The 57,671-nt window shown below is 38.2% G+C and carries 55 protein-coding genes, 1 tRNA gene and 1 riboswitch (1 of these 57 running past the window's edge); of the genes, 30 read left to right on the plus strand and 26 right to left on the minus strand.

Features of this window, described 5'->3' with window-relative positions; all coding sequences use genetic code 11:
• Positions 1 to 76: transfer RNA gene (locus tag ACPDHL_RS09070), tRNA-Gly, on the minus strand.
• Positions 77 to 635: 559 nt separating this feature from the next.
• Between ACPDHL_RS09070 and ACPDHL_RS09075 the strand changes: the two genes are divergently transcribed.
• From ACPDHL_RS09075 to ACPDHL_RS09095, 5 genes are all read left to right on the plus strand, one after another.
• Positions 636 to 1,112, plus strand: coding sequence for a GbsR/MarR family transcriptional regulator (locus ACPDHL_RS09075; RefSeq protein ID WP_430532450.1), 477 nt, complete (start codon positions 636 to 638; stop codon positions 1,110 to 1,112).
• Between the two features lie 5 nt (positions 1,113 to 1,117).
• The gene (locus ACPDHL_RS09080) at positions 1,118 to 2,272 is read left to right on the plus strand and encodes an efflux RND transporter periplasmic adaptor subunit (RefSeq protein ID WP_430532451.1); all 1,155 of its coding nucleotides are present in this window, start codon (positions 1,118 to 1,120) and stop codon (positions 2,270 to 2,272) included.
• A gap of 3 nt (positions 2,273 to 2,275) precedes the next feature.
• Entirely contained in the window at positions 2,276 to 5,419 is a 3,144-nt protein-coding gene (locus ACPDHL_RS09085; RefSeq protein ID WP_430532452.1) for an efflux RND transporter permease subunit, read from the plus strand.
• A gap of 1 nt (position 5,420) precedes the next feature.
• Positions 5,421 to 6,827: an efflux transporter outer membrane subunit gene (locus ACPDHL_RS09090; RefSeq protein WP_430532453.1), complete on the plus strand. Its 1,407-nt coding sequence runs from the start codon at positions 5,421 to 5,423 to the stop codon at positions 6,825 to 6,827.
• A 347-nt stretch (positions 6,828 to 7,174) separates the two neighbouring features.
• Positions 7,175 to 7,786, plus strand: coding sequence for a polysaccharide deacetylase family protein (locus tag ACPDHL_RS09095; protein WP_430532454.1), 612 nt, complete (start codon positions 7,175 to 7,177; stop codon positions 7,784 to 7,786).
• Here the strand turns inward: ACPDHL_RS09095 and ACPDHL_RS09100 are convergent.
• Positions 7,781 to 8,074, minus strand: coding sequence for a thioredoxin family protein (locus ACPDHL_RS09100; protein WP_430532455.1), 294 nt, complete (start codon positions 8,072 to 8,074; stop codon positions 7,781 to 7,783). The genes ACPDHL_RS09095 and ACPDHL_RS09100 overlap by 6 nt on opposite strands.
• Positions 8,075 to 8,150: 76 nt before the next feature.
• A complete protein-coding gene (locus tag ACPDHL_RS09105; RefSeq protein ID WP_430532456.1) occupies positions 8,151 to 9,386 on the minus strand; it encodes a metallophosphoesterase in 1,236 nt (411 codons plus the stop codon).
• Positions 9,387 to 9,568: 182 nt separating this feature from the next.
• Here ACPDHL_RS09105 and polA point away from each other — a divergent pair, with 182 nt between their 5' ends.
• The 8 genes from polA (at position 9,569) to ACPDHL_RS09145 (ending at position 18,192) form a co-directional block, all read left to right on the plus strand.
• Positions 9,569 to 12,388: a DNA polymerase I gene (polA, locus tag ACPDHL_RS09110; RefSeq protein WP_430532457.1), complete on the plus strand. Its 2,820-nt coding sequence runs from the start codon at positions 9,569 to 9,571 to the stop codon at positions 12,386 to 12,388.
• A 382-nt stretch (positions 12,389 to 12,770) separates the two neighbouring features.
• On the plus strand, positions 12,771 to 13,334 hold the full coding sequence (locus tag ACPDHL_RS09115) for a 1-acyl-sn-glycerol-3-phosphate acyltransferase (RefSeq protein WP_430532458.1): 564 nt from the start codon (positions 12,771 to 12,773) through the stop codon (positions 13,332 to 13,334).
• 15 nt (positions 13,335 to 13,349) lie between these two features.
• Positions 13,350 to 13,904, plus strand: a complete 555-nt coding sequence (locus tag ACPDHL_RS09120; RefSeq protein WP_430532459.1) for a hypothetical protein — start codon at positions 13,350 to 13,352, stop codon at positions 13,902 to 13,904.
• A 219-nt stretch (positions 13,905 to 14,123) separates the two neighbouring features.
• Entirely contained in the window at positions 14,124 to 14,579 is a 456-nt protein-coding gene (rplM, locus tag ACPDHL_RS09125) for a 50S ribosomal protein L13 (protein ID WP_430532460.1), read from the plus strand.
• Positions 14,579 to 14,965 carry a 30S ribosomal protein S9 gene (gene rpsI, locus ACPDHL_RS09130; protein WP_182627844.1) on the plus strand — a complete coding sequence of 129 codons (387 nt, stop codon included), beginning with the start codon at positions 14,579 to 14,581 and terminating at the stop codon, positions 14,963 to 14,965. Before rplM ends, rpsI begins: the two co-directional genes overlap by 1 nt.
• 140 nt (positions 14,966 to 15,105) lie before the next feature.
• Positions 15,106 to 15,849, plus strand: coding sequence for a 30S ribosomal protein S2 (gene rpsB, locus ACPDHL_RS09135; RefSeq protein ID WP_430526465.1), 744 nt, complete (start codon positions 15,106 to 15,108; stop codon positions 15,847 to 15,849).
• A 106-nt stretch (positions 15,850 to 15,955) separates the two neighbouring features.
• Positions 15,956 to 16,921: a translation elongation factor Ts gene (gene tsf / locus ACPDHL_RS09140; RefSeq protein ID WP_430532461.1), complete on the plus strand. Its 966-nt coding sequence runs from the start codon at positions 15,956 to 15,958 to the stop codon at positions 16,919 to 16,921.
• Between the two features lie 89 nt (positions 16,922 to 17,010).
• On the plus strand, positions 17,011 to 18,192 hold the full coding sequence (locus tag ACPDHL_RS09145) for a dicarboxylate/amino acid:cation symporter (protein ID WP_430532462.1): 1,182 nt from the start codon (positions 17,011 to 17,013) through the stop codon (positions 18,190 to 18,192).
• Positions 18,193 to 18,262: 70 nt separating this feature from the next.
• On the opposite strand, the gene ACPDHL_RS09150 is transcribed toward ACPDHL_RS09145, so the two are convergent.
• Positions 18,263 to 18,940 carry a hypothetical protein gene (locus ACPDHL_RS09150; protein WP_430532463.1) on the minus strand — a complete coding sequence of 226 codons (678 nt, stop codon included), beginning with the start codon at positions 18,938 to 18,940 and terminating at the stop codon, positions 18,263 to 18,265.
• A 61-nt stretch (positions 18,941 to 19,001) separates the two neighbouring features.
• Positions 19,002 to 19,319, minus strand: a complete 318-nt coding sequence (locus ACPDHL_RS09155; protein ID WP_430532464.1) for a hypothetical protein — start codon at positions 19,317 to 19,319, stop codon at positions 19,002 to 19,004.
• Positions 19,320 to 19,402: 83 nt separating this feature from the next.
• A riboswitch (TPP riboswitch) is annotated at positions 19,403 to 19,498 on the plus strand.
• A gap of 63 nt (positions 19,499 to 19,561) precedes the next feature.
• Here ACPDHL_RS09155 and thiS point away from each other — a divergent pair.
• The 8 genes from thiS to ACPDHL_RS09195 are packed head-to-tail and all read left to right on the plus strand — an operon-like array spanning position 19,562 to position 26,215.
• Positions 19,562 to 19,768, plus strand: a complete 207-nt coding sequence (gene thiS / locus ACPDHL_RS09160; RefSeq protein ID WP_430532465.1) for a sulfur carrier protein ThiS — start codon at positions 19,562 to 19,564, stop codon at positions 19,766 to 19,768.
• Positions 19,769 to 19,812: 44 nt separating this feature from the next.
• The gene (gene thiC / locus ACPDHL_RS09165; protein WP_430532466.1) at positions 19,813 to 21,630 is read left to right on the plus strand and encodes a phosphomethylpyrimidine synthase ThiC; all 1,818 of its coding nucleotides are present in this window, start codon (positions 19,813 to 19,815) and stop codon (positions 21,628 to 21,630) included.
• A 1-nt stretch (position 21,631) separates the two neighbouring features.
• Positions 21,632 to 22,276: a thiamine phosphate synthase gene (locus ACPDHL_RS09170; protein ID WP_430532467.1), complete on the plus strand. Its 645-nt coding sequence runs from the start codon at positions 21,632 to 21,634 to the stop codon at positions 22,274 to 22,276.
• The gene (locus ACPDHL_RS09175; protein WP_430532468.1) at positions 22,243 to 22,995 is read left to right on the plus strand and encodes a hydroxymethylpyrimidine/phosphomethylpyrimidine kinase; all 753 of its coding nucleotides are present in this window, start codon (positions 22,243 to 22,245) and stop codon (positions 22,993 to 22,995) included. The genes ACPDHL_RS09170 and ACPDHL_RS09175 overlap by 34 nt, the downstream gene beginning before the upstream one ends.
• Positions 22,988 to 23,605: a thiamine phosphate synthase gene (gene thiE, locus ACPDHL_RS09180; RefSeq protein WP_430532469.1), complete on the plus strand. Its 618-nt coding sequence runs from the start codon at positions 22,988 to 22,990 to the stop codon at positions 23,603 to 23,605. The genes ACPDHL_RS09175 and thiE overlap by 8 nt, the downstream gene beginning before the upstream one ends.
• Positions 23,602 to 24,372, plus strand: a complete 771-nt coding sequence (locus ACPDHL_RS09185; RefSeq protein ID WP_430532470.1) for a thiazole synthase — start codon at positions 23,602 to 23,604, stop codon at positions 24,370 to 24,372. The genes thiE and ACPDHL_RS09185 overlap by 4 nt, the downstream gene beginning before the upstream one ends.
• Before the next feature lie 2 nt (positions 24,373 to 24,374).
• Positions 24,375 to 25,511 (plus strand): 2-iminoacetate synthase ThiH, encoded by a 1,137-nt coding sequence (gene thiH / locus ACPDHL_RS09190; protein WP_430532471.1) that lies wholly within the window; start codon positions 24,375 to 24,377, stop codon positions 25,509 to 25,511.
• On the plus strand, positions 25,505 to 26,215 hold the full coding sequence (locus ACPDHL_RS09195) for a HesA/MoeB/ThiF family protein (protein WP_430532472.1): 711 nt from the start codon (positions 25,505 to 25,507) through the stop codon (positions 26,213 to 26,215). The genes thiH and ACPDHL_RS09195 overlap by 7 nt, the downstream gene beginning before the upstream one ends.
• Positions 26,216 to 26,226: 11 nt before the next feature.
• Here the strand turns inward: ACPDHL_RS09195 and aat are convergent, their stop codons facing one another.
• Genes aat through ACPDHL_RS09210 form a run of 3 tightly spaced genes read right to left on the minus strand, consistent with a single transcriptional unit; the run spans position 26,227 to position 28,305 of the window.
• On the minus strand, positions 26,227 to 26,874 hold the full coding sequence (aat, locus tag ACPDHL_RS09200; RefSeq protein WP_430532473.1) for a leucyl/phenylalanyl-tRNA--protein transferase: 648 nt from the start codon (positions 26,872 to 26,874) through the stop codon (positions 26,227 to 26,229).
• 43 nt (positions 26,875 to 26,917) lie between these two features.
• A complete protein-coding gene (locus ACPDHL_RS09205; protein ID WP_430532474.1) occupies positions 26,918 to 27,409 on the minus strand; it encodes a DUF3127 domain-containing protein in 492 nt (163 codons plus the stop codon).
• A 23-nt stretch (positions 27,410 to 27,432) separates the two neighbouring features.
• Entirely contained in the window at positions 27,433 to 28,305 is an 873-nt protein-coding gene (locus tag ACPDHL_RS09210; protein ID WP_430532475.1) for a flavin reductase family protein, read from the minus strand.
• 319 nt (positions 28,306 to 28,624) lie between these two features.
• Between ACPDHL_RS09210 and ACPDHL_RS09215 the strand changes: the two genes are divergently transcribed.
• On the plus strand, positions 28,625 to 29,773 hold the full coding sequence (locus ACPDHL_RS09215) for a sensor histidine kinase (protein ID WP_430532476.1): 1,149 nt from the start codon (positions 28,625 to 28,627) through the stop codon (positions 29,771 to 29,773).
• Between the two features lie 100 nt (positions 29,774 to 29,873).
• Here the strand turns inward: ACPDHL_RS09215 and ACPDHL_RS09220 are convergent, their stop codons facing one another.
• Together ACPDHL_RS09220 and greA are read right to left on the minus strand one after the other, a co-directional pair.
• Complete coding sequence (locus ACPDHL_RS09220; protein ID WP_182627875.1) at positions 29,874 to 30,263, minus strand: HIT family protein; 390 nt, start codon at positions 30,261 to 30,263, stop codon at positions 29,874 to 29,876.
• An 18-nt stretch (positions 30,264 to 30,281) separates the two neighbouring features.
• The gene (greA, locus tag ACPDHL_RS09225; protein ID WP_182627877.1) at positions 30,282 to 30,758 is read right to left on the minus strand and encodes a transcription elongation factor GreA; all 477 of its coding nucleotides are present in this window, start codon (positions 30,756 to 30,758) and stop codon (positions 30,282 to 30,284) included.
• A gap of 155 nt (positions 30,759 to 30,913) precedes the next feature.
• On the opposite strand from greA, the gene ACPDHL_RS09230 reads away from it, so the two are divergent.
• Positions 30,914 to 31,384 (plus strand): hypothetical protein, encoded by a 471-nt coding sequence (locus tag ACPDHL_RS09230; RefSeq protein ID WP_430532477.1) that lies wholly within the window; start codon positions 30,914 to 30,916, stop codon positions 31,382 to 31,384.
• Positions 31,385 to 31,443: 59 nt separating this feature from the next.
• On the opposite strand, the gene ACPDHL_RS09235 is transcribed toward ACPDHL_RS09230, so the two are convergent.
• From ACPDHL_RS09235 to ACPDHL_RS09300, 14 genes are all read right to left on the minus strand, one after another.
• Positions 31,444 to 33,624: a TonB-dependent receptor gene (locus ACPDHL_RS09235; RefSeq protein ID WP_430532478.1), complete on the minus strand. Its 2,181-nt coding sequence runs from the start codon at positions 33,622 to 33,624 to the stop codon at positions 31,444 to 31,446.
• A gap of 193 nt (positions 33,625 to 33,817) precedes the next feature.
• Entirely contained in the window at positions 33,818 to 34,495 is a 678-nt protein-coding gene (locus ACPDHL_RS09240) for a glycosyltransferase family 32 protein (protein ID WP_430532479.1), read from the minus strand.
• Between the two features lie 70 nt (positions 34,496 to 34,565).
• Positions 34,566 to 34,964, minus strand: coding sequence for an aminoacyl-tRNA hydrolase (locus ACPDHL_RS09245; protein WP_430532480.1), 399 nt, complete (start codon positions 34,962 to 34,964; stop codon positions 34,566 to 34,568).
• Complete coding sequence (gene pnuC / locus ACPDHL_RS09250; RefSeq protein ID WP_430532481.1) at positions 34,961 to 35,578, minus strand: nicotinamide riboside transporter PnuC; 618 nt, start codon at positions 35,576 to 35,578, stop codon at positions 34,961 to 34,963. The genes ACPDHL_RS09245 and pnuC overlap by 4 nt, the downstream gene beginning before the upstream one ends.
• A gap of 61 nt (positions 35,579 to 35,639) precedes the next feature.
• On the minus strand, positions 35,640 to 36,347 hold the full coding sequence (locus tag ACPDHL_RS09255) for a Bax inhibitor-1/YccA family protein (RefSeq protein WP_430532482.1): 708 nt from the start codon (positions 36,345 to 36,347) through the stop codon (positions 35,640 to 35,642).
• A 38-nt stretch (positions 36,348 to 36,385) separates the two neighbouring features.
• Positions 36,386 to 37,009: a 4'-phosphopantetheinyl transferase family protein gene (locus ACPDHL_RS09260; RefSeq protein WP_430532483.1), complete on the minus strand. Its 624-nt coding sequence runs from the start codon at positions 37,007 to 37,009 to the stop codon at positions 36,386 to 36,388.
• Between the two features lie 96 nt (positions 37,010 to 37,105).
• Complete coding sequence (locus ACPDHL_RS09265) at positions 37,106 to 37,639, minus strand: hypothetical protein (RefSeq protein ID WP_430532484.1); 534 nt, start codon at positions 37,637 to 37,639, stop codon at positions 37,106 to 37,108.
• 87 nt (positions 37,640 to 37,726) lie between these two features.
• Positions 37,727 to 39,043 (minus strand): DUF4302 domain-containing protein, encoded by a 1,317-nt coding sequence (locus ACPDHL_RS09270; RefSeq protein WP_430532485.1) that lies wholly within the window; start codon positions 39,041 to 39,043, stop codon positions 37,727 to 37,729.
• Between the two features lie 11 nt (positions 39,044 to 39,054).
• Positions 39,055 to 39,927: a substrate import-associated zinc metallohydrolase lipoprotein gene (locus ACPDHL_RS09275; protein ID WP_430532486.1), complete on the minus strand. Its 873-nt coding sequence runs from the start codon at positions 39,925 to 39,927 to the stop codon at positions 39,055 to 39,057.
• 11 nt (positions 39,928 to 39,938) lie between these two features.
• Entirely contained in the window at positions 39,939 to 41,477 is a 1,539-nt protein-coding gene (locus ACPDHL_RS09280) for a RagB/SusD family nutrient uptake outer membrane protein (protein WP_430532487.1), read from the minus strand.
• Positions 41,478 to 41,492: 15 nt separating this feature from the next.
• Positions 41,493 to 44,846: a SusC/RagA family TonB-linked outer membrane protein gene (locus ACPDHL_RS09285; RefSeq protein ID WP_430532488.1), complete on the minus strand. Its 3,354-nt coding sequence runs from the start codon at positions 44,844 to 44,846 to the stop codon at positions 41,493 to 41,495.
• A gap of 443 nt (positions 44,847 to 45,289) precedes the next feature.
• Complete coding sequence (mscL, locus tag ACPDHL_RS09290) at positions 45,290 to 45,736, minus strand: large conductance mechanosensitive channel protein MscL (protein WP_430532489.1); 447 nt, start codon at positions 45,734 to 45,736, stop codon at positions 45,290 to 45,292.
• Positions 45,737 to 45,800: 64 nt separating this feature from the next.
• Entirely contained in the window at positions 45,801 to 48,245 is a 2,445-nt protein-coding gene (locus tag ACPDHL_RS09295) for a bifunctional UDP-N-acetylmuramoyl-tripeptide:D-alanyl-D-alanine ligase/alanine racemase (RefSeq protein ID WP_430532490.1), read from the minus strand.
• Positions 48,246 to 48,303: 58 nt separating this feature from the next.
• On the minus strand, positions 48,304 to 48,666 hold the full coding sequence (locus ACPDHL_RS09300) for a DsrE family protein (protein WP_430532491.1): 363 nt from the start codon (positions 48,664 to 48,666) through the stop codon (positions 48,304 to 48,306).
• Between the two features lie 203 nt (positions 48,667 to 48,869).
• Here ACPDHL_RS09300 and ACPDHL_RS09305 point away from each other — a divergent pair, with 203 nt between their 5' ends.
• The 7 genes from ACPDHL_RS09305 to ACPDHL_RS09335 all read left to right on the plus strand — a co-directional run bounded on the left by ACPDHL_RS09305 (position 48,870) and on the right by ACPDHL_RS09335 (position 56,139).
• Positions 48,870 to 49,430 (plus strand): YeeE/YedE family protein, encoded by a 561-nt coding sequence (locus ACPDHL_RS09305; protein ID WP_430532492.1) that lies wholly within the window; start codon positions 48,870 to 48,872, stop codon positions 49,428 to 49,430.
• A gap of 12 nt (positions 49,431 to 49,442) precedes the next feature.
• Entirely contained in the window at positions 49,443 to 49,856 is a 414-nt protein-coding gene (locus ACPDHL_RS09310) for a DUF6691 family protein (protein ID WP_430532493.1), read from the plus strand.
• 86 nt (positions 49,857 to 49,942) lie between these two features.
• Entirely contained in the window at positions 49,943 to 50,578 is a 636-nt protein-coding gene (locus tag ACPDHL_RS09315; RefSeq protein ID WP_430532494.1) for a Crp/Fnr family transcriptional regulator, read from the plus strand.
• Positions 50,579 to 50,581: 3 nt separating this feature from the next.
• Positions 50,582 to 51,367: a sulfite exporter TauE/SafE family protein gene (locus tag ACPDHL_RS09320; protein WP_430532495.1), complete on the plus strand. Its 786-nt coding sequence runs from the start codon at positions 50,582 to 50,584 to the stop codon at positions 51,365 to 51,367.
• A gap of 75 nt (positions 51,368 to 51,442) precedes the next feature.
• Positions 51,443 to 52,870 (plus strand): MBL fold metallo-hydrolase, encoded by a 1,428-nt coding sequence (locus ACPDHL_RS09325; protein WP_430532496.1) that lies wholly within the window; start codon positions 51,443 to 51,445, stop codon positions 52,868 to 52,870.
• A 5-nt stretch (positions 52,871 to 52,875) separates the two neighbouring features.
• The gene (gene trxA / locus ACPDHL_RS09330; protein WP_430532497.1) at positions 52,876 to 53,193 is read left to right on the plus strand and encodes a thioredoxin; all 318 of its coding nucleotides are present in this window, start codon (positions 52,876 to 52,878) and stop codon (positions 53,191 to 53,193) included.
• Positions 53,194 to 53,403: 210 nt separating this feature from the next.
• Positions 53,404 to 56,139 carry a M16 family metallopeptidase gene (locus ACPDHL_RS09335; protein ID WP_430532498.1) on the plus strand — a complete coding sequence of 912 codons (2,736 nt, stop codon included), beginning with the start codon at positions 53,404 to 53,406 and terminating at the stop codon, positions 56,137 to 56,139.
• Positions 56,140 to 56,192: 53 nt separating this feature from the next.
• On the opposite strand, the gene ACPDHL_RS09340 is transcribed toward ACPDHL_RS09335, so the two are convergent.
• Positions 56,193 to 57,014: a hypothetical protein gene (locus ACPDHL_RS09340; protein WP_430532499.1), complete on the minus strand. Its 822-nt coding sequence runs from the start codon at positions 57,012 to 57,014 to the stop codon at positions 56,193 to 56,195.
• 85 nt (positions 57,015 to 57,099) lie between these two features.
• On the minus strand, positions 57,100 to 57,671 hold the 3' portion of the coding sequence (lepA, locus tag ACPDHL_RS09345) for a translation elongation factor 4 (protein ID WP_430532500.1). Its footprint extends 1,225 nt past the window's final position; 572 of the gene's 1,797 nt are visible here — the last part of the coding sequence; the start codon falls outside the window, past its right edge; it ends in the stop codon at positions 57,100 to 57,102.

The following is a 57,671-nucleotide window of genomic DNA, read 5'->3' on the forward strand; positions in this document are numbered from 1 at the left end:
TGGAGCGGAAGACGAGGCTCGAACTCGCGACAACCAGCTTGGAAGGCTGGAGCTCTACCAACTGAGCTACTTCCGCATTTGTGGATGCAAATATAAGGCATTTTTCAAATTTTATGCAAGAAATAAAAAGATATTTTTTCACCAATCTTTTTATTTATTTTTCTTCTTGCAGAATATCAATAAGATATCCTAACCCAATTGCTTAAAAAAAATCTTTTTTTGTATCTATTTCATCCAAATCCCCATCCTTTCACCTAGTCAAAAAAGGTTTTTTTGCTTATACAAATGCACTTCACGTCTTAAACACCACTAATTTTATGACGAACGGTGTTTAAATCACATTTTCAACATATAACCTACTTCTTTTTTACTTCCATTAGCTTGCTAAATACGCAAAACTATCTGACCTAATACTCGAATATAGGCAAAGAAACAAAATATTTTTTGCGATTTTATAGCCAAAACAACCGAAATAAAAGACATACAATCCACCTCTAACCCCTTTTAACATTGAATTTCTACATTATATAGACGTCGTCTAAATAATTTAAGAGAACTTTAAGTATGATTGGTTCGGTAATTACAAAACTAACCCTATCTTTGTGCTACTTAATTATTTTAGATTCATTCTCAAAATGCAATACGACCAACGATTAGTCGATTTATTCCAAGATTTCTGTGCACATCATGAAGTGGTATATCATTTCTCGCCCTTAACGGCGCAGATATACACCTACATTATGTTCAACAATAATCGAGATGGAGTAACTTTCGATGAACTTGTAGAACGGTTAAATGCGAGTAAGAGTTCCGTATCAACTAGCTTGAACTTACTTATTAGCAACAACCAAATTGAGCACTTCAATAAAATTGATGAGCGGAAGCGCTTTTTTCGCCTAAACGCTAATTTTATCACCACGCGACTAGAGCTAATTAAAAACATGCTTGACCGCGAGTCGGCATTAACACTAAAGCTCAAAGGATATGTCGAAGAAGGATTAGTCAACACGAACAACTGCCAAGCGAAAATGAAACTCTATATTGATCATTTAGAAAGCAGTAAAATTCAGTTAACAAAAACCATAGAAAAATTAAAAAGTACAAACCAGTAATTTATATGAAACGTTATTTGCATACTATCGTTCTTGGTTCTCTTTCATCACTTGCCGTAATTTCATGCGGAAAGAAAGAGCAAGCACAAGGAGGGCAAGGTCCAATGCCATACCAAGTTATTCAAGTTCCAACACAAGACGTTGTTGGTCATACTTCTTACCCAACTTCCCTACAAGGTAAAGTTACTAGTAGCGTTCGCGCGAAAATAACGGGATACATTCAGGAGGTTTACGTGGATGAGGGGTCACTTGTAAAAAAAGGACAACCTTTATTTCGTTTAGAAACCAACGTTTTAACACAAAATGCAGATGCTAGTAAAGCAGCGATTAAAACAGCTGAAGCACAAGTAAATGTAGCGCAAGTAAATGTTGATAAATTAGTTCCGCTTGTTCAAAAAGGAATTATCAGTACGATTCAATTGGAAACAGCGAAAGCGAATTTAGCTAGTGCACAAAGTCAATTAGCTTCGGCTAAAGCAAACTACAACAGTGTAGCTGCCAATATTGATTTCTCTATTGTTAGAAGTCCAATTGACGGTATTGTAGGGGCTATTGCTTTCCGTGAAGGAGCGTTAATTTCGCCTAGTGACCCAACTCCATTGACAACCGTTTCTGACGACAGCGAGATCTTTGCTTATTTCTCAATGAACGAAAAAGAGTACTTTAACTTCGTTGAAAAAATTGAAGGAAACACATTAAAGGAAAAATTAACCCATTTACCAGAAGTTGAATTACAGTTAGCCAATGGATCTACTTACCAATACAAAGGTAAAATCGAAACCATTAGTGGACAAATCAACACCGCTACAGGTACCGTACAAGTACGTGCTGCATTCCCGAATAAAGAGCGTATTTTGAGTACAGGTAACAGTGGAACGCTATTAATTCCTCAAACGTACAACGATGTGATGGTTGTACCAGAATCATCTACTTTCGAACAACAAGGTCAAGTCTATGTGTACAAAGTAGAAAACGATACGGTAAAAGCTACTCAAATTGAAGTAATTGAGCGTGTAAACAAACTAGCCGTTGTAAAATCAGGTCTTTCAAAAGGCCAAACAATTGTAGGTACAGGATTGGGTACGTTGCGTAATGGATCAGCGATTACACCAACGCCAACGACAATTGAGAAGATCAACGACTACAAATCAACATTCTAAACTATGTTAAAGACATTTATTGAAAGACCTGTTCTATCGACAGTTATTTCTATTCTAATAGTAATCTTGGGGGTGCTGGGTTTAACCGCACTTCCGGTAACGCAATATCCTGATATTGCGCCTGCAACAGTGCAGATCAACGCCAGTTATCCTGGTGCGAATGCGGAGACTGTTATGCAAAGTGTGATCATCCCGATTGAAGAGCAAGTAAACGGGGTGGAAAACATGGATTACATTACTTCTACTGCCAGTAATGATGGTAGTGCGAGTATCCAAGTAATCTTTAAACAAGGGGTTGACCCGGATATTGCAGCAGTAAACGTACAGAACCGTGTGGCACGTGCTACTCCGCTTTTACCAGCAGAGGTAACGCGTTCTGGGGTTACAACACAAAAGCAACAAACCAGTGCGTTGATGTTCTTGTCGTTCTACTCTGACAATCCAAACTACGATGCGATTTACATCCAAAACTACATGAATATTAACGTTATTCCTGAGTTAAAACGTGTAAGTGGTGTGGGGGATGCTCAGGCATTCGGTTCGCGTAACTACTCGATGCGTATTTGGATTGAACCTTCAAAAATGAAAGCCTATGGCTTAGTACCTTCGGATGTTGTTCGCGTATTAAACGAGCAAAGTTTGGAGGCCGCAGCTGGTCAATTAGGTGAAAACAACGCAGAAGCCTTCCAATATGTAATTAAGTACAGTGGTAAGTATAAAACACAAGAACAGTATGAGAATATTGTAATCAAGTCGTTGGCTAACGGACAAGTACTTTTATTAAAAGATGTAGCGAAAATCGAACTAGGTGCGATGTCTTATGTAGGAAACTCGGAACTAGATGGACACCCAGCAGTTGCCATGGCGATCTACCAAACGCCAGGCTCAAACGCACAAGAGATCAATAAACACTTACACAGTGAATTAGAATCTTTGTCTAAAAACTTCCCTGAAGGATTACACTACAAAGTATTGATGGATACTAACGAATTCTTGGATGCATCAATTAGCAAAGTAGTAACCACGTTAATTGAGGCATTTATCTTGGTATTCTTCGTGGTATATATCTTCTTACAAGATTTTAGATCGACGTTAATCCCATTGATTGCGGTTCCTGTTTCGATTATTGGTACGTTCTTCTTCTTGAATGCTTTTGGCTTCTCGTTGAACTTACTAACCCTATTTGCCCTCGTACTCGCCATTGGTATTGTGGTGGATGATGCCATTGTCGTCGTGGAAGCCGTCCACGCCAAGATGGAGGCCACAGGTGAAGATGCACTAGAAGCGAGTAAGAGTACGATGGACGAAATTTCAGGTGCGATTATCTCCATTACCCTAGTAATGGCGGCAGTATTTATTCCTGTAACGTTTATTAGTGGTCCTACCGGAGTATTCTATAAACAGTTCGGTATTACGCTTATTATTGCGATTTTAATTTCGGCTGTAAACGCCCTTACCTTGAGTCCCGCTTTATGTGCGGTATTCTTGAAACACCACGATGTAGTAGATAACGGTAAGCGAAAAAATCTACTTCAACGTTTCTTTAGAGCATTCAACATTGCATTTAATAGCATTACAGAAAAATACGGTAATTCATTTAAGTTCTTACTAAAACACAAATGGATGACCTTCTTAATCTTGCTTGCGTGTTTAGGTATTACTTACTATTCAGCGAAAACAATGCCAACAGGATTCGTACCAAACGAAGACCGTGGGTTTATCATGGGGAACATTGAGCTACCAGCAGGTGCTTCTCAAGACCGTGTGGTAGCAATTCAGAGAGAATTCTCTAAAATTGTACAACAAATTCCAGGAGTTGACGGGGTAACCGTCGTATCGGGATTCTCTTTCATTAACGGTCAGGGGTCTAACTACGGGATGGCGATGATTAAGTTGAAAGATTTCAAAGAAAGAAAAGCACCAGAATTAGCGACTGACGTAGTAATTGGAAAATTATTTGGTTTAGCTGCAACACAATTCCAAGATGCAAGAATGATCTTCTTCCAACCCCCTAGTATTCCAGGTTTTGGTATGTCATCTGGTTTTGAGTTAAAACTATTAGATAAAACTGGAGGTTCATTGACTGATTTTGATCAAAAATCAAAAGAGTACTTAGGTGCTTTGATGCAACGTCCTGAAATCATGTATGCTCAATCTTCATTTAATACGAACTATGCACAATATGAGTTAGATTTAAATGTGGCTAGAGCTAAAGAATCAGGCGTATTAGTAAGTGATATCTTCTCTGCTTTACAAGGGTATATTGGAGGAATTTACGCTGCTGACTTTACTCGTTTTGGTAAACAATTCCGTGTAATGGTTCAATCCTTACCAGAATATCGTTCAGATGTAAATAGCTTAAATGAAATTTACGTACGCACAGGTTCAGGTGAAATGGCTCCAATTACCCAGTTTGTTAACTTGACTAAAGTATACGGACCACAATCGATTAACCGTTACAACTTATTTACCTCTTCGAATATTACAGGTGCTCCAAAACCAGGATTTAGTTCGGGAGATGCGATTAAAGCAGTACAAGAGGTGGCACAACAAAACTTGTCATCTGGTTATGGAATTGACTTTACGGGATTATCGCGTGAGGAGATTAGTGCAGGAAACCAAACGGTGCTTATTTTCTTCTTGTGTGTAGTATTCGTTTACTTCTTACTATCTGCGCAATACGAAAGTTATATGTTGCCATTTGCGGTAATTTTATCTTTACCAACGGGTATTATGGGGGCTTTCCTTGCACAAAAAATTGCGGGATTAGAGAACAACATTTACTTCCAGATTGCCCTGGTCATGCTTGTTGGACTACTCGCGAAGAACGCCATTTTGATTGTGGAGTTCGCTGTTCAACGTAGAAGACATGGTGAATCGATTGTAGCATCAGCAATCAACGGTGCGAAAGCGCGTTTACGACCAATTCTAATGACCTCATTTGCGTTTATCTTAGGATTAATGCCATTGGTATTCGCAGGTGGAGTTGGATATATCGGAAACCGTTCAATCGGTACAGGTGCTGCATTTGGATTATTGATTGGTACAATTATCGGGGTATTTGTAATCCCTGTATTGTATGCGATATTCCAATATCTTCAAGAGAAAATTAAACCAATTAAATTTGAAGAAATTAAGTCTGAATAACATGAAAAAACAATATATATACAGAGCGATTCCTGTTGCTATATTAGGGCTTACCTTGCAATCTTGTATAGTTGCGAAGAAATATGATAGACCTGATGTAATTCAAGAAGAACAATATAGAGGTAGTACTACTGCAGACTCTCTTTCCATGGCAACGATGTCATGGAAGGAGTTATTCTCTGATCAAACCTTGATTCAATATATTGAAACGGGCTTAGAGAATAACTTGGATATGCTTATTGCCATTGAAAATATCAATGCTGCACAAGCCTACATGCAACAAGGAAAATGGGGCTATGCTCCTACGTTAAGTGTTGGAGCAAACTACACCCATAGCGTTCAATCTAAAAATGGTCCTCAAGGGATTATGTATGGAGACAAACGCGTGAAAACAGACTTGTACGATGTTACAGGACAGTTTTCTTGGGAGCTAGATGTTTGGGGTAAATTGAGAAGTAACAAAAGAGCTTTCGTAGCGAGTTACTTGCAAACTGTATCCGCACAACAAGCCATAAAAACACAGCTAATTTCTACTATTGCCACAACGTATTTCCAACTCGTTGCACTAGATAAACAAAAGGAAATTACAGAACTTACGATTGCAAACAGAAAAAACAGTTTAGAGACGATTAACGCGTTAAAAGAATCTGGACAAGTAGATGAAATCGCTGTAAAGCAAACGCAAGCGCAATTGTATAATGCACAAGCCTTGTTAGTTGATTTAAACAACAACATCAAAATAACGGAAAATACCTTTAGTATTTTACTGGGACAAAATCCAGGTGAAATCAAAAGAGAGTCATTGAGCAACCAAAGAGTGCATGCTGATTTAACTGTAGGTGTTCCTATGCAACTCTTAGCTAACCGTCCAGATGTTAGAGCCGCTGAATACGGCTTAGTAAATGCCTTTGAAATGACGAATGTAGCGCGAGCGAACTTCTACCCTTCTTTGCGTTTAACAGCCAATGGTGGTCTTCAAAGTCTTGATTTTGACGAGTTGTTCAATACGAGTTCTGTATTTGCCAACTTCATCGGTGGTTTGACACAACCGTTGTTAAATGGTAGACAAATCAGAACCCAACACCAAGTAGCACAGACGAAAAAAGAACAAGCCTATTTAGGGTATAAAAAAGCAATCTTAACCGCTTCTAAAGAAGTATCTGATGCACTGTATACCTATCAAAGTGCTTCGGAAAAATTAGAGCTAAAGAAAAAAGAATACGAAGCGTATCAATTAGCGACGGAATATTCAGAAGAGCTTTTAGTTCAAGGGATGGCCACTTATCTAGATGTATTAACAGCTAGAGAAAGTGCGCTTGCTGCTGAGTTAAGCTACATCAACACCGAATTGACACAATTGACGACTTTAGTACAATTGTATCGTTCCTTAGGTGGTGGATTAGAATAAAACACACCAACACATCCATAGTTAAAAATAGCAGTAGGCAATTGCCTGCTGCTATTTTTTTTTGGTGTAATACGCAATGCTTGATGGGTAATAAGTGATTGTTTTCTTCGACACTCCTTGGAGAATGCTTGGAGAATACTTGGAAAACACGTCCTTTTGTCGAAGAAGTCTTGGAGCGAACTCGAAGCAATGACGAACGAAGGCTCATGCATTCACCTTGAAATCCCTTATTTAGCAAGAACTTTTACTTTTTTGTTGCAATCTCCGTTTACAAAACAAAATTTTCTTTGAGACTTAGAAGGTAGACGCTACACCCAACCCTCATCAAATTTTCTTATCTTTGAATCATGCGCATTCTCCCCTTTCTCTTTCCACGGTATACTTGGCACAAGTCCAAGGCTGAAAAGGTAATTTACCTCACCTTTGACGATGGACCTATTCCAGGAGTCACGGAATGGGTATTAGACATCTTAGCTCAACATCAAATTAAAGCCACTTTTTTTTGTATTGGGGATAATATCCGAAAACATCCTACTGTATTTCAGCGAATTTTAAAAGAGAATCATCAAGTAGGCAATCATACCTTTCATCACCTCAAAGGATGGCACACCCCCTTAGAGGAGTATATTGCGAATATGCAACAATGTCAACAGGAAATTGAGAAGCACCTCAAACAACCCGTGCGACTATTTCGTCCACCGTATGGGAAAATTAAAAAAAGTCAAGGGAAATTTCTACTAGATGCAGGGTATGAAGTAATTATGTGGACGCTCATCACCAAAGATTATGATGCCAAACTCAGTCCACAAGCGTGTTTAAACCGCACCCTCAAGCGAGTTAAACCGGGTAGTATTATTGTATTTCACGATAGTTTAAAAGCAGAAAAAAACATGAAGTACACCCTTCCCCTTTTAATTAAACACCTAAAGGAAAAGGGATACTCCTTTGCTCTTTTATAAAGTAGTCGTTACACTAAGTAAAGCTTCCGCCTCCATTAGTCCACTTTGTCTCCAAATCATGGCCCCTTTTTTGTACAACAACATTGTAGGTACCTTTTTGATACGCAAGGCTTCTATTAATTCACTATTCTTAGCTACATCAATCTTAACAATACGCAACTTATCTCCCATAGTAGCTGCAACTTCATAGATTACAGCATCCATGGTTGTACAGGCATCGTTCCATTGAGCATAGAAAAAAACTAATACAGGTACATCTGCTGTTACTAAATCTCCGAATTTTGACATAAACCTCTCAATTAATGATTTTACTTCTTCTTTAACAACTTATTATTACAAAAATATTACATTTTAGTAGAATAAACTATTTTTTCTTTCTCAATTCAAGAACTGTTATTTCAGGCCAAATCCCAGTACGACCTTGATAGGCATGATAACCAAACCCGCGATTTACATAGATCATCTTGCCCATTTTTTCATAGAGTCCAGCCCATTGTTTATACACATATTGAATTGGACTCCATTTTATAAATCCCGGTATTTCAATACCGAATTGACTCCCATGCGTATGCCCTGCTAAAGTGAGTTGAAATTGTTTCGGATGCGCTAAAACTTTCGCCTCCCAATGCGATGGATCATGTGACATCAATACTTTAAAGTCATCAGAGCTCACGCCTTGGGTTGCACGATCTAAATCGCCATATTTCATAAAATGTGCGCGTTCCCCCCAGTTTTCTACGCCGACGATAACTAAGCTATCGCCTCCTTTTTTTAGTCGTACATGCTCATTGCGCAACAAGGTAAAACCAATCGCAGGACTCAAATCGCAGATCGCCTTAAAATTGCGAATGCGTTCTTCCTCTGTTTCCCATTGAATGTACTCTCCATAATCGTGATTGCCTAAAATGGAATAATTCCCATACGGATGTTGGTCAAGCTTTTTGAAAACATCCATCCACGGAATCATTTCACCGGCTAAACTATTGACCAAATCTCCAGTAAATAACAACAAATCCGATTGCTGTTGATTCACTAAGTCAATGGCATATTCTAATTTTTCACGATTGTCAAAACTGCCAGAGTGGATATCGGAGAGTTGGGTAATGGTGAATCCATCAAAGGCATCGGGCAAGTCCTCAAAAGTCAAGATGTGTTTGTGGACCTGAAATTTATATCGACCTAGGGTAATGCCGTGTAAAACTGAAATAAAGGGAATTGCAGCAACGCCAAAAGCAAGTTGCGTGATAAACTTTCTTCGCTCTGGTAAAAAAGCGCGTTTCTCTGTTGTTTTAGTCCTTTTGCAATATTGAATAATGCCGCGGAAAAGGCGAACAATATCTTCAAGAAGTAATAAGAGGGTAAGAATCACCTTGGGTAAGTAAAACAAGATGATCAAAGCTGCGGCCAACATCGATTGGTGATTTTGTCCAGAAGAACGATCAAAACGCGAAAACCCATAAGCGATATAGGCTATAATTAAGGCTGAGCAGACCAGATAAAGCAAGCGAAAAAACCGACGGTCAGTTACCTGTTTTACAGCTTGAAAGGCATAAAATTCGACAAGGAGTAAAACAGGTAATAAGAATCCTAAATTCAACATAGTAAAAGCGATAAGTAACAAAGTTAGTTTTTTGTATCACGTATCAAACTATCTTTAACAAAGATTAATACGCAGAGAAGAAAAATCAATATTGTCTTCCTTTTTCACAGAGGTTCCACAGCGAGCAAAACAAAATCACTATCTTTGAAATTAATTCAGTATTAAATAAAAACCATCATTCAATGGCTCAACAACAACGTCTTTTTTTACTAGATGCCTATGCCTTAATCTTTAGAGGATATTACGCACTTATTAAAAACCCAAGAGTAAACTCAAAAGGATTAGATACTTCTGCTATATTGGGATTCATGAATTCACTTTTAGATGTTATTAAAAGAGAAAATCCCGATCATTTAGCAGTTGCCTTTGACAATGGTGGTAGTAAAGATCGCTTGGCGATATTTCCCGAATACAAAGCCAATCGAGATGTAACACCTGAGGCGATTAAAGTAGCGGTTCCCTATATCAAGGAAATTCTAAAAGCCATGCATATTCCCATTATTGAAGTTCCTGGTTTTGAGGCAGATGATTTAATTGGGACCCTATCAAAACAAGCTGAAAAAGAAAATTTCAAAGTTTTTATGGTTACGCCTGATAAGGATTATGCTCAATTGGTTTCGGAAAACATTGTGATGTATCGTCCAGCGCGAATGGGTAATGGCATTGAAATTTGGGATGTTGAAAAGGTAAAAGAAAAATTTGAAGTTGATCACCCAGAGCAAGTCATTGACTTCTTGGGGATGATGGGAGATGCGGTTGACAATATCCCAGGGCTTCCAGGGGTTGGTGAAAAAACAGCAAAAAAATTCATCAAAGAATATGGTTCAATGGAAAATCTTTTGGCGCATACCCATGAGCTAAAGGGAAAAATGAAAGAAAACATTGAGGCCAATAAAGAGAAAGGACTCCTTTCTAAGCAATTAGCAACAATTATACTCGATTGTCCGGTTGAGTTTAACGCAGATAACTACATTTTAGAACAACCCGATGTTGAAAAGACGGATGCTCTTTTTATTGAGTTAGAATTCAGAAGAATGAAGGAGCAATTCGACAAGATTTTTGCTTCTAAGAATCAAGCTACGACTTCCAATTCAGCAATTGGGGTAGCTTCAGAAGCTGTCCCAGCTTCTGAAGATCAATTGGATCTATTTGGTTCTGCAGCAGGCTCAACATCTCCATCGCCTTTTCAAACGTTAGAAACGGTAAAACACATGTATCAATTGGCACAAACACCTATGGCTATTCGCTTGTTAGCACAGCAATTGCTGCAACAACAAAGCGTGTGTTTTGATACAGAAACAACAGGATTAGATCCTTTGACTGCCGAATTAGTAGGGCTGTCTTTTTCTTTTGAAAAAGGTACGGCTTTTTACGTTCCTCTTTCAGCAAACAAGGCAGAAGTACTCGAAACACTCGCACACTTCAAACCTTTCTTTGAATCGGAAACCATTGAAAAAATCGGTCAGAATTTAAAATACGACATCAAAGTTTTAAAACAATACGACATTCACGTCAAGCATCCGATGTTTGACACCATGATTGCGCATTACTTGATCAATCCCGATATGCGTCACAACATGGATGTATTGGCGGAAACCTATTTAAAATACACTCCCCAACCCATTGAGGAGCTGCTTGGAAAAAAGGGGAAGAACCAAAAAACCATGCGTGAGATTGAGGTGGAGCTTGTGAAGGAATACGCGGGGGAAGATGCGGATATTACTTTCCAATTGAAACAGGAATTCCTTCCTCAACTAGAAGCAACAGCTACGCTTGAATTATTTAACAACATAGAAATTCCATTAGTTTCCGTCTTAGCTGATATGGAAAGTGAGGGTATTCGCCTAGATGTCGATTTTCTTCAATCGCTTTCTACCACCTTAGATACTGACATCAAACAATTGGAGCAATCCATTTACGAAACAGCAGAAGAGACATTCAATTTAGCTTCGCCCAAACAATTAGGCGATATTCTTTTTGAAAAATTAAAAATTGGCGGTCCAAAACCCAAAAAGACCAAAACAGGTCAATATGCAACAGGAGAAGAGATTCTAAGTGAATTAGCACCTAAACATCAGATTGTTGCCGATATTTTGAATTGGCGCCAACTGATTAAGCTACAAAATACGTACGTGGATGCCTTACCAAAGCAAATCAATCCAACAACGAACCGCATTCACACCGAATATATGCAAGCGGTTGCAGCAACAGGGCGTTTGAGCTCTAACAACCCGAACTTACAAAACATTCCCATTCGCACCGAACGTGGTCGTTTGGTCCGTAAAGCCTTTGTAGCGCGTAATGAAGATTATTTACTACTCGCTGCCGATTACTCTCAAATTGAATTGCGCATTATCGCTGCATTGAGTCAAGAACCCAACATGATTGAGTCCTTTAAAAATGGAGAAGATATTCACCGTTCTACAGCGGCACGCGTATTCAATGTCCCTTTAGAAGAAGTAACCAAAGAGCAAAGAAGTCATGCTAAAACGGTAAACTTTGGGATTATCTATGGAGTTTCTGCTTTTGGATTGAGCAATCAAACCAATTTGACGCGTTCAGAGAGCAAAGAATTAATCGATACGTATTACGAAACATACCCTAAGCTAAAAGACTATATCGCCACGCAAATTGAATTTGCTAGAGAATACGGTTATGTACAAACTATTTTGGGCAGAAGAAGATATTTAAAAGACATCCATTCTCAGAATGCTGTGGTGCGTGGTGCCGCAGAGCGAAATGCAGTAAATGCACCTATTCAAGGAAGTGCAGCAGACATCATTAAAATTGCGATGATCCGCATTCACCAACGATTAGTCCAAGAACAATGGAGGTCAAAAATGTTATTGCAAGTACACGATGAGTTGGTCTTTGATGCCCACAAAGACGAGTTAGAAGCATTAAAAACGATGGTCAAAGACGAAATGGAACGCGCATTTACTTTGGAAGTTCCGCTAGTAGTAGACCTAGGAACAGGAGAAAATTGGCTTCAAGCACATTAATGGAGAATGGAGATGGGAAATGGGTGATTAGTGAGTGTTATGAACTAGCTTATTTTTACGATATAAAAGCGGTTGTCTTTATCAGGGCAACCGCTTTTTTGTTCTTTGCTCTTTGCTCTTTACTCTTTGTTCTTTGCTATTTGTTTTTTGTGGTTAGATTTATTGGATTGGTTTTTGAACAGGGCGGATTGCCATTCACCACTTACCATTCACCACCACTTACCACCACTTACCATTCACCACTTACCATTCACCACTTACCACTCACCACTTACCATTCACCACTTACCATTCACCACTTACCACTCACCACTTACCACTCACCACTTACCATTCACCACTCACAAAAAACCCGTACTTTTGCATCCAATACATTGACTATATGAAAAAAGCGATAGGAAAATTGATGCTAGGCATCACCGGATGGAAGCTAGTCGTACACGACGAATCGTTCAAGCAAGAAAAGAAGAGTATACTGATCTGTGTGCCTCATACCACCAATTGGGATTTTTATTACAGTTTGGCGTGTTTTTGGGTTTTAGGTATGCCGTTCAAAATATTCATCAAAGACTACTATACTAAATCGTGGTTTGGCTTTTTCTTTAAAGCGATTGGTTGTATTGGTGTAGACCGAAACAAGCGTCAAAATTTAGTGGAGTATGCGGTACAAATCATTGAAAATGCAGATGAAATTGCCTTGATTAATACGCCAGAGGGAACCCGTTCATTTTCACCCAAATGGAAACAAGGGTTTTATCACATTGCCAAACAAACAGATATTCCCATTGCCTTGTGCTATGCCGATTACAAAAAGAAGCAATGTGGCATCATGAAATTGGTCAAAGTCGGCGATAAATCTTTTGAGGAATTACTCGATGAAATTGCGCCCTACTACAGCCCAGAAATGGCAAAATACCCAGAAAATTACAATCCAAAATTGTATTAATTTTTTAATTGCGCCATGAAAAGAATCAATATCCTACTCTTCTGTTCCTTATTCTTTCTCCAATGTGGAAGCATAAAGCCTGAACATGACCAGACGATTCTTGCGTTACAACTTTGTGAGCTTTATGGTTCCGATCAAAGCATAAGGTCCAAGACATTCGCACAAAAAAACAGCAAGCTCTTACCTCTGCTTGATTCGATTAACTTCTCAAAAGTAGTTTCCTTTGTTCAAACCTATGGAATGCCGAATGAAACCTTACTTGGAACTGCTAATTATCACGTTGAATGTGTAAAACTAGCAGCTTTCTCTATACTCTTACACAATCCGGATAAACTTGTACTAGATGAAACTTATTATGCCTTGTTTTTAAATGAAGTACAAGCAGGGCGAATGAAGCCTGAGTTTTTTGCCCTACTTCTTGACAAATACTATTGGTCAAGAGGAGAAAACCTCGTTTATGGTAGTCAATTTGGACTCCCCTGTTTGAGTGAGAAAGCAACTGTAAACCAACGAAGAAAGGCAATAGGACTAGAAGAATTAGCGGACTCGAAGTTCAAAGTATGCGAATAAGTGGATTATCTTTTAAAAATATCTTTTGCAGGAAAGGCTTTTCTGCGACAATTGAGTTAAAAAAAGGACAAGCCTCTTGAATCAAACAAATTACAACTCAGCGATTTAATAGCAAATAAAAGCAAAAAACAGCTTGATGAATTTGTATAATAAAAGAAATTATGTAATTTTGCACTCCCTTAATTGGGAATGGAATGTTTAATTAAATACAAAATTATTGTGGAAAGTTTAAGCTACAAGACTGTATCAGCTAACAAAGCAACTGTTCAAAAAGAATGGTTAGTTGTAGACGCTGAAGGCCAAAATTTGGGACGTCTTGCTTCTAAAGTGGCAACACTTTTAAGAGGTAAACACAAGACAAATTACACGCCGCACGTAGACTGTGGAGACAACGTAATCGTAATCAACGCAGAAAAAATCAACCTTACAGGGAACAAATTAGATGACAAGACTTACATCCGTCACACAGGTTACCCAGGAGGACAACGATCTTTAACTGCTAAAGTAATGCAACAAAAAAATCCTGCATTATTAGTAGAGAAAGCAATCAAAGGGATGTTGCCTAAAAACAAATTAGGAGCACAATTATTCCGTAATTTAAATGTTAATGTAGGGACTGAGCACAAACATGAGGCTCAACAACCTAAAGCCGTTAATTTAAACGAAATTAAGTAATGGGAGTTATTCACAAAATCGGTAGAAGAAAAACCGCTGTTGCTCGTGTTTATGTTTCAGAAGGAACAGGAAAGATCACAGTAAACAAAAAAGATTTTACAACTTATTTCCCTACTGGTACATTACAGTACAAAGTATTACAGCCTCTTACACTTACTGAGAACGCTGAGAACTTTGACGTAAAAGTAAATGTATACGGAGGAGGAACTACAGGACAAGCTGAGGCAGTGCGTATGGCAATTGCTAGAGCGATGTGCGAAATTGATGTAGAGAACAGAGCAATTCTTAAGCCAGAAGGTTTATTAACGCGTGACCCACGTATGGTTGAGCGTAAGAAATTTGGTCAGAAGAAAGCTCGTAAGAGATTCCAATTCTCTAAACGTTAATATTTATTTATTATTAAAAAATCTAGGTTTTTGTTGCGCACTTGCATTTTTTGTAAGAAGTAGTTTAGCATCTAAATGGTTGAGACCGAGTAATCGCTACTGAATCATTGCTAAAGTAACAGAACGTAAACTATTAGAAAATGGCAAACAAAGTAGAAGTAAAAGAATTACTAGAAGCAGGTGTTCATTTTGGACACATGACTAGAAAGTGGGATCCAAACATGGCTCCTTATATCTATATGGAGCGTAATGGTATTCACATTATCAATCTATATAAAACTGCAGCTAAAATTGAAGAAGCGAATGAAGCTTTGAAAAAAATCGCTGCATCAGGAAGAAAAGTCCTTTTCGTTGCTACAAAAAAGCAAGCGAAAGACATCGTAGCTGAAAAAGCAGCTGCGGCTAACATGCCTTACATCACTGAAAGATGGCCAGGTGGTATGTTAACAAACTTCGTTACTATTCGTAAAGCTGTGAAAAAAATGGCTTCAATCGATAGAATGAAAAAAGACGGTACATTTATGACGCTTTCTAAGAAAGAGCGTTTACAAGTTGAGCGTCTTCGTGCAAAATTAGAGAAAAACTTAGGTTCTATTGCTGACATGACTCGTCTACCAGCAGCTCTATTCGTTGTAGATATTAAAGCTGAACACATCGCGATTAAAGAAGCACAAAAATTAAACATTCCGATCTTCGCTATGGTGGATACGAACTCTGACCCACGTCAAGTTGACTACGTAATTCCAGCAAACGATGATGCTTCTAAATCAATCGATAAAATTTTATCTTTAGTGACTGCTGCTATTATCGAAGGTAATGCAGAAAGAAAATCTGAAAAAGAAGAAGCTCCAGCTGTAAAAGCTGACGCTGAAGCTAAAGCATAATTTTTTAACAATATCATAAAGTCGTTATGCTGATAGATGTTTACCTTTGTATTCAACTGTCCATAACGACTTTTTTAATTTATTAACTCTTTAAAAGATTACTAAAATGGCAAATATTACTGCTGCAGACGTAAACAAGCTGAGACAACAAACAGGTGCCGGAATGATGGACTGTAAAAAAGCTTTAGTTGAGGCTGAGGGAGATTTCGATAAAGCAATCGAAGTTTTACGTAAAAAAGGACAAAAAGTTGCTGCTAACCGTTCTGATCGTGAATCATCAGAAGGTGCTGCTGTAGCTCTTGTTAACGCTGACAAAACTAGAGGTGTTGTTATTACATTAAACTGTGAGACTGACTTCGTAGGTAAAAACGAAGGTTTCCAAGCCTTGGCAAAAGAATTGGCTGAAAAAGCAATCAACTACAATACAAAAGAAGAATTCTTAGCTTCTCCATACAATGACACCATGACTATTGCTGACAAATGTATCGAGCAAACAGGAGTTATCGGTGAGAAAATCGAAATCGGTTCTTTCGAAGTATTAGAAGGTGCTTACATCGGTTCTTACGTTCACGGAAACAAAATCGCTGCAATTACTGCTTTATCAGCAGCTGTTGCTAAAGCGGAAGAAATTGCAAAAGACGTTTCTATGCAAGTAGCTTCAATGGGAGCTGAGACATTATCTTACAAAGATTTTGACGCAGATTTCATCGCGAAAGAAACAGAAGCTCGTATCGCAGTGATCGTAAAAGAAAACGAAGAGTTAGTACGTTTAGGTAAAACACTTAAAAATGTACCTCAATATATTTCTTACGCTCAACTTACTGAAGAAGTATTGAAACAAGCGGAAGAAGATGCTAAAGCTGAATTAAAAGCTGAAGGTAAACCTGAAAACATCTGGGATAGAATTTTACCTGGAAAAGTGGCTCGTTTCATCAGTGACAATACAACTTTAGACCAAGAGAAAGCATTATTAGACCAAAACTTCATCAAAGATGAAGCTAAAAAGGTATCTGATTATGTAAAAGCTTTTGGTGTTGAAATCACAGGATTCAAAAGAGCTACATTAGGATAATATATTTCCTTAAAAAATTAAAATATCAAACCTCAAGCATTTTGTTTGAGGTTTTTTTATTTATTTTCGTATTTTTAAAACAAAAAAATATGAAACTAATCAAGAATAGCCTATTATTACAAATCGTCATCGCAATAGCGCTAGGAAGCCTATTGGGCGATCGTCTACCCTTAGGCATCAGTAGAATCTTTACTACGTTTAATGGGATTTTTGGCAATTTCTTAAACTTCATGATCCCCTTGATCATCGTAGGCTTAATTATTCCTGCCATTGGAAATATCGGTAAAGCTGCGGGTAAACTATTACTGATCACCACCGCTATCGCTTACGGATCAACTATTCTCGCAGGACTGAGTTCCTACGCCGTTTCTATTTCAATTTTTCCTAATCTACTGGCTACTCAGTCAGTTGAACTGACAGAAGAGGTCGAAAAAGTGCTCCTTCCCTATTTTAGTATTGAAATTCCCGCCTTCTTTGACGTGATGAGTGCCTTGATTTTTGCATTCATCGCTGGGATATGCATCTCCAAAGGTCCGTTTACGTATTTAAAGGGCTTTTTTAACGAGTTTCAGTCGATTGTCATGACCATTATCGAGAAGGTTATTATTCCTTTCTTACCGCTCTTTATTTTCGGCGTGTTTTTAAACATGACCTACAGCGGACAAGTATTTGTGGTACTCGAAACCTTTTTAAAGATCATCGGTGTTATTTTCGCCCTACACATCGCCTTTTTGTTTTTTCAATACTGCATTGCAGGAGCCATTGCCAAAAGAAATCCGTTGGTCTTGATGCAAAAAATGCTACCGGCATACATCACCGCTTTGGGTACTCAATCCTCTGCGGCGACTATTCCCGTAACTTTAGCCTCAACCTTAAACAACAAAGTCAATCCCAAAATTGCAGGTTTTGTGATTCCCCTTTGTGCAACCATTCACCTGGCAGGAAGCACCTTGAAAATTGTCGCTTGTGCCATTGCCTTGATGTTGATTCAACAGACCCCAATTGATCCCTTAGCTATGATTGGATTTATTCTTATGCTTGGCGTTACCATGATCGCTGCTCCTGGAGTTCCTGGCGGAGCCATTATGGCCGCTTTAGGTGTATTACAATCCATCTTGGGATTCAACCACGATCAACAGACCTTGATGATTGCACTCTACGTTGCCATGGATAGCTTTGGAACGGCCTGTAACGTTATGGGTGACGGTGCGATTGCCATTATTGTAGATAAAATAGGCATGAAAGCAGATGATGTAGCAGTAGAAGCCTAATGCATTAAAAATAAACCTCATGTATACAAAAAAAGTCAGAAGAAATCTTCTGACTTTTTTTGTATACTATTTATCGACAGCCTCCTCTTGCCACATCTCTTTCGTAGTTTTCTTCCGCCATAATCATCTGATCTATAAAAGGATCATAGTAGCGATAGCGCTGGAAAATCTTGCGGAACGTTGTTTTCTCCTCCCAAGGTCCTTGTTTTTTAAAAATATAAGCAGAATACAGACCCATAGGATAGCTTTGCGTACTTTCTTTAACGTGAATGATCACCAAGTGCATGGTGTTTTCGTCAGCTTTACGCACATAAAATTCCCAAGTAGCCCCTTTTACAGACATCCCCGTAAAGGTTCCCGTAAATTTATTGCCTTGTTGTGTGGTACAACTATACAGCAAATCAAGTAAAGGTTCGCGTGTAAGGGACTCTCTGTCAGCGTCTATTCCAGCGTATTCATCAATCAAATAAAAGCCCCCTTGCTTATTCATGCCTGCTACAATAGAACGATTGTATATTCCCGTATTGATAAACAAATCGCTCTCTAATAAATTGGGTATAAAATCTTCTGACATAGGCAATTCAAATGGAAGATATTTGCTTTCTTTTACTGCTACCCATTCATTGTTTAACAACGTACGCAATTCTCTTTCTTCTGAAGTAAAAGTATTTGAATCACTATCAGAACTACAACTACCTAATAGTCCTACAAGTACAAGTACAAACGCTGTACATACTGATCTCATCATTATCTTATTTTAGGTTCAAAAGTAGTGTTTTTTTTTAAATTTAACATAAAACAACAATGCATTAAATTCCTTTTTTGCTTTGATCCCTCTCTTGTAGGTACAACGCGTATTTCTTGCTAAACTTTTTATAATAATATCCATTCATTGCCCACATCAATGGACCGTAAATTGCGATTCCCCCCAAGACCCAAACCCCAAAAGCAAGGGCCAACCTAGACCAGGTAAAGGTGTAATTTGCCTCTAAGAAATAAGTCAATCCCTCAACAAACAGCAGCATAATCAAACCAAAAACACTGCCATCTAAGAGACAGTACTTGAGGCGTCCACTTTTTCTTCTGCTTTCCCAATCCGTCATCAATTTCAGCTCTGATCTTTTCATAAGTTATTCATTTTTAGTCGAATTTAACATTTTATCTAAAACCAACCAACATTTGCTTCTTATAAAATAATCTTTATATTTGCCTTCAACTTTAGGGGTGTCTACATCAGTAGGCTGAGATTTTACCCTTTGAACCTGATCTAGTTCATACTAGCGTAGGGAAAAGTAAGATGACTTCAATTGGTACCTGTAGTACCTTTTTGTAGCCATTCCTAAAGTTATAGCATTAACACAAAAAAGGAATGGAACTACAAATCAACAATCAAAAAATTCACTTTGAGCAAACATCCATCAGTATTCAACTGTTGTTGGATCTGCATTGGCCTAAACAGCAAAGAGGTATTGCTGTTGCAGTAAACGCCTGCGTTATTTCGAAATCCGACTGGGCTACCTATGTGGTAAGCGAAGCGGATGATATTCTGATCATTACGGCTACCCAAGGCGGTTGATTCCATTTTACTTGTCAAACTTTAAACTAAAATTAAATCAACTTATGGAACAACACGAAAAAATTTCACAAACGCCTTTCCCGAATTCGAAGAAAATATACGTTGAAGGATCTCTCTATCCCATTCGCGTCGCCATGCGTGAAATTACCCTACATCCAACCAAACTAAGCACAGGATTAACAGAAGAGAATCCACCTGTAACGGTATATGATACCTCAGGTGCGTATACGGATGAACAATTGGATATCAATATTAAAAAAGGGTTACCTCGTCTGCGTGAATCTTGGATTACTGATAGAGCAGATATCGTTGTATTGGATCAACTGACCTCAGCCTATGGACAAAAAAGAGCAGAAGATCCAACGTTAGCGCATTTGCGTTTTGAATTTACACACAAGCCCAAAGTGGCCAAACTAGGCAAAAATGTCACACAATTGCACTATGCTAAGCAGGGAATTATCACAGCAGAGATGGAATATGTTGCGATACGCGAAAATCAACGTATTGCAGAACTAGAATCCGTATCGCCTGCTTTAAAACAGCAACATGCTGGGCATAGTTTTGGAGCCAATACACCCAAGAACTTCATCACGCCCGCCTTTGTACGCGATGAAATTGCAGCAGGACGTGCCATCATACCCAACAACATCAATCACCCTGAGAGTGAGCCGATGATTATTGGTCGAAATTTTTTAGTAAAGATCAATGCGAACATCGGCAATAGTGCGGTTACCTCAACAATTGAGGAAGAAGTAGAAAAAGCGGTTTGGGCGTGTCGTTGGGGTGCAGATACGATTATGGATCTATCAACTGGAAAAAACATACACGAAACGCGCGAATGGATTATTCGCAATTCGCCTGTTCCCATTGGTACGGTTCCTATTTATCAAGCGCTAGAAAAAGTAAAAGGCATAGCAGAAGATTTAACTTGGGAGATTTTTCGCGATACACTGATTGAACAAGCTGAGCAAGGTGTATCTTACTTCACCATTCACGCTGGTGTACTTCTGCGCTACATTCATCTCACTGCACAACGCGTTACGGGAATTGTATCACGCGGAGGATCCATAATGGCTAAATGGTGCTTGTATCATCATCAAGAAAATTTCTTGTATACTCATTTTGAAGAAATATGCGAAATCATGAAACAGTATGATATTGCGTTTTCTTTAGGGGATGGCTTGCGACCAGGGTCTATTGCTGATGCAAATGACGCTGCTCAATTTGCGGAACTTGAAACTTTAGGCGAATTGACAAAAATCGCTTGGCAACACGATGTTCAGGTGATGATCGAAGGTCCAGGCCATGTACCCATGCACTTGATCAAAGAGAACATGGAAAAGCAATTGCGCGATTGTGGAGAAGCACCTTTCTATACCTTAGGTCCCTTGACCACTGATATTGCACCGGGTTATGATCACATTACTTCTGCTATTGGTGCGGCCATGATTGGCTGGTACGGAACAGCGATGCTATGCTATGTCACACCAAAGGAACACCTGGGACTTCCCAATAAAAAAGACGTCAAAGACGGCGTAATAACCTATAAACTTGCAGCTCATGCCGCTGATCTAGCCAAAGGACATCCTGGAGCACAATACCGCGATAATGCGTTGAGTAAAGCGCGTTTTGAATTCCGCTGGGAAGATCAATTCAACTTATCCCTAGATCCTGATACGGCTAGAGAATTTCACGATGAAACGCTTCCGGCTGACGCGGCTAAAGTGGCACATTTTTGTTCCATGTGCGGTCCGAAGTTCTGCTCTATGAAAATTTCACAAGAGATTCGAGATACGGCTAATCAAGGCATGAAGGAAATGTCGGAAGAATTTATCAAGTCAGGAAAAGAGATTTACTTGTAACATGGTTGTAATCACGCCTTCTGATGTACATACCAATTGGAGTAACAAAGAGCTAGCCCTCGTCAATGAAATGTTGGCGAGAGGTTTACCTCTTTTGCATGTCCGAAAGCCACAGCTGACTTTTGACGATTTGCAAAAGTGGGTGGAAAAAGTAAGTTATCAACATCTTCACCGGTTAGTTATTCACATTCCTACCCCAGTTATCAACAATAAAGAAAAAGTTTTTAAACAGTATGTTCAACTTATCAACAGTCTAAGGGCTGATTTTACTCACTTATCAACAACCAATTGCTCATTTGTTAATAACTATGAGGGTAAACTCCCCTATTTATCAACAAGTGTTCATAACTCGACGGAATACACCAAGTTATCAACACAGCATCAACGCGTGTTTTTAAGTCCTGTATTTTCAAGTATATCCAAAACAGGGTATCATCCAACGGTGGATTGGCAGCAAGAAATTCAACAGTGGTCTTTTCCGTGGATCCAACGTGTTGCTTTGGGCGGTATTACACCCGAACGATTGCCTCTCGTACAAGCGATGGGATTTGATGATTTTGCCGTATTAGGAGCGATTTGGCACGCACAAGAACCTTTAAAAATTTTTGATTTATGTTACAAACAAGACCCTTTGTTCTTTCCTTAGCGGGTTTCGACCCCTCTGGTGGAGCGGGTATCCTAGCGGATATAAAAACAGTTGAGAATCACCAAGTCTATGGCGTCGGCATTCTTACCGCCAATACCATACAAACTGAAGATGCTTTTGTTGCTATTCGATGGGAAAAATGCGACTATGTCCTCCAACAACTGGAAGCAGTAGCCAAGCGCTACCAACCGCAAGTCGTCAAAATTGGCATCGTCGAATCAGGGAGTGATCTGTTACATTATATTGAGATGATCAAACGCTGTGTTCCCCAAGCCTTTATTCTTTGGGATCCTGTTTTGCGCTCCAGTACACAATTTGATTTTACAGCACATATAGACAAGCAAACCCTCTTGGCTATCCTCCATCAACTTGATTTGATTACACCGAATTATATGGAAATGAATCAATTAATTGATACGGATGCTACTCCAATCGAAAAGGCTGAATCCCTTCGCGGCATTTGTGGGGTTTTACTCAAAGGAGGGCATCATCCCAAAACCAAAGCCGTAGATCAACTCTTTACGGCAGATGAAATTCATACGTTTTATCCTCAACGGATCTTTTCCCAAAGTAAACACGGTACTGGTTGTATCTTATCCTCGGCTATTGCCAGCTATATTGCCCTTGAATATCCTTTAAACCAAGCCATTCACAAGGCAAAAAAATACGTTGAACAAACTATAGCTTCTAATTCATCTTTACTCGCTTATCATGTTTAATCCCATTCAATACATTAGTCAAGGTGATACACCTCAAGAGCAATTGTATCACATCAAATCTGTTTTAGACGCTGGTCAGAAATGGATTCAGTTTCGCTTTAAGCACACGCTTTCTTCCATCCGCTGGAGTACAGCAGAGCAAGTGAAGCAACTGTGCGACAGCTATCAAGCTACGCTAATTATCAACGATCACGTGGATTTAGCCCGTGCCATTGATGCAGATGGCGTTCATTTGGGCTTACAAGATCAATCGATCAGCGGAGCGCGAATGATCTTACCCAATAAAATAATCGGTGGTACTGCTAATACCCTAGCCGATGTAGAAGAGCACATACTAGCAGGTTGTACCTACATCGGTTTAGGACCGTTGCGCTATACTCCAACCAAGCAAAATTTAAGTCCGTTATTGGGGATTGAAGGCTATCAAGCCATACTTGCCGCACTGACTCCTGAGCAAAAGAAGACACCTATTGTTGCCATTGGCGGCATCACCTTAGAAGATATTCCCGTTTTACAACACGTGGGACTATCGGGTGTTGCTATTTCGCGTTTATTTCATCAACAGCAACCTCAACAACTTGTACAACAATTAAACACCTATTTCTTATGAAACCTTTACAACTAGGCGATAAAATATTTCAGTCCCGTTTATTTTTAGGAACGGGAAAATACGGATCACCTGCCCTGATGGAAGCAGCAGCTTTAGCCAGTGGTACAGAATTCGTTACGCTTGCCTTAAAGCGATTGGATTTAACCCAAGCGAACGATCAGCTTCTCTCCCACCTCCAACATCCACATTTGCATTTACTTCCCAATACATCTGGAGCAAGAACAGCCAAAGAGGCTATTTTGGCTGCACAATTAGCGCGTGAAGCACTGGGCACCAATTGGGTAAAAGTAGAGATTCACCCTGATCCAAAATATTTACTTCCTGATCCTATTGAAACTTTAGTTGCAACGGAAGAATTAGCGAAACAAGGGTTCTTTGTTTTGCCTTATATCCATGCGGATCCCGTCTTGTGCAAACGCTTAGAAGATGTGGGAACAACAGCCGTTATGCCTTTAGGCTCTCCCATTGGAACAAACAAAGGATTGAGAACGCAGGATTTTTTAGAAATCATCATTGAAAGCAGTCGAGTACCTGTAATTGTAGACGCTGGTATTGGTGCTCCTTCGGACGCTGCAAAAGCGATGGAACTTGGTGCGGATGCGGTATTAGTTAATACCGCTATTGCCGTGGCAGGAGATCCCGTACAAATGGCCCAAGCCTTTCAACAAGCTGTCATTGCAGGTCGACTCGCCTACGAAGCCCAATTAGGCACCGTACAAAATCACGCGAATGCCTCCAGTCCATTAACCTCTTTCTTATACGAATAATCATGAGTTTTTACGAAATCTATAAAAACTATGACTGGGAAGACATTCGACAACAGATCGATGCTACGACCCCACAAGATGTCGCAACTAGCTTAGCCAAGAGCAAACGAGATCTAGGTGATTTTCTGCACTTTTTGTCTCCTGCAGCACGTCCTTTCTTAGAAGATATGGCCCAATTGAGTCAACAGTTAACCCATAAGCGCTTTGGAAAAACCATTCAGCTTTATACCCCTATGTATTTGAGCAACGAATGCCACAATATCTGTACATACTGTGGGTTTAGCATTGACAATAAAATTCGACGCAAAACCTTAACTGCTACCGAAATTGAACAAGAAATACAGTTGCTCAAACACCAAGGATATGATCATATACTATTAGTAACAGGAGAAGCCAATCACACGGTCCATTTACCTTATTTTGAACAAGCCATTAAACAAATCCGCGCGCATTTTTCTACTATTTCCATTGAGGTACAACCTCTAGAAAAAGACGAATATGTCGTATTAGCCCAATTGGGGGTTTATGCCGTATTGGTCTATCAAGAAACCTATCACGAAGCTGTGTATAAGCACTATCATCCCAAAGGGAAGAAATCAAATTTCCGCTATCGTTTAGAAACGCCAGATCGCATTGGTCAGGCGGGTGTACACAAAATAGGGCTTGGGGTCTTATTGGGGTTAGAAGACTGGCGAGTGGATAGTTTTTTTACGGCTTTACACTTGGATTACCTACAGAAAACGTATTGGAAAACGAAATACTCCATCTCCTTTCCTCGTTTGCGTCCAGCAGAAGGCAATGTAGAACCGAATTTTTGTATGGAAGACATCGATTTACTGCAGTTGATGTTTGCCTATCGCATTTGGAATGAAGATGTAGAACTTTCTATTTCCACGCGAGAGCGTGAACATTTCCGCAACCATGTCATTGGGCTAGGTGTAACTTCGATGAGTGCGGGATCTAAAACTAATCCAGGCGGTTATAGTGTAGATCAAGATTCATTAGCTCAATTTGAAATTTGCGATAATCGCTCAACTGCGGCCATTTATCAATTAATTCAATCCAAGGGGTATGAGCCTGTTTGGACGGATTGGCATGCGAGCTACGCTAACTATTTAGTAGAACAGGAACTATGTTAGAAATACACGATTTTTTACGCTATAGTCGTCCCATGAATGTAACAGAAGTGGGGGTTGAAGGTCAACTAAAAATTAAGCAAGCAAGGGTCTTGGTCATTGGTGCAGGTGGATTGGGTTCTCCGATCCTCACCTATTTAGCTGCATCAGGAGTTGGACAATTAGGGGTTGTAGATTTTGATCGCGTCGAAATTCACAATTTACACCGCCAAATTTTATTTACTGAACGCGATATTGGTCAATACAAAGCAGCGGTTGCTGTACAACGCCTCAATCAGTTGAATCCTCATATTGCTATACACGGGTACTGTGAAAAACTGACGGAAGACAATGTGCAACGACTTTTTGAATCCTACGATTACCTTGTGGATGGTACGGACAATTTTGCTACACGCTACTTAGTCAACGATGCCTGTATGCGATTTGGCAAACCTTTAATTTATGGTACTATTTTGGGGTTTCAAGGACAACTTGCCGTTTTTAATCACCGTCAATCCAAGGATTTGCGTGCTATTTTTCCAGAAATGCCAGACCCTAAGGATGTGCCTTCTTGTAATTTACATGGTGTACTGGGGACATTTCCTGGTATCATTGGTACCATGATGGCACAAGAAACGTTGAAAGTAATTGTAGATGCCCAACCGCTACACAATCAATTGCTTTTGATCGATACCTTAAACTGGAATCTTCGAGCGTTGACCTTTTAACGCTTGAAGATTTATTTACCTTTAATTAGATACTGCATGTATTCGCTTCGCGGCATTTCTGTTGCTCCTAATAGTGCTAAATGAGGATTGTACACTTGACAGTCTAACAAGGAATAACCGTCTTCTTTTAGTTTTTGTATCAGTCGATGGAAAGCTACTTTACTGGCATTGGATACCAAAGAAAACATACTTTCTCCACAGAAAATATGACCTAAATCAATGCCGTACAAACCACCTACTAAAGTTCCATCTTGCCATACTTCAACTGATTTTGCCAGCCCTTGTCGGTGTAATTCACAATACGCTTCCAACATATCATCCGTAATCCAGGTACCGTTTTGTCCTTGTCTTTTTACACGTTGACAATGTTGAATTACGGCTTCAAAGTTTGTGTTAAACGTCACCTGAAATAAGTTTCTATTGAGGATATTGCGCATGCTTTTAGACGGTTTAAAATCAGCGGGAATGACGACCATTCGAGGATTTGGTGCCCACCAAGTAATGGGTTCACCGTCTTCAAACCATGGAAAGACGCCTTGTTGATATGCTAGGCGGAGCCAATCTGCTGTCAATGCTCCACCAATGGCTAAAATACCAGAGGGATGAGTGGTTTCCACAGAAGGGAAATGCAAAATCGTAGGGTCAAGAATTGCTATCATATAAAAAAAAATCCCTAATCTCAATGATTAGGGACTATCGTAATTAAAATGGTAAATCATCGTGATCCTCTTCCGTAAATGACGGAGCAGGAGGAAATTGTTGCGTTTGAGGCGCCTGTGGTGCTTGCTGAGCAAACTGATTTGGCGTTGCTTGATTCGCTTGATAATTTTGATTAAAACCACCCGCTTGTTGAGCTGGTTGTCCCATTGGAGGTTGCTGCATGTATTGATTTTGCGCTGGTTGTCCCATGGCTTGTGCAGGTTGATTTCGATCAATTCTCCAACCCTGAATGGTGTTAAAATAACGCACTTCTCCTTGTGGAGATGTCCATTCTCTTCCTCTTAAATTAATAGACACTCGAACTGGCTCTCCTACTTGAAAACTATCCAATAAGCTCACTTTATCTTGAATAAACTCGACTAAAATATCCTGTGGATATTGCTCTTCTGTAGTAACCACAAGTTCTCTTTTTCTAAAGCTTGCACTAATGTCTTGTGGTTGCCCAATCAATTTAATTCTTCCTATTATTTCCATTATATCTTTTTTTTCCTGATTGTTTACTTCGCTACTATCATATTCCAAGCCAAAGGTACATTATTTTCCTCTAAATACTTTTTAGCTTGTTTAAATTTCTTTTCCAAATTACCTGAAGCCACGATTTGTTGAGCTTCTGGGTTGTGATCTAGAAAGGCTTGTACTTCTGCTTCGGTTGGCAAATGTTCCACGTTACCTAACATCCCCAAGTCATTTCCTGAAAAAATCCCGCTATCAATGACTTCTTGTGGGATAATATCAACACCTAATCCCAGCGTAGTTAGTGGTTTTTCCACTTCGAACATTCCTGCATTTGAACGGCTATACCAGTTACCTCCCATACGAGAAACCAAGTCAATCTTATGTTGATCAATTCCTCCTTTTTCATTTAAGATTGCCTCATCGATGTGCATTTTAACCACCTCACAGATCACTAAATTTCCTGCACCACCTTCTGTACCTAAACCAATTACTTCATTCACGACGCATTCAAACTGAACAGGGCTTTCTTTTACGCGAAAAGGACGCACTTCTTCTGACTCAATCATCGTAAAGCCAGCTTTTACAAACTCATTGATCCCGTCTTTATATTCTGTACTTGACAATGACGTTTGTTGTACCATATCGTAATTAACTACATTAATAACCACTTGCATGGTCGCTTGTACATTAAATAAGGTGTGTTTACACGTATTATCACGTACTCTTCTCGAAGGAGAGAAAACTAAAATTGGCGGATTTGCGCTAAATAAGTTAAAAAAGCTAAAAGGCGATAGGTTTGGTTTTCCATCAGCATCAACTGTACTTGCCAAGGCTATTGGTCTTGGTCCTACGGATCCTTGCAAGTATCCTTGTAATTCAACAGTTGAAATGTCTTTTGGGTTTATTGTTTTCATTTTGTTTCTTCTTTTTAGGTAGAAGAGTAAAGGTAATAAAAGCAGATTGAACCACAAAAAAACACAGCAGACAAACACAGACTTACTTATGCTCTTTTTCTTTTCTGACTAGATAATTGCTTTACCTCGCCTAGGGCTAATCTTCTCCTACTTTTAAAACCATTAGCGTAAAAAAAAAGGAGCATTTACTATATCAATTCTTCTTATTTTTCGTTTAATTTCTAAACAGGAGCGCTAACCGAATGGCGAAAGACACAAATTGCCTTCTTACATTCGCGTTTATTTCTCTATCTTTAAACTTCAAAAATCAACTACTATCTTGACAATTAAAAGGGAAATTATTCGTTGGACTTTAATTGCTACTGCTTTTGTGGTTCTCTTACTTATTCTATGGAATACGTATTCTTTTTTTCAGACCTACAAAGAAGAAGAGCGCATCAAAATGGAAATCTGGGCTACGGCATCCAATACGTTAAACGAAGCAAATCCAGTAGACACGAATTTAGAACTTCCTTTGTTGATTCTCACCAACAACACTACAATTCCCATCATTCAAACCGATGAGCGAGATAGTATCTTAGCCATGGTCAATGTACCCTTAAGAATACAACAAGACGAACAAGAAGCTGAGTTAGTTTTGCGCAAACTCAAAAACGAGAATGCTCCTATTGAAGTGGAAGTAGGAAAGAAAAAGCAGTATTTATATTATGGCAATTCTTCTTTACTGCTTAAATTAAAATACTATCCGTTAGCGTTAATCCTAATTTTCATTTTCTTTACCGTATTAATTATTATTTTTTATCGCAGCAATAAGATCGCCGCTCAAAATCGCCTTTGGACGGGAATGGCCAAGGAAACAGCCCATCAAATTGGCACGCCTTTATCGTCGCTATTGGGTTGGATTGAGATTATGAAGTTGGAAGAAATTAATCCGTCTATCATTGATGAAATTGACAAAGACGTTAAGCGATTACAAACGATTGCTGATCGTTTTTCTAAAATTGGATCTAAACCTCAATTAACTCCAGTTGATTTAATTGCGGAGACCCAGAAAACCTATACCTATTTTCAACAACGCGCATCAAAACAAATCACTTTTGAATTCACTGCACCAACTCGCGATATTGTGGTTTCACTTAACCCTGAATTACACAGCTGGACTATTGAAAACTTGATCAAAAATGCCATCGATGCAACAAAAGGAAAAGGAAAAATTTCCGTTTTAATTACAGAAACCGAGCAGTTTGTTCAATTGTACATTTCAGATACCGGTAGTGGGATTCCAAAAAACAAATTTGAAAAGATATTTGAACCGGGATATACCTCTAAAAAAAGAGGTTGGGGATTAGGGCTTTCACTCTCGCGTAGAATTGTAGAAGAATATCAAAATGGAAAGATTAAAGTCCATCAATCAGAACTAGGCAAAGGAACGACATTTAGTATTGTATATAAGAAGATAAACGTGTAAAGTACGCTATATGCCTGTACATCAAGAGGAAACAAAAAAAGCAACAGTAAACGAATTTACTGTTGCTTTTTTATTTCGCTTATAAGCCCTAAACTAGAGTCTATAAGTATTGTTGTACTTTTTTCACTACTTCTTCGAATTCCGCTGGACTCAAGGTTTCTTTTTTACTAAAGCGAATATCATCCATTGTTTGCAAAGGAATTAAATGCACGTGAACATGGGGCACTTCTAATCCTACAACAGACATTCCGATTCTTTGGCACGGAACAGCTTGTTCTAATGCTTTTGCTATCTTTCTTGAGAATTTCATCAAAGCTAGATAGTGTTCTTCTTCCATATCAAAAATCTTATTAATCTCTTGCTTTGGAATACACAACGTATGTCCTTTTGCATTTGGATTAATATCCAAAAAAGCTAAAAATTGATCATTTTCAGCGATTTTATAAGCTGGAAGCTCACCATTTATTATTTTAGTAAAAATTGAACTCATAATCGCGTTGTTTTTAAATTAATCTCTTGTAATTTCAAGAATTTCGAAATTCATTTGTCCATTAGGTACCTTGATCTCTGCTATTTCACCAACAGATTTCCCTAATAATCCTTTTCCAATAGGAGAAGTTACGGATATTTTTCCGGCTTTCAAATCAGCTTCACTTTCCGCTACTAACGTATAAGTTAAAATCATACCATTGGATTGGTTTTTAATTTTAACTGTAGACAGCACTAATGCTTTAGACTCATCCAATTGGGACTCGTCAATAATTCTAGCACTAGCAACTACCTCTTCCATTTTAGCAATTTTAAGTTCCAGTAACCCCTGTGCTTCTTTTGCAGCATCATACTCCGCATTCTCCGATAAATCCCCTTTGTCTCTTGCATCAGCAATTGCTTGCGATGCTTTTGGACGCTCTACACTTTTTAACTGCTCTAATTCATCCTTTAGCTTCTTCAGCCCCTCAGCAGTGTAATACGAAATTTTACTCATAATTAACTGGTTTATATAAATAGAAAAAATCCCATGAAACGGGATTTTCTGGTGCGTAAAATATTTTTATTATTTATTTGAATAAATTATCTAATCTTGTAAGGTTTACATGTCAAAGTTAATTAATTAAATTTGTTTTACAAATATTTTATGCGATGAAAAAAATTTTATTCCTAACCTTTGTTCTATTATTTGCCTTAGGTTGCTCTAGTGATAGTTATCGATCTTCCAATCCCTATTTACCGAATCAGAATGTCAATTTGAGAATTCCTCTTGTCTTAGCGGATAACTTAAATCACCCTGGGGGGGTCCACGTTGATCGATCAGCTCAAGCGGGTATTTCGGGGGTAGCAATTTACTCTAGGGATGGGCTAAACGAATACTACAGCTATGAATTAACCTGTCCCAACCACGAAATCCAACACGACGGTTCATCAGTTTTGATTCAAGATCCTAAACGTCCGACCTATTTCTACTGTAATGCGACACATTTACATCAAGGCGAAAAAGTCTATTACAACATCGCTTTGGGATTCTGGGGTAAAGCAGTCAATCAAAACTTAGAATACACCATGAAATCCTATCCAACAACAAGAGAAGGCGGGGTTATTATTGTGCGCTATTAATTTCTTTTTATACCATAAGAAAAGCCCGAAGCGCTTGCGTTTCGGGCTTTTTCATTTTCTTAGAATTTCAACGTTAATCCCGCTAGGATATTAAAGGTTGCTTGCGGATAATATCCTGCACCATCGATAGCTTGTTCTCCATCGTAATCAGACCAATAGTATCCATTTGACACGTATTTTACATCGAAAATATTATTGGCTAAAAGGGATACACCAATGCTTCTGAACCACTTTTTCACGGGAAATTCATAGTTCACACTCAAGTCATTGACAAAGTAAGAATCTAATTTTGAATTCTTTGCCTCAATATTAGACATATATTGTTCTCCTACAAACTTCGTCAAAAGCGACACACTCATTCCCTCAACAGGCAAGAAGGTAAGTGCATTTGAGGCAACCAGAGTAGGAGAAAAAGCAATATCTCGGGTTCCAAAGTACTTCATTTCTCCTTCCCACAAGTAAGATAAATTTTTGTTTTTATTTGAACTTAGGGTGATACTTGGACTCCAGTGTAACTTTGCTAACAGCTTTACATTTGCATCAACCTCGATTCCAAATCGGTAACTATCGTCCATATTTTCTCGGACAGCAGCACCAACATCATTCAATTGTCCTGTTAATACCAATTGATCTTTATACTTCATATAAAAAGCATTCACGTTCACAGACGCATAGGTATTAGCAAAACGCCATCCCAATTCAAAGTCATCTAGTTTTTCGGACTTTGGCATTTGATCTAACTTGCGTTCTTTATAATCCGTACGGTTAGGTTCTTTGTTAGCTCTCGCATACGAAAAATACAGCTGATTTTCATTGTTGACTTGAAACGTAATCCCTGCTTTAGGATTTAAGAAATTAAATTTTTCATTGACTACTCCCGTTTCTTTCCCATTCGCTTCATAGGTCACGCGTCTGTATTGCATATCACCGAATAAACTCCATTGATCAGCCAATTTCCAAGTGGCTTTGGCAAAGAAATTCACATCTGTTTTTACAGCGTGATCGCGATAGTATTCTTGTTTATAATCAAAAGCAACGGGCTGTTTAATCCACAGAATAGATCCAAAGTGATCGCCTTCGTATTTATTTGCTCCTCCACCCAAAACAACCTGTAGGGCCTCTGTTGTATAATTGGCATTCAACACCATCCCATAAAAATGGTTATCCAATCCTTTACGTCGAATGAGATCTGTTTTCTTTACCGTTTCTCCCTGAACGAGGATAGGCACTAGTCCATACTCTTCGAATTTCTGATTCTTTTTGTAGTTTTCATAATACCCATACCCTTTGGTATAGTGCAAAGAAACATTCGAACTCCATTGGTCAGACCATCTTTCACTCCAATGCAATTGATAGTGGTCTTGCTTGTAATTGTCGGTTTCATTGTTGTAAAACTGGGTATTTTCCTCGTCGTCTTTGTATTTCCCTGCTGGGTTATAACGTCTTCCATAGAGGTCTATCTCTTCTTGGGTTACGCCATTCCATGCTTGATAAGTCTTTTGTTTTCCACCGAATACTAAAGCCTTGATCAAGGAGGTATTCCCCACATAGACTCCCTGTAAGAAATAGGATTTAAGATCTGAGGATGCGCGATCGATATACCCATCAGAATGCATGTCAGAGAGTCTACCTGCGAGCTCAAATTTGTCGTTGATCAACCCAGTGCTAAATTTAACTGTTGATTTACGCGTATTATAGCTTCCAAATGAATTGGCAATTTCACCTGTTGCCTCTTGGGAGTAATCATCTGTTTTTAGGTTTAAACTCGCGCCAAAAGCTCCAGCTCCATTGGTAGAAGTACCAACACCGCGTTGCAATTGCAGGTTTTGAACAGAAGATCCAAAGTCAGGCATATTCACCCAGAAAGAACCTTGAGATTCTCCATCATTGTATGGAATTCCATTGAGTGTTACATTGACACGTGTTCCATCAGAACCACGCACTCTAAAGCTGGTATACCCAATTCCGTTACCAGCGTCTGTTGTGGTTACGACAGAGGTCATATGCCCCATTAAAACAGGAATATCCTGCCCTAAATTTCGTTGAGCTAGTTGTTTTTTCGATAGGTTTTGATAAGCAATAGGTGATTTGCCATCTACGCGAACAGCGGATAAAACAATTTCGTTCAGTGCTGTTTTTTGAATAGAATCTTGGACAGCTGGATTTTGCGCCATACTAGGCAAGGCTGCACTTAAACACAATCCGAAAATAAATAAGTGATTTACAGTTACTTTTTTCATTCGTAAAAATACTTTCACAAATAAAAGGGGCAATTATTGTTTGATTAATAATTACACTTTTCCCGTGCAAGGTAGTTGACTTGCACTATTTCCCTTGGCAGCATTACCTGCCCAGGTTCTACGGGTATGATCTCAGCCTGTATAGGCACCCCTTTGAGATTTGAACTGCAAATATAGGGAGTATTATTTAGAATCAAAATAAACGTTTGATCCAATCTTTTCTATTTTTTCCTTGTTTCCAGGAGCCTGAGAAATGATGGATAGCCACCGTATCTGTTGTTACGTGATATTCTCCCGTGATCCAATTTTTGGGACTAAAATACGCTTGTGGATAAATAACTGATTCACACGATTCTAATTGCTGTTTCTGATTTAAAAGTTTCAAACCGCGAAGTAGAAAATCATTGGTAATTGTAATAGTATTGGGCGTTGTATGGTACTTTTTGTACAAGTGTTTGCGGTAAAAAGACTTGGTTTTGTACCCAGACAACAACTTCTGCAAGATAGGATTGTCTTTTACACTCCCTAAAACCGCAGTACTTAACAGGCGATCGGATTCGAAACCACAAAAAAACTTGTGCCCTAAAAATGGATCAAAACTTTTTACAACTTCCACATCCGTATCCAAATAAATTCCCCCGTGTTCATTGAGTACATGCAAGCGACACACATCGGATACGAAGGCGTATTTTTTTTCTTGATAGGCTTCCTTAGCAAATCGATATGCATTAACATCAAAATTGTCTTCTGTCCAAATACACACCTCATAATCTGGAACAAATTCTTGTATTGAGGCTAAACACTTCACCATTTCCTCAGGATAGTTTCCATTACCAAACCAACATAAATGTACTTTTTTCGGAATTTTCATAACATAAAACCTTTTGTCTCAAAAGTACATTATTTATATCAATAAATTGTTATGTTAAAACTAAGTAAACTCAAATTATGCGTTTTCTAAGGCTTTTCTTCAAGGCTAATTTTTTATTGCTTTCCTTATTTTTGCGGATCACACTTTTGGGAACCTTCGTTTCCTTTCTAATTTTTTGTTGAACTAAGGCAACTTTAATTAGCGCAACGAGCTTTTGAATAACTATTTCCTTGTTTTTAATTTGGCTTCGCGTTTCTTCTGAACTCAAAATAATCAACCCTTCTTTGGATTGATAATGACTCAACTTCTTCTCCAATCGACTTTGTTCCTCTAGAGTAAACACTTTTGACTCGGCTAGATTCCAAAACAAAACCACTTTAGAAGACACTTTATTGACGTGTTGTCCTCCTGCACCGCCACTTCGTACGGCTTTAAAATTTAACTCTTTGATTAATTCTTGTACATTCATTCTTTTTCATTTTTTAAAATGGTATACCAAGCTCGATAGGCTTGAATGACCAATACAGTAAAAACAATAAACTGTATAGCCAAAATTCCCAAACCTCGATAGGCATACAAAGGCACTGAGATAATATTTCCGATGAACCACATTGTCCAGTTTTCAATCTTTTTTAGGGCCATATAGTACATCCCTAAAAAGAAGACACCAGAAGTAAAAATATCAATATAATTTTCAGGAGCGATGGGCGTATGAGTGATGCGATATACGCCATAAACAATAGCAATCGTGACAACAAAAACCACGACACCTATTCCCTTTTCTTTGGTTGTCGTTCGACTGATTTTTATGACTTGGTCATCCCCCTTCATTCTAGACCAATTGTACCAACCGTAAATACTCATGCAGGAATAATATCCATTGAGGATCATATCGCCTAAATAACCTGCTAAATAGAGCAAATAAACGGTAATAATCGTAGCAATCAATCCGGTTGGATACACTAATATATTTTCTCTTCCGGCATACCAAACACTTAAGATACCAAAAACAAAAACAATACTTTCCAATGCGATATTCAACCAACCCGTATCTTGATAAGCGCCAAAGAAAAATTCAATCATAGTGCTAGGCTATAAAAAAAGCCATACGATGGGTATGGCTTTGTGATATACATTGTTTTTATTAACTATTTCTGTTCATTAAAATTCGGAGGATATACCAGAACAACAACATTAATGACGCAAATAAACTCAAAGCAGCGGGTACATATTGATCGGCTGCATATTCATTTTTAATTTGCCATGTTGAGTATAGGATAGATCCAGAAGCTAAACCTACCATTGCTAAGGAGAACCAAAGCCCCAGATCAAACCCAAAAAGCGCTCCTGCAACGATCGTTCCCAATGCTAAAAAGGATCCCAAAATAACGATAGATCGCAAGAAAGAGAAGTTGGCATTTGATCCAAAAACAACACCTGTAAGCCCTAAGAACAACGCTAAGGTTAACACTCCTGCTTGTACAATCAAGGAGGAATCACCTGTCATACTAAGCGCCATGTACATGAGAGGAACAAACAAGAACGCTTGTGCCAAAACATATAACATAAAACCAGCGTATTGTTGGGGTTTATTAGCTGTTTTATAGGTTAGACTCTGAGCAAACCAGGAAACGCCCATAAAAGCGCCTAAAATGATTAACCAAGAGAATTTGCCTTGCATCAATAAATTGATCATTCCTTCTACAACGAAGGGCGTATTCAATAAAATTGTTTCGAATACAATAAACGCAAGTACCCCTAAAGCTAAATTACCATAGGTTCTGCGATAAAACTGTGCTTTCACAACATCTGACTCGTGCGCAACAGTATAAATAGGTTGATTATCTTCCATATCTAAATTTTTGGTGCAATTTACAAAAAACTGTGCAATTATTCTTCATTTTTTATCTGACTAACCACGAGGACATAGTCTTCCAAACGACAGCTTTGATAGGTCAATGAAACGCTAAACTCGGCTTGCTTTATCTCGGCTTGCTTTTCAGTTGTATCAACAGCCATATCTTGTGCGAAACTTAAACTACGTGAATTACACATTTTGTAAAGAGCTTCTTTCACGGACCAAATTTCTGTAAGGTAGTCAATCTGAGCGTCAATGGCTGTTGGTGCTTGATCTAATTCAATCGGATTGCAAAACTTTTCCTTTAAACGGATAATTTTTTCACGTTTTAGTTCAATATCAATACCGATATTCTCTTGGCTAATAGCCACCAAGGCATAGTCAAACGAATGCGAAATCGAAATATACAATCCCGAATGCAAACTAGGCTTACCTTTGTCATCATATGACAGTTCACTATCCGCTATTCCTATTTGGTGCAAGACTTGACGCACGGCCAAAAAAGCTTTTTGATGCTGCTCATACCTCTTTTTTGCCAGACGCGTTTGACTACAGTCACTTAGTACAAGATCTTGTGACAATACTTCTAATGTTTCCGTGATGTGCCAGATGTATAATACACCCGTAGGTAATTTAATTTCTTTTACGATTCCCATAACTAAAAAGGCTGTACAGGTTATCCGACAGCAAGTAGCCAACAAAAATACGATATGTTAGGTATAAAAAAAAGAGTCGCAAAAGCGACTCTTTTTTTATTCTACACGTTGATAGTGCACTTTAATTCTATATACTTTTGGATCGCGTTCTTCTTGATAATCAGGATCTGCTTTCCAGCGCGCTATAACTTCATCATTGGTAAGCATACGATCAAGAATCATTTCATTTTCGTCTAATTTATCGACAAAAAACTCATTGCGAGATTCTCCATTAGACAAAACGATTCTTCTGTAATCTAAAACTCCATAGCGATATGCATCTGGAACAACTCTAGATTGACAATCAGGGTTGTCTTTCACGATGTAATGCGACAAGAAATTAATGGAATTACTTGGCAAAAAGTCCAATTGATCATATTCACAATTAGGTCCTACTTTTAAATCTTTAGTTTCAACAGGTTGACTCCCAGTTTTACCAAGACCATCTTCTGTTTTCAACAACCACGAACCTACTAATTTTACCTTCAATTCGCTCTTTTGCTTATCATCGCTATTACTATCATCACTTTTACAACTAAAAAGAGTAAAGCAGAGTAGCATAACGCTAAAAAATTTAACTGTGTTTTTCATATGTTTTTGAAACAAAATTAGAGCTGTACACAAGTACAGCCCTAATTTACTAATTAATTTATTTATAGTGAAATATATCAGCTATTTTTAAATAACCCAACCGTCAAATACAATTGCGTTTCCACCAGAATAAATCGAAATAATCTCATTACCATATTTCACTTTATACGTTTGGCGTTTAACGAAGATAATATTTGAACCAAATATTTCTTCATGCAATTCTTTAACAACTCCTGGTACTCTAGATGCATTAGCCCAAGTTCCACTTTCCATCACTAATCTACCATTGCCATTGCTATCAACAACTCTAGCATTATAAGAATAACTTCCACCTGCCATTACATACAAAACTGTCATTCTTCCATTATTGAAAGTTACACGAAGTTCTTGATAGATTGCTGCGCTACCGTCTTCTTTCATAACAAGGTCAAGAAACGCTTGTGAATTACTTTGTGAACCCATAATAGCATCGTTTCCAATAGATCTAACATTTATTGATCTTCCAAAAACTGCAGACTTATATGAATCACTCCATTCGTTCGGTGTAGCAACATTTTTAATACGCACCTGTACATTACCTGAATTAGTTGACACATAAGCATCTTCTGACTCATTCCATTCGAAATTACTGAATTTTTCTCCTTTAACATCGATTGCTGGGCTTAGTACTGCTCCATGAGCAGTAAATCCAATTCCAACACCTTTATCAAGACCAAACGGAGTTCCATCAGAAATAGATGAGATGAAGCGCGTTACTCCACTATAAGTACCATCGTAAATTGACTCTACGCCATTGTCATTCACAACAATTTGTCTGAACACGGGTACATCATAACTATTAAAGTTGTCAATCAACATTTTACGATCAGCAAACTGATCCCAATCTTCTTTCGTTGCTTTAACTAATTTGATTACTTGTTTGATATCTTTCGTTGCTCTAAAAGTAATTTCGTTATCATCATTTTCATAATATCTAAACTGAAAATCTCCTTTATATCCTTTATTCCCTGTTGTAGGGGAATTGTATGGATCAGACAACTTATGGATTTTGTTTTGTGTTACGAACACTAAACTTGTTGTTCCGCGTAACTGAATTTCGTAATCGCTAATTTGATGCGTAAAACTTTCCTCATCAAAGTCTCCAAGCATTTCAACTTGACCTGCTTTATTAAATGACATTAAAAAAGAGTATCCTCCTAATTCAGTATCATCTGTAAAATAGATCATTTTCCATCCATTTGGTGCAGACACTAGTATATCCTGTAATTTACTAGCTTGCTCCTTTTCTCTTTCACTTGGTAATTTATCAAATACATCATTATCTTGCTTATTACAAGAAGTAAATGTTACAGCTGATAAAATTAATCCTCCAAGAAAGATTCTTCTTATATTTTTGTTAATCATACCTCTTTAAATTAAAAATTACCGTTAACTACTTCACTTGTATGGAACTCAGCGCGATCTCTTAATTCCCAGAAATCGATCTCAAATTGTTCTTTATAATAGTCAACAATGATAGCCACTTTTTTCAAGATATCTTGACGTGCGCTCTCACTTTTAATATCTGCCAAAAACTTTTCCCATTCTGCTTTCGTTTTTAACAAAATAATTGAAGTTGTTTCTGCGATATCTTCATCGTAATTTAAACGAGCATAATTCGTTACGAAACCAAGTTCATTTGATTCTGCATCACTTGATAAATACCAAGAAGACGTATATAAACCTCCTTCAGAAATTTTAGACCAAGCTACTTTATCGTATGGTTTGGTTTGGTTTAGGATATGCACATATTCATGTTGTACTGTATGAACGAACTGTGTAATGCTCTCGCGATTATCTGATTTTACGTAATCTACGTTAAACAAACTAATACGCGCTCCACCACCAGCTTCACCTAATACGATCGTTCCATCGTTATTTCGGTTGTAACTTCCAATTAGGTGCAATTCTCTTGGAGCAATTTCCTTAATAAATTCCTCTCCAGCCACATCAGTATACGAATCGATCCATAGTTTTTTCACCATTGACAACGCTGGTTTAACGTTGGTTTCGTTTGGTGGATACAATGTCTTATCGTAATAACCAAATGCTTGGTTCCATTTATACGTTGCGCGGATATTAAATGGTTTTCTAAACTCATTATCAATCCAAGTATCTAATTCATTTAACTCTTTAGGTTCGATATCAAAAATACTGTCTTCTAATTTATTATCATTATCACAACTAGTAATACCAATACCTATAATTGCAAGGATACCTACCTGCTTTAATACATTTACTACTTTCATAATCTTCAATATTATCTAGGGTTTGGTGTTATTCCTTTTTGAATTGCCATCACTGGAATTTGGAATACAGTTCTATTATCATCTTTTTCTAACGTTTCTGTACGTTTATCACCCATTGTAGCCGCATGTGTCACAGGCATACCATAGCGACGAACGTCAAAAAATCTAGTTCCATCAAGGTATGAATCTCTTCTACGTAAATCCGACAAATACTCTAAGTAATGAATTTGTGTTTGACTTAGATTAGCAACATAGAAAGGATCAATTTTAGACTGTGCTTTACCATCTTGTGTTACATCAAGAATGTGTTGTTCTGTTAACACATCCCTTCCTGATACTTCTTGTGTACGCTTTCTTGTAAACACATTCAACATGTCCAAAGCGCTAGCAAGATCATTTTCATTAATTAACGCTTCGATACGATCTAAATACACCATATCCGTCGTAAACAAAGTCATATTCGTATAGGGAATACCAATTTGATTCGTAGGGTCAGTTACCTTAAATGTTTCACCAAACTTAGGAATATACAACATATCCGAAGCAGTATAAGACAACGTTGTGAATGCCCATTCTTTTCCAAAAGGGTTTGTTGAATTAGAATATAATCCACTTCCAGATTTATTCGCTACAGTAGCAGTAAAGCTATAACGTCCACCAGCATTTCTACCTGCTCTAGACATTACTGTACCAATTAACAAGTTTGCTGGTTCGTCTGCTGAAGGATATCTAACAGCCACTATTTCAGAATCTAATGACAATGTTCCGATTTGATCACGTAATGTCGATCCATCCACAGGAATAGCACTATATTTCAATGACTCTTTAAAGTCCCCTTTATAATTATAGAATCTTGCAGCGAATGCATGTCCTGAAGCTTCATTAAAATGGTATCTTCTAAATTTTGGCTCAACTACTCTAAGTTTAATCCAAGCTAACCCTTTTAACAAATCTTCTTCGATTGCGTTATAGGTGCTTTCTACAGTTCCGCGATCATATTCTTTTATTAAAACTGTTTCTACTTCTGTAACATAGGGAATTCCCATCTCAGAAGCAGCTGTTGCAGGATTATACGCTTTAGCAAATAAATTAACCAAAGTGAAATGGCTATAAGCTCTAGCGATATACGCCTCACCTAAAATTCCTTGCAAATCACGCACCTCTTTTAGTTTCCCCTTTTCTTGCAGGTCCACTAACATTTTTTCACCTTGCTCTATAGCAGCATTTGCTTGAGCAATTGCTTTATAAGCAGCATTCCAATAGAATGTTGGTGTATCTGATCCTTCATCGCGAATATTATCCCAGAAAAAAGTTTCTGTATTCGTAACGTCTTCTCTTAAGATACGTTGACTATCATACGCGTTATCACTCGAAAGATCAGCGAAAGTTGCATACGTTGCATCTGGATACGCTAAGGTAATTGCTTCACCAACTTTCTCAACAGTATCAATTTTTGTTCTATTATCTGGAGTTTCATCTAAAAAGCCACTACATGACGATATTGAAATCGCAGTAATCAAAACCCCTATTGCTATTTTAAATCTTTTCATAATCTCTTATTCTTTTTAGAATCCAATATTTAAAGTCAATGTATATTGACTAGTAACAGGCATTGCAACACCTCCACTTTGGAAGAACTCAGGATCTTGACCATTTAATTTCTTATCAGAATAAATCAACCAAGGGTTTGTTGCCATAGCTCTTAATGATAAGTTTGAAATTCTCATTGATTTCTTAAAATGATCAGGGAATTCATATGCTAAAGAGATGTTTTTCAATCTTACAAATCCACCATCTGCTACACGAGCAGAAGAATAGTTGTATGAGTTGTAAGCGATACCCAATTCAGAAGTACCATAGTTACCTAATTGGCTGATATCAGCAATTACAGGTACATCTGTAAAGTTCTCATCACCTGGCAACATCCATCTGTTTCTCATATCCTTACCAAATACATCTAAGTCGTTGTATCTTGAAGAGAAACTTGGGTTCAATCTCACTTTATTACCACCTGAAGCTACGATAAACACGTTTAAGCTCCAGTTTTTATAGTTGAAAGTATTGGAAATACCCAATGATTTATTAGGCTCTAAACTTCCTTCGTATTTTAAGTAATCCGTTACATTATCACTATCTTGGAAGTTAGCACCTCCAACGTTATTTGTTTCTCCAGGTGCTTGAATAAATGTAGGTAAACCTTCATTGTTCAATCCTGTAAAATTGTAAGAGTATAATCCATTACGTGGTTTACCAACTACGTTACCAAAACCTTGAACTAATTCCATAACACGTGGCGTGTTTTGTAATTTTGTAATTTCTTGATCAAAGATTGATGCGTTAATTGTAGTACTCCAAGAGAAATCTTCTGTTTTAATGTTAGTCGTTGTTAAACCAAGTTCTAAACCTTTAATACGCATATCTGCGTTATTTCCGTATTTCATAGATTCTCCACCAACACCACTTGTACGAACGATATCGATCAAGTCGAATGCATTTCTTTGGTAAGCGTCAACTACGAATTGAACTCTGTTATTCCACAAGCCTAAATCAAGCCCAATATTAAACTCATATTGTTTCTCCCAAGTTAAATCAGCATTTTGAAGTGCTTCGATATCTAGCGCATTTTCGCGGTTTGCAGCGAATTGACGCGTTGTAATGATACTCTTATAAATTGCAGAAGAGTTTGTAGCTGGACCAGTTGTAGCCGTTAAACCGTAAGACGTTCTCAACGCTAAGTTACTGATTGAATGTGCGTTTTGCATAAATTTCTCGCTAGAGATATTCCATTTACCTGAAGCAGTCCAAGTAGGCAACCATCTTGAAGCAGAATTATCTCCTTGTCTGTTTGAACCATCATAACGACCTGTCAATGCCACTGTATATCTTCTATCGTAAGTATACGTCGTTTTAGCAAAGAATGCCAATGTACGCTCTCTTTCTTCTGTAAAACGGTAGTACTCTCCGTTGTCATTCAATAATTTTTGGATCGCAAGCATATCAGGGAAAGCTGTTAATCCTTTTCCATATTGTAAACCATGAGATAAGAAGAAATCACTATTTCTATTTACCACACGCATTTCAGTACCTCCAAAAACATCTAATTCATGCTTATCATTGAAGATATTACTGTATGACAATGTATTTCTAACGTTATACGATGTCATATTGTTGCTGAAGTTTCTACGCATACCTCCGTTTGGCATAACAGATTGTCCTAAAGCAGCAGGATTTAATGGATCTTTGTATAAGAATACGTTTTGTCCATTTACTACTGTATTATCACTTGCATTATGCGCTCCAACTACGTTAGAAGACTCTAACAAACTATGCGTACGTTTTGTATCAGCATAACGTGCAGCAGCATTTAAGTTATATTTTAAATTCGGCAAGATTTTGTAATCTGCTTCAAATTGAAAACGAATATCTTTTACATCAATATCCATGTAGTTAGAGTCTAACTCATTCACGATATTAAAAGGAGCCCAGTTACTTCTGTGGTACTCATATTCACCAAAATCATTGTAGGGTCTGATTGCTCTACTTGTATTTAACGCGTAGCTAAATGGGTTGATATCGAAATCACGTTTAATTGTACCATTTACAGCATCAGTCTCTCCATCATATGTACCAGGCGCTTTTTGATCACGCACCGATCCATTCATGGAAATAGCAATATTCAATTTATCGTTAACAAAGAATGTGTTTTTCAAGTTCATTGTTAAACGGTGTACGCGGTCAGCCACTGTCCATCCTGGATCAGCATAGTAACCTAACGACGCGAAGTATGCATTATTTTTACCCCCTCCATTGAAACTCAACGAGTGACTTTGTGTAATAGAAGGTCTAAATAATTCTTTGAACCAGTTCGTATTTGCTTTTTCGTATTTTTGCAAGAAAGCATATTTCGCTGGATCTGTATTGTCAATCTCGAATTTTCCTGTCAAATTATCATACTTATTCCATCCGCTATAAAGAAGGTTATAAACTCCTCCGTAACGACCGTATAAATTAGACGCATAATCAATATGACCTTTTTTCTCTAACTCTTGGTAAACATCCATTGTTTCTTGAGAGTTCATGATATCATATTGTCCGTATGCTGGAACTGTTCTAACTGTATTCTCCATTGAGTAAGAAATGCTTAATGGACTTTCTCTACGACCTGATTTTGTAGTAATAACCACAACACCGTTCATCGCACGAGATCCATAAATAGCCGTAGCTGAAGCATCCTTTAAAATATCAATACTCTGAACGTCATCAGAGTTCAAACCAGAAATAGCAGAACTTAATAAAGTTTCTGAGTTACCAGACGCTAAATCTTGGAATGATACGTTAACGATATCTTCTTGTACAACACCGTCAATTACCCATAATGGTTTTGTATCTCCCATAATTGATGAAGCACCACGAACTGTAATCTTAGGAGCAGCACCGAATGTCCCTGTAACGTTTTGTACAGTAACCCCAGCAGCTTTTCCTTCAATCATTCTACTCACATCAACAACCCCGTCTACTTTCAAATCTTTTGCTTCGATTCTCACAGCAGCACCAGGCTCTTTACGTCTAGCGACACTTTGATAACCTGTGTTAATTACTACCTCTTCCATCACTGCGCTGTCATCTTTCAAAAGAACATTAACAACACTAGCTTTCCCCACTTTTTTCTCAACAGTAACTGTTCCTACGAATTGGAATACTAAAACAGCATTCTCATCAGTTACGTTAATAGAGTAGTTACCGTCAAAATCGGTACCAACACCCTCTTGGGTTCCTTTAATTAACACACTAGCTCCTGGTAGACCTAACCCATCTTCACCAGTAACTTGTCCTGTAACCTTTCTACTTTGTGCAAACCCCTCATTTACCATTAGCAAGGCGGCTATAACAAAGAAGAAATGAAGTACAATTTTCCTCATGTTTTATTAATTTTAAATTGTTTAACAAACAAATAACAAAAAATCGACATATGCTAATTTTATGTTATTTTTTTACAATCTGAAAAAGTTAAAAATTGTACTACGCTGTTTTGCAAGCAATTATACGAATACCTCTTAAAACCCAATCAAGGCCTGCAATATACACCTTATCAGAGCCAACACCAAAGTCTTAAAAGATTGTGTAATACATAAAAAAAACAAGTTAACAAAACCAAAAAAAATAAAACCATCAAACAATTACAGAAATTACGTTAACAATAAGTGTAAAAAAAAGTAAAGTCTCCTATTTATCTTAAAAAAACATTTAACTAAAATCAACTAAAATAGTAACGCTTGTACAACAATCAAATCGTTCTAGTAGGCAAAAAAAAAGATCGGCTACAGCCGATCTTCTATTTTTTCATTGCGTTAAGCGCAATTTCTTATTTTCCTTGATTCTTCAATAAATCTCTGATTTCTGCCAACAAGTCTTCTTGTGTTGGTGCTGGAGGTCCTGCTGGTTCTGGTTCGACTGCAGCTTCCTCTTTCTTTCTCAATTGATTAATTCCTTTTACCATAAGGAATACACAGAACGCCAACAACGTAAAGTTAATCACTTCGGTAATAAAACTACCATAAGCAAAGATTACATTGCCATCAACGCCCCTTGCCGCAGCTAAAGGTGCTCCATCTGCTGCCTCTCCTTTTAATACAACATACATATTTGTAAAGTCTGGTGTACCAATAATAGCAGAAACTAAAGGCATAATAACATCATTTACAATACTTGTAACGATTTTACCAAATGCTCCCCCAATGATAACCCCTACTGCTAGGTCCATTACATTGCCTTTTACAGCAAATTCTTTAAATTCTTTTAAAAATCCCATAGTTAAATTTTTATTGATTGGTTTTAACAAAAATACTTATTTTATTCTAAAAAAAAACTTTTTTTTACTCTTCAAAAAAAATTCTTTTAACTCTTTGAGACACACTTGTTAGAATCTCGTAAGGAATCGTATGAATCGCTTCTGCAAGAACTGTTGTCGGAAGATCTTCTCCAAAAATAATGACCTCATCCCCTTCTTTGCAATTAATCGCACTAACATCCACCATGAGCATATCCATGCAAATCGAACCTGTAATCGGCGCTTTTTGATGTTGGATTAAAACGTATCCTCCATTACTTCCCCATACCCGATGAATTCCATCGGCATAACCAATGGGCACTGTTGCTATTTTTGTAGGTTGCTCTGCTCTGAAGCGACGCCCATATCCTACACTCTCTGCTTCCTCAATTTCTTTGACCTGCATGATCCGTGTTTTTAGGGTACTTACATTACGTAGTCCTTTCATCTCCTCTTGATCATTGCCAATTCCATACAGCCCAATTCCCAAGCGAACCATATCCATCTGATATGCTGCAAAATTGTAAATGCCTGATGTATTTAAAATGTGTAATAAAGGTTGAATGCCTAATTGCTCCTTAATATAGGTACTGTTCTGTTTAAACAATTCAATTTGTCCTAAAGTAAAATCGCGATACACTTCCATATCACTAGAAGAAAGATGAGAAAAAATAGACTTCACTTCTACCCCATTGGTCGATTTAAGTACCCCTATTAACTCCTCTAATTCCGAGGTTAAAAATCCATGGCGATGCATACCCGTTTCTACCTTAATATGTATAGGATATTGATAACCGTTTTTTTCGCGTACCACTTGAAGAAAAGCGCGAAGCTCGCGCATGGAATAAATCTCTGGTTCTAGATCATAGGCAATCATAGCAGAAAAGGCGCTTATTTCAGGATTCATCACAATAATATTGGTTTTGATTCCCGCTTTTCGCAACGCAATCCCCTCATCGGCAAAGGCCACCCCCAAGTAGTTGACTTTTTCGTGTTCCAATAACTTGGCAATATCCACACTGCCATTGCCATAGCCAAATGCTTTGACCATAACCATGGTTTTAGTTGCTGGCTTTAATCTAGCGCGATAGAAATTTAGATTATGTCGAAGTGCCGTAAGATTTACCTCTAAAATAGTTTCATGGGTTTTTTCTTCCAGCAGACTGACAATTTTATCAAAGCGAAAGCCACGAGCTCCTTTGACTAAAATAGTTTCGTCTACAAAATCATCTAATGCTATTTTTTGTAAAAACTCATCTGTAGAAAAAAAGAAACGCATACCTGGTAAATCTTTGGTATACCGTGCTATTTCTTCACCAATGCAAATCACTTTGCTTATTCCATAATTTTTCAACAAATTATTGACTTGTTGATACAGCGCTTTGGGCTCTAATCCGCTGTGAAAAATATCAGATAAAATAACCGTCTTATTTTTATTACTGCGATGTTTTTCCAAAAAATCCAACGCAATGCTCAAAGACTGAAAATCGGAACTATAGGCATCATCGATAATCGAACAATTATTGATTCCTCTTTTTACTTGCAAACGGAGTTCTACGGCATATAATTTCTTAATTCGTTTCTGAATAATTGGGATATCATAAGACAATACTAGCATAGCAACTATACAAGTCATACTGTTTTTTATGGACCATTCATCCGTAAAGGGCAATTCAACGACAAAAAACGTTTCCTTATTATAACAGAGTTCCAACACATTTCCCGTTACCTTACCATACAAATTTGCATCGGTATCCGTTAAACTCCAACTGACATAAGTTGCTGTTGGCGGAATGGCTTCGAGAATATCTGTTCTTTTCTCTCCTAAAATAAGCGATGTATGGGCAAAAAGTGCCATTTTCTCCTTAATTTTTTGATATTCGCTAGCAAAACCTTCTTGGTGCTCTCCTGTAATTGAAGTTAGTATCCCCAAGGTAGGCTGAACAATAGGCTCGAGATTTTGCATCTCGTTGACTGTTGAAATCCCCACTTCAAATAGCCCCAGCGTATGTCGCTCTGCCATACCAAATACGGATAGCGGTACTCCTGTTTGAGAATTGTAGCTTTTGGGACTTTTAATAATCGTATATTCGGTATTCAACAAATAATTCAACCATTCTTTCACTACCGTTTTACCTCTACTCCCTGTGATTCCCACAACAGGAATATCAAATTGCTTTCGATGCCATGCGGCAGCTTGTTGCAACGCTTTTAGCGTATCGCCAACCACAAAATAAGTAACCCCTGCTTGAATTTTCACCCTATCAGGTTGAGAAATAACAAAATAACGAACCCCTAATTCAATCAGTTCTTGAATGTAAGCATGTCCATTGTGGTTTTGTCCCACCAAAGCAAAAAACAACGTGGTAGGATCATTCAACAACGTACGGCTGTCTACAGATACACGGTTAATTTCAAAGGTTTCTGCTACTTGCTCACCCAAGACCTCCGCCTGGAGTGATGAACAGAAATTTGCGGTAGCGATATACATGAATTAGTCTTTAATCATTTGTGGATACAAAGGTAAGGGGTTCACCTGTTTTTTGACGCTATAAATTACATTTTATATACGCCCATCCAGCTTCTTGTTTTTCAATAATAGCGATTAATCCCGAAGGCACATAATCAACTGCTTCGAAGATATCCGCTTTATCAATTTGACGCACGCGTATCGTATTTTCGCAAGCAAAAAACTGCACGCCTTTTTGAATCGCTTGTTTTAAGGCATCACCCACCATTGTTTTTGTTTTTCTTACCATTCCTATCGCTGGGCCATGCACGACAACGTGGATGTCCACATCTTCTCCCCAATGGTTTCTCACATTCGTTACATAGGTCATTAAAGCGTTTTGTTCATTGATGTTTTCTGTATTCATTTGAAAAACAACGCTATGTTTCTTTTGTGTATTCATAATTGTAGTCGTTTAATTTTTGTTTTTTGTTGATTAAATATAAAGCTACTAAATCCTTTTTCATTATCCGATATTTTCTTTTGTTTTTTATAGCTTTTACCCCTCTTATACGTGAATTATAACCGAATGTATCAAAAGTTACTGTACACCAATAAAATAATACAGACATTTGCTCCATACAAACATTTAATACACATAGTATAATGCATTGGATTTATGAACCTTGGCCTTGGTATATAGGCGGACTATTTATTGCCGCAACCCTCATTCTTCTACTATTAATGGGAAAGACATTTGGATTTTCATCCAATTTAAGAACGATGTGCACCCTAATGGGAGCAGGAAAAACCTGTGATTTTTTCTGTTTCAATTGGAAGGCTCAAACGTGGAATTTACTTTTCTTAGTTGGGACTATTCTCGGCGGTTTTATTGCGTATCACTTTTTAAGCGTTGACGCCGCTGCAATTCCATTAGGAGACACAACAATAGCGAAACTAAACGATTTGGGCTTTGAAAGTGCGGGCAAAGCCTATGTACCGACAGAACTCTTTGATGAAGGTGCATTTTCATCACTTAAAACCATCGGTTTACTTTTGGTGGCAGGCTTCTTTGTTGGATTTGGATCTCGCTATGCAGGCGGTTGTACCTCTGGGCACGCCATTTCAGGACTGAGTAACTTTCAACTTCCGTCGCTAATCGCCGTTATTGGTTTCTTTATCGGGGGATTGATCATGGTACACCTCATCTTTCCTTTCTTATTTTAATCGCAACAAAAAATGAAAAAAATAGCTTATTTATTCGTGGGCATGCTGTTCGGTATTGGCATGTTTAAATCAGGAGCAGCTTCTTGGTTTAGAATTTACGAAATGTTTCAATTTGACAGCTTCCACATGTACGGAATCATGGGAACAGCGTTAACCATTGCAGTTCTCGCTACGCTCCTAATCAAAAAGAAAAAAATCAAAGATTTTTCAGGCAATCCCATTGTCTTTACACCAAAGGAAAAGAGTATCCCTCGCTATTTAATTGGCGGAACATGCTTTGGATTGGGTTGGGCACTAGGAGGTGCTTGTCCGGGACCGATGTTTGCCCTAGTAGGCGCTGGTTTTTACCCCATTCTAATTGCCATTGTAGGCGCCCTAGCAGGTACTTGGTGCTATGGATTGGTAAAAAAATGGTTGCCTCACTAAAATTATATAGCGGTAGATATGCTCCATTTCTTGATCCATAAAATCATTTAGCCTATCTTTAAATCCAAACAATTGAAGGAATTAGTATGGGACATATCATTAGAGAAAAATACCGCGGTCTTTTTGAAGAAAAACTACTAGATGAGATCATCGAAGTATCAACAATCAAAGATTTTACAGAAGGAGAGCGCCTGATGGAAATTGGAGAGTACATCAAGAAAATTCCACTCTTACTTTCGGGTGCCATTAAAATTATACGCGAGGATCAACGCGAAGGCGAAATTGTACTCTACTACATTGAGGAGGGTGATACTTGTGCGATGACCTTAACGTGTTGTTTAGGCGAAACCAAAAGTCAAGTGCGTTCTATTGCAGAAAAAGACGGCAGCGTGATCTTAGTTCCCGTTAGCAAAATGGATGATTGGCTCGTTCGTTATAAGAGTTGGCGCAACTTTGTCCTGAACAGCTACAACAACAGAATGAATGAGTTATTAGTCGCTGTAGACAGCTTGGCCTTTATGAATATGGAAGAACGCTTATGCAAACTCCTGCAGGATAAGGCTAAGATTTACAACAGCAAGTTCATTAACAATACCCATCAAGAACTCGCGGACGAATTAAACACGTCAAGAGTCGTAATCTCGCGTATTTTAAAGACTTTAGAGCATCAAGGAATCATTCGTTTAAACAGAAAATACATCGAATTACTCCAAAACCCCTAAATCATGGATATAGAAATTATCGGATATGCTTTGGCCTTACTTGTCGGTATCTCACTGGGCTTAATTGGCAGTGGTGGTTCTATTTTAACGGTGCCTATATTGGTATATATCCTAAAAATAGAGCCTTTTTTAGCGACTGCTTATTCGCTTTTTATCGTCGGATCAACCGCTTTGGTTGGAGGGGTTAAAAATGCGTGGAATCGTCAGGTTAATTTTTCGATGGTTTTACTCTTCGGAATCCCCTCTTTGGTAGCGGTGTTTGTCATGCGGGCCTATGTACTCCCCCTGGTTCCAGATACAATAACCCTCGGTTCTCTTAGGCTTTCAAAGAACCTCCTGTTGATGGTATTCTTTGCTCTGGTGATGTTTACTTCATCCATGAAGATGATTCGTCCCAAAGCAATCACCCCATCCGAAACAACACCCAAAAAAAGCAGCTTAATGCTACAAGGGGTACTCATTGGAATTGTAGCGGGAACTGTAGGCGCTGGCGGTGGTTTTTTAATTATTCCCGCCTTGGTACTCTTTGCTAAGGCAAGCATGAAAGAAGCCGTAGGAACCTCGCTGTTTATTGTGGCCATCCAATCGTTGTTTGGCTTTTTAGGCGATGCAAGCAATCCACTGATTGATTGGTCTTTACTTTTAACCTTTAGCGCAATCGCCATAGTAGGCATATTCATTGGTATATTCTTAACCCGTTTTATACCAGATAACAACCTTAAAAAAGGATTTGGCTATTTTGTATTACTCATGGCCATTTACATTTTTACTAAAGAAGTGTTTTTTTAGTTTGTAACCTAGGTTACTGATCAATTCAAAACATCTTCTTACTTTTACTATTCAATTAAAAAATAAACAAGACTCATGAAGATAGAACAAATTTATACCGGATGTTTAGCACAAGGTGCTTACTATATAGAAAGCAATGGCGAAGTTGCCATTATCGATCCATTGAGAGAAGTACAACAATACGTAGACAAAGCAAACAAGGACAACGCGTCTATTAAATACATTTTCGAAACGCATTTCCATGCAGATTTCGTGAGTGGACACGTTACTTTGGCAGAAAAAACAGGAGCACCTATTATTTATGGTCCTAATGCCAATCCAACCTTTCAAGCGCATATTGCTACGGATGGAGAGGTATTCAAATTAGGCGCAATCACGATCACAGCGCTACACACGCCTGGACATACCATGGAAAGTACCACCTATTTATTAAAAGATGAAAATGGTAAAGATCACGCCCTTTTCACTGGAGATACTTTATTTTTAGGGGATGTAGGACGTCCAGATCTAGCGCAAAAAGCGGCGAATCTAACCCAAGAACAACTTGCGGCTACCCTATTTCACAGCTTGCGCGATAAAATTATGCCGTTAGCGGATGACGTTATCGTGTACCCTGCGCATGGTGCTGGATCGGCTTGTGGGAAAAACCTCAGCAAAGAAACCGTTGGAACCTTAGGCGATCAAAAACAAAACAACTACGCCCTTCGCGCGGACATGACAGAAGCTGAGTTTGTCAAAGAAGTAACGGATGGTTTACTTCCTCCACCTGCTTATTTTCCACTCAACGTAAAACTAAACAAAGAAGGATACGACAATGTGGAGACTATTATCGACAACAACCGTGCCTTATCACCTAGTGAATTCGAAACCTTAGCGGAAGAATCAGGTGCGTTACTCCTCGATGTAAGAGCGGCTGCAGATTTTGCTCAAGGTCATATTCCTGGTTCTATTTTTATTGGTTTAGATGGTCAATTTGCTCCTTGGGTAGGTGCTCTAATCACGGATATTAAACAACCGATTCTGATTATCGCTCCAGAAGGTCGTGAACAAGAGTGTATTACCCGTCTATCTCGCGTGGGGTATGACAATTCCTTAGGGTACTTAGCCGGTGGATTTAACGCTTGGAAAAATGCAGCTAAAGAATATGATACTGTACAACAAGTCACAGCAACTGAACTCGAAACGGCAATGCAAACGGGAGATATCTCTATTTTTGACGTTCGCAAACCAGGCGAGTTCAACTCCGCCCATATTGAATACAAAAACCTAAATCACACACCTTTAGACTTCCTGAACGATCACTTGGCTGAATTTCCAACTACAGGAAGTTTCTATATTCACTGTGCAGGGGGATACCGCTCATTAATTGCCGCATCCATATTAAAAGCAAGAGGATACCACAATATGATTGATGTAATTGGTGGATTTGGAGCCATTAAAAACACAGGGATTGCCTTGGCTGACAACAGCTGTGCGTCTACCTGTTCTTCTAATCTAAAATAAGTACAATGGCAACATTTGAAGCGTTAATTCAATCTGATCAATTTGTTTTGGTTGACTTTTTTGCTACTTGGTGTGGACCGTGCCAAATGCAAGCGCCAGTACTTGAAGAAGTAAAAGCGGTATTGAAAGATGAAATTACCATTATCAAAATTGACGTAGACAAAAATCAAGCGGTAACCGCTCAATACAGCACCCAATACAACATGAGAGGCGTTCCAACCCTTATGTTATTCAGAGCAGGTAAACTCTTGTGGAAACAATCGGGCTATACGGATAAACAAACGCTATTGCACCATTTTAATCACTATAAGAACCAGTATTAAGGGATTTTTTCTCTTCTTTTCTGAAGAAATAGATACAAGCACGTAGACAGAAGTTTACGTGCTTTTTTTTATCCTTTCACGCATTCTCCACAATTAATTATTTATAAAAGAGTAACATATTCCAAAAAATCGCGTCTAACGATTATAGTATTCATTTTACTTCGCAAAAAGTAGATGAATTTTACCCAATCTATCTTAAACGATCAAATAATGAAAAGATTATTTTACACCCTTGTCCTAGTTAGTGCCCTTGGATTTTCCAATTTTATTGCAGCACAACAGGCAAGTAAAGCGAGTTTTGTTACTCAAATTGAAGATATAAAGGAATATAAACTGAGTAATGGACTTCAAGTTTTATTAATTCCAGATGCTTCACAGAACAACTTAGTGGTCAATATTGTATACAAAGTAGGATCCAAACACGAAGGGTATGGCGAAAAAGGAATGGCTCACTTATTAGAGCATATGCTTTTTAAAAGTACCAAAAACTTAGGTGACATCAAAAAGATGCTTTCGGATAAAGGAGGAGCGGCTAATGGTACCACCTATTACGACCGAACCAATTATTACGAAGTATTTCCTTCTACAGAGGAAAACCTTTCTTGGGCCTTAGAAATGGAAGCAGATCGCATGATCAATGCAACCTTATTACAAGAAGACTTAGACAAAGAATTTTCTGTGGTGCGCAATGAGTTTGAAATTGGAGAAAATGATCCTACTAGCGTATTAATGGAACGCACAGCCAATACAGCTTACTTATGGCATAACTACGGATTAAGCACCATTGGATCCAAAGAGGATATTGAACGCGTAAAAACACCTCAACTGAGACGATTTTACGAAAAATACTACCAACCAGACAATGCCGTTTTGGTGGTAGCGGGTAAATTTGACGAACAAAAAGCGATTGAATATATTGAGCAATACTTCTCTGTTATCCCTAGACCTGAACGTGTATTGGATGAGATCTCAACGGTTGAACCAGCTCAAGATGGTGAAAAATACATTGAAGTAAAACGCAATGGCGATAGCAAACACATCCAAATGTTATATCACACCGCTTCTTATGCAGACAAAGACTACGCGGCATTAGCAGCATTAGAGCTCATCTTAACCAATGATCCATCGGGTTATTTACACCAAGCCCTAGTGGAAAATCAAACAGTATCTTCGCTATGGGCCTATAGCCCTACAGTTAGAGACGCCAGCTTTATGTTATTCAACTTCGATGTTCCCAACGAGAAAGATCAAGTAAAAACTTTGGCTGAAATTAAAGCAGAAATGGCTAAAATTGGCTCGATTTCTTATTCACAAGAAGACCTCGATCGCGCAAAAACAAATCTTTTAAAAGGAATCGAAGCCTTGCAAAACAACACGATTGGCACGGCCATTAACTTGACAGAAATCATTGGTTCTGGAGATTATCGCCTCGGTTTTATGTACCGTGACAATATTGAAAACTTAACGGTAGAAGATATCAAACGCGTAGCTACGAAATACTTTACAGACAACAACCGCACTGTTGGTTTATTTATCCCAACAAAAGACGAAGTTCGCGTAAAACCAGCCGAATTTTTAAATAAAGATATTGATGCTTTAGTTAAAGATTACAAAGGAAAAGAAACCGCTCACAATATTCGCGATTTCGCTCCTACCATTGCCAACTTACAACAAAATTATACGTCTGGCCAATTGAGTAATGGAATGAAATACGGAATTATTGACAAGGATTTAAAGGGAGAACAAGTAAACATCTCAATTCAGATTCCTGTCGGAAATCAAAAAGATTTACACAACAAACAATACATTGGATCACTTACTGCCTCTATGTTGACTTCAGGTACAACAACCCTGTCAAAACAGGAGATCCAAGATAAGTTAGACCTATTAAAATCAAGTGTGCGCATTCAATTTAGCGGTCAGACCATTTCAATCTTTGTTTCTTCGTACAGAAACACCATGAAAGAAACCATGGATATCGTAAATGATGTATTGAAAAATCCAGTCTTCCCTGAGAGTGAATTAACCAAATTAAAATTGGAATACTCTACGTATTTGGAAGGTAACTTAAATGATCCGCAAACGGTTGCTTTCAACAAAATAGCGCAAGCTATGTCAAATGAACCGAAGGGAAGCATTTTATATGCGTCTTCTACACAAGAAGACATTGATGGGTATAAGGCAGTTAGTATTTCAGAAATCAAAGAATTCTATACTAAATTCTTCGGTGCTAACAACGGAGTTGCTACAGTACTGGGTATGTCCGATCAAACACAGGCCAAAGAATTACTGGAACAAGTATTAGGGAACTGGAACAATCAGGTAAAATTTGAACGAGCTTATCCAACCTTCTTTGCGACCAAACAAGGAAAAGAAATTATACAGACCCCAGACAAGGAAAATGCGGCGGCTGTAGGGAGCTTAACTTTTGAGATGAACAAATCAAACCCAGACTATCCAGCCTTGGTTTTTGCTAATGAAGTCATGGGCGGTGGCTTTATGACTGCGCGTATCCCACAGCGTTTACGCGAAAAAGAGGGAATCAGCTACGGAGCAGGTACTCAATTATCTGTACCGTCAAATCCCAACAACAACAATTCAAGCTGGTTCATTTACGCTTTCTTAAATCCAACCAAACGCGCCGAAGTAGAGCGCGGAATCAACGAGGAGTTTGAAAAATTAGTAGCGAATGGAATCACAGAAGAAGAGTTACAAACAAACAAAGTAAGCTGGAAAAACTCTAGACAGACAAGTCTAGGTACAGATGGTTACTTAATGTCTTTATCTAATCTGTACTTAACGTATGACCTTCCTTTTTCCGATTTCGACAAATTGAATCAGGACATCGATAAGTTAACGGTGAAACAAGTGAATGCTGCCATTAAGAAATACTTACAGCCTTCAAAATTCACTACAATTTACGTAGGGGATTTCACGAAGAAATAGCAATCGAACAAAAAACCCGCTGCACGTGCAGCGGGTTTTTTTATTTTATTCATTTAACAAGCAAAGTCTACTGTTGTTGTTCCAGCTAAATATGCATTGTGTTTGGCGTCTTTAGACAGGTAAATCTCCACGCGTTTCTGTTCATAATCAGCGGAAGTATCAAAGATAAAATCCAATTTTCCATCCTCATCTAAATCTCCAACGAATAATAGTTGTACAAAAGTGTCATTGAAATGTGGAATATCGAGTAACAGTTGTTCCTCATTGCCATCAATACTCAAATACAGCTTGTAATTTTCAAACTGTTTAAAAGTCTTTTCTACCTCTTCATCATCGGTATAGAGGTAAGCGCTGGTTTCTTTACCTTCTGCTCTTAAAACGTACGTTTTGCCCTTAAAAACGTATTCCTGTGGTGTGTTGGCCCAAAGCGGAGTCTTGCTTAGGGTTAAAGATTCTTTTTTTCCTTTGCCTATCGCTGTCGTTTCACTCAAAAAGAACAACGGTTGCACTTCTTCTTTTGCAAAAACGCCAATGACGATAGATTCTGTACATTCATTCAGTTCTTCTTCTAAAGCATAAGCCACTTTTCTCACTTGAAATTGCCCTTTGGTTTCAAACAACCCCATCCAAGAACGATCGATTTTACTCACTTCTTCTCCGTAAAACTCTTTGTCATAAAACATCGGCAACAGCACATCGACTTGGAGATACTCTTCTTTGTTGATCACTTTTTTCTCCGTACTAACTGGCGATCCAGCATCTTCTATACTTACCCGTTCTACAGCTGTATTTGGTGTTTCTGGCGGGGTAGGTGTCGTCGTATCTTTACACGAAATAAACGCCAACATCACGGCTAGTATACATCCTTTTTTCATCGTATTTTTTGGTTCTAAATAGTTTTTTGACAAAAAAAAGACTATCCCAAAATGAGATAGTCTTTATATCGAACGAATAATCGTTTTAGTCGTTTAATTTTAATACAGCCATAAAAGCTTCTTGTGGGATTTCCACGTTACCTACTTGACGCATGCGTTTTTTACCCGCTTTTTGTTTTTCCAATAATTTACGCTTACGCGAGATATCCCCTCCGTAACATTTTGCTGTAACGTCTTTACGCAATGCTTTTACTGTTTCACGTGCAATTACTTTTACACCAATAGCAGCCTGAATTGGAATATCAAACTGTTGACGTGGGATCAATTCTTTTAATTTCTCACACATCTTCTTCCCAATGTGATACGCATTGTCAGCGTGCATTAAAGCAGATAGTGCATCCACTACGTTGGCGTTCAACATCACGTCTACTTTCACTAAGTTGGACGTACGCATACCAATTGGTGAGTAGTCAAAAGAAGCATACCCTTTAGACACGGTTTTCAATCGATCGTAAAAATCAAATACAATCTCTGCCAATGGCATATCAAACATCAACTCTACGCGATCTTCGGTTAGATAGGTTTGGTTGGTGATGATTCCGCGTTTCTCAATACACAAGCTCATAACTGGACCAACGAAATCAGCCTTGGTAATGA

The sequence above is a fragment of the Myroides sp. C15-4 genome, assembly GCF_050522745.1.
In the GTDB taxonomy this organism is placed as follows: Bacteria; Bacteroidota; Bacteroidia; order Flavobacteriales; family Flavobacteriaceae; genus Flavobacterium.

Excerpts from the sequence above, each read along its gene's own strand:
- ACPDHL_RS09075 (WP_430532450.1), top strand. The coding sequence starts at position 636 with ATGCAATACGACCAACGATTAGTCGATTTATTCCAAGATTTCTGTGCA.
- ACPDHL_RS09080 (WP_430532451.1), top strand. The coding sequence starts at position 1,118 with ATGAAACGTTATTTGCATACTATCGTTCTTGGTTCTCTTTCATCACTT.
- ACPDHL_RS09085 (WP_430532452.1), top strand. The coding sequence starts at position 2,276 with ATGTTAAAGACATTTATTGAAAGACCTGTTCTATCGACAGTTATTTCT.
- ACPDHL_RS09090 (WP_430532453.1), top strand. The coding sequence starts at position 5,421 with ATGAAAAAACAATATATATACAGAGCGATTCCTGTTGCTATATTAGGG.
- ACPDHL_RS09095 (WP_430532454.1), top strand. The coding sequence starts at position 7,175 with ATGCGCATTCTCCCCTTTCTCTTTCCACGGTATACTTGGCACAAGTCC.
- ACPDHL_RS09100 (WP_430532455.1), bottom strand. The coding sequence starts at position 8,074 with ATGTCAAAATTCGGAGATTTAGTAACAGCAGATGTACCTGTATTAGTT.
- ACPDHL_RS09105 (WP_430532456.1), bottom strand. The coding sequence starts at position 9,386 with ATGTTGAATTTAGGATTCTTATTACCTGTTTTACTCCTTGTCGAATTT.
- polA (WP_430532457.1), top strand. The coding sequence starts at position 9,569 with ATGGCTCAACAACAACGTCTTTTTTTACTAGATGCCTATGCCTTAATC.
- ACPDHL_RS09115 (WP_430532458.1), top strand. The coding sequence starts at position 12,771 with ATGAAAAAAGCGATAGGAAAATTGATGCTAGGCATCACCGGATGGAAG.
- ACPDHL_RS09120 (WP_430532459.1), top strand. The coding sequence starts at position 13,350 with ATGAAAAGAATCAATATCCTACTCTTCTGTTCCTTATTCTTTCTCCAA.
- rpsI (WP_182627844.1), top strand. The coding sequence starts at position 14,579 with ATGGGAGTTATTCACAAAATCGGTAGAAGAAAAACCGCTGTTGCTCGT.
- rpsB (WP_430526465.1), top strand. The coding sequence starts at position 15,106 with ATGGCAAACAAAGTAGAAGTAAAAGAATTACTAGAAGCAGGTGTTCAT.
- tsf (WP_430532461.1), top strand. The coding sequence starts at position 15,956 with ATGGCAAATATTACTGCTGCAGACGTAAACAAGCTGAGACAACAAACA.
- ACPDHL_RS09145 (WP_430532462.1), top strand. The coding sequence starts at position 17,011 with ATGAAACTAATCAAGAATAGCCTATTATTACAAATCGTCATCGCAATA.
- ACPDHL_RS09150 (WP_430532463.1), bottom strand. The coding sequence starts at position 18,940 with ATGATGAGATCAGTATGTACAGCGTTTGTACTTGTACTTGTAGGACTA.
- ACPDHL_RS09155 (WP_430532464.1), bottom strand. The coding sequence starts at position 19,319 with ATGAAAAGATCAGAGCTGAAATTGATGACGGATTGGGAAAGCAGAAGA.
- thiS (WP_430532465.1), top strand. The coding sequence starts at position 19,562 with ATGGAACTACAAATCAACAATCAAAAAATTCACTTTGAGCAAACATCC.
- thiC (WP_430532466.1), top strand. The coding sequence starts at position 19,813 with ATGGAACAACACGAAAAAATTTCACAAACGCCTTTCCCGAATTCGAAG.
- ACPDHL_RS09170 (WP_430532467.1), top strand. The coding sequence starts at position 21,632 with ATGGTTGTAATCACGCCTTCTGATGTACATACCAATTGGAGTAACAAA.
- ACPDHL_RS09175 (WP_430532468.1), top strand. The coding sequence starts at position 22,243 with ATGTTACAAACAAGACCCTTTGTTCTTTCCTTAGCGGGTTTCGACCCC.
- thiE (WP_430532469.1), top strand. The coding sequence starts at position 22,988 with ATGTTTAATCCCATTCAATACATTAGTCAAGGTGATACACCTCAAGAG.
- ACPDHL_RS09185 (WP_430532470.1), top strand. The coding sequence starts at position 23,602 with ATGAAACCTTTACAACTAGGCGATAAAATATTTCAGTCCCGTTTATTT.
- thiH (WP_430532471.1), top strand. The coding sequence starts at position 24,375 with ATGAGTTTTTACGAAATCTATAAAAACTATGACTGGGAAGACATTCGA.
- ACPDHL_RS09195 (WP_430532472.1), top strand. The coding sequence starts at position 25,505 with ATGTTAGAAATACACGATTTTTTACGCTATAGTCGTCCCATGAATGTA.
- aat (WP_430532473.1), bottom strand. The coding sequence starts at position 26,874 with ATGATAGCAATTCTTGACCCTACGATTTTGCATTTCCCTTCTGTGGAA.
- ACPDHL_RS09205 (WP_430532474.1), bottom strand. The coding sequence starts at position 27,409 with ATGGAAATAATAGGAAGAATTAAATTGATTGGGCAACCACAAGACATT.
- ACPDHL_RS09210 (WP_430532475.1), bottom strand. The coding sequence starts at position 28,305 with ATGAAAACAATAAACCCAAAAGACATTTCAACTGTTGAATTACAAGGA.
- ACPDHL_RS09220 (WP_182627875.1), bottom strand. The coding sequence starts at position 30,263 with ATGAGTTCAATTTTTACTAAAATAATAAATGGTGAGCTTCCAGCTTAT.
- greA (WP_182627877.1), bottom strand. The coding sequence starts at position 30,758 with ATGAGTAAAATTTCGTATTACACTGCTGAGGGGCTGAAGAAGCTAAAG.
- ACPDHL_RS09230 (WP_430532477.1), top strand. The coding sequence starts at position 30,914 with ATGAAAAAAATTTTATTCCTAACCTTTGTTCTATTATTTGCCTTAGGT.
- ACPDHL_RS09235 (WP_430532478.1), bottom strand. The coding sequence starts at position 33,624 with ATGAAAAAAGTAACTGTAAATCACTTATTTATTTTCGGATTGTGTTTA.
- ACPDHL_RS09240 (WP_430532479.1), bottom strand. The coding sequence starts at position 34,495 with ATGAAAATTCCGAAAAAAGTACATTTATGTTGGTTTGGTAATGGAAAC.
- ACPDHL_RS09245 (WP_430532480.1), bottom strand. The coding sequence starts at position 34,964 with ATGAATGTACAAGAATTAATCAAAGAGTTAAATTTTAAAGCCGTACGA.
- pnuC (WP_430532481.1), bottom strand. The coding sequence starts at position 35,578 with ATGATTGAATTTTTCTTTGGCGCTTATCAAGATACGGGTTGGTTGAAT.
- ACPDHL_RS09255 (WP_430532482.1), bottom strand. The coding sequence starts at position 36,347 with ATGGAAGATAATCAACCTATTTATACTGTTGCGCACGAGTCAGATGTT.
- ACPDHL_RS09260 (WP_430532483.1), bottom strand. The coding sequence starts at position 37,009 with ATGGGAATCGTAAAAGAAATTAAATTACCTACGGGTGTATTATACATC.
- ACPDHL_RS09265 (WP_430532484.1), bottom strand. The coding sequence starts at position 37,639 with ATGAAAAACACAGTTAAATTTTTTAGCGTTATGCTACTCTGCTTTACT.
- ACPDHL_RS09270 (WP_430532485.1), bottom strand. The coding sequence starts at position 39,043 with ATGATTAACAAAAATATAAGAAGAATCTTTCTTGGAGGATTAATTTTA.
- ACPDHL_RS09275 (WP_430532486.1), bottom strand. The coding sequence starts at position 39,927 with ATGAAAGTAGTAAATGTATTAAAGCAGGTAGGTATCCTTGCAATTATA.
- ACPDHL_RS09280 (WP_430532487.1), bottom strand. The coding sequence starts at position 41,477 with ATGAAAAGATTTAAAATAGCAATAGGGGTTTTGATTACTGCGATTTCA.
- ACPDHL_RS09285 (WP_430532488.1), bottom strand. The coding sequence starts at position 44,846 with ATGAGGAAAATTGTACTTCATTTCTTCTTTGTTATAGCCGCCTTGCTA.
- mscL (WP_430532489.1), bottom strand. The coding sequence starts at position 45,736 with ATGGGATTTTTAAAAGAATTTAAAGAATTTGCTGTAAAAGGCAATGTA.
- ACPDHL_RS09295 (WP_430532490.1), bottom strand. The coding sequence starts at position 48,245 with ATGTATATCGCTACCGCAAATTTCTGTTCATCACTCCAGGCGGAGGTC.
- ACPDHL_RS09300 (WP_430532491.1), bottom strand. The coding sequence starts at position 48,666 with ATGAATACACAAAAGAAACATAGCGTTGTTTTTCAAATGAATACAGAA.
- ACPDHL_RS09305 (WP_430532492.1), top strand. The coding sequence starts at position 48,870 with ATGCATTGGATTTATGAACCTTGGCCTTGGTATATAGGCGGACTATTT.
- ACPDHL_RS09310 (WP_430532493.1), top strand. The coding sequence starts at position 49,443 with ATGAAAAAAATAGCTTATTTATTCGTGGGCATGCTGTTCGGTATTGGC.
- ACPDHL_RS09315 (WP_430532494.1), top strand. The coding sequence starts at position 49,943 with ATGGGACATATCATTAGAGAAAAATACCGCGGTCTTTTTGAAGAAAAA.
- ACPDHL_RS09320 (WP_430532495.1), top strand. The coding sequence starts at position 50,582 with ATGGATATAGAAATTATCGGATATGCTTTGGCCTTACTTGTCGGTATC.
- ACPDHL_RS09325 (WP_430532496.1), top strand. The coding sequence starts at position 51,443 with ATGAAGATAGAACAAATTTATACCGGATGTTTAGCACAAGGTGCTTAC.
- trxA (WP_430532497.1), top strand. The coding sequence starts at position 52,876 with ATGGCAACATTTGAAGCGTTAATTCAATCTGATCAATTTGTTTTGGTT.
- ACPDHL_RS09335 (WP_430532498.1), top strand. The coding sequence starts at position 53,404 with ATGAAAAGATTATTTTACACCCTTGTCCTAGTTAGTGCCCTTGGATTT.
- ACPDHL_RS09340 (WP_430532499.1), bottom strand. The coding sequence starts at position 57,014 with ATGAAAAAAGGATGTATACTAGCCGTGATGTTGGCGTTTATTTCGTGT.